Raw genomic sequence first — 49,381 nt, forward strand, 5'->3', positions numbered from 1 at the left:
CACGATTGATCAAAGCGCGATTGTAGGATGACCAATTGGTTGTACGATAAATTTTAGGTGTGGGCTTATTCATTTTAGAATTATATTGCTGAATAAGCCCTTAGAGGTAGGTTTGTGCAACAAAGCCCTTCTAAAATAAGTCTTTTTAGTTCGACTTTAATTTATTTAATTCAATCTAATATGATGATTTATTTTAATAAAAAACTCAACTTTCATTTTTAAAGATATTTTTTTAATCGATTTTACTATTTTATGCACTATAAGTTAAGATTAACTAATTAATAAAATAATCTATACAGCTTATCTTTAAATTTAAAACTTCATTCTGCTACAGAATCAATTCTATAAAATACAATAAATGTATTCATACCCATATAAAAAGCCCGAAGAGTTCGGGCTTTTTATTAACTAAACAGTTTTATTAAGCTGTTTTCATACTACCAGTTTCTTCAAACTGTGCATGCCAAGACAGTGCTTCATTTAATAAGTGTGGGGTTTGTCCCCCATGCTCACATGCACGCTCGAAATAACTTAATAAAGCTTCACGATAATCAGGATGTGCACAGCACTCAATGACTTTACGTGCACGCTCACGAGGTGCAAGTCCACGTAAGTCTGCCAAACCTTGTTCAGTCACCAAAACATCCACATCGTGTTCAGTATGATCGGTATGACTCACCATTGGCACTACAGATGAAATTGCGCCAGCTTTTGCAATCGATTTAGTCACAAAAATTGCAATATGCGCATGGCGAGTAAAGTCACCTGAGCCACCAATGCCATTCATCATTTTAGTGCCCGTCACATGCGTCGAATTTACGTTGCCATAAATATCAAACTCAAGTGCCGTATTAATTGCAATAATGCCTAATCGACGAATAATTTCAGGATTATTTGAAATTTCTTGTGGACGTAAAACGATTTTGTCTTTGTATTGATCAAAATTTTGCATCACTTTTTGTGCACAAGATTCTGACAACGTCATAGAACAACCCGAAGCAAAAGTCATTTTTCCTGAATCAATCAGCTGGAAGGTGCAATCTTGTAAAACCTCAGAGTACATTTCTAAATTATTAAAATTAGAATGTTCAAAACCAGCAAACACGGCATTGGCAATTGAACCAACACCCGACTGTAATGGCCCTAAATTTTCAGGCAAACGGCCTTGTGCAACTTCTGCTTCAAAAAAATGAATCAGGTGTTTCGCAATTGACAGCGTATCTGTATCTGGCTCATCCATACCAAACTGTGTGTCGGGCAAATCATTCAGTACAATGGCTGCAATTTTTTCAGGGCTTACGTTAATTCCAATGGTACCGATACGATCACCCGCTTGAGTGAGTGGAATCGGGCCACGATTAGGGCGCGCTTTCGGTAAATAAATATCATGTACGCCTTCAAGAACTGGATTGATCGTATTATCAATTTCGATAATCACTTGATCTGCCATTTCGATGAAGTTCGCTGAGTTACCACAAGAACCCGTTGGAATAATTTGTCCATCTTCAGTAATTGCAGTCGCTGCAATCACTGCAACATTAATACTTGGTAAGTTATGATGACGAATATTATCAGCCATTTCAGATAAATGCTGATCGATATACATCACTTCACCATTGTTAATGGCCTTACGTAATGTTGGGTCTGCCTGATATGGATAACGGCGTTGAATGGCATGTGCCTGACTTAAGCGCCCATCAATACTATTGCCTAAACTTGCACCTGTGGCCAAAGTAATACGTAAAGGATGAGCAGCCGCGTGATCTGCCAAAGCCAAAGGAACTGTCTTTGCCTCACCGGCACCACCAAAACCACTTAAACCCACTACCGAGCCGTCTTTAATTAATTCAATCGCTTGTTGCGCAGACATAACTTTGTCGCGAAGGGAGATTAAGCGAATGCGATCTAAACCGTTCATAATAAAAATCTCATAATAAACATCAATTATTCAACCACCCCAGCGTACTGAGACGGTGTTACAGCTTGCTTATCTAAAAATTTAAAACGATGATGAATTATATTAATTCAATTGCAATCGCAGTCGCCTCACCACCACCAATGCACAGTGCAGCGATGCCTTTTTTGCCACCCGTGCGCTTTAAAGCATGCATGAGTGTCACAATAATACGTGAACCCGATGAACCTAATGGATGACCTAGTGCGCATGCACCGCCATTTACGTTCACTTTCGCTTCGTCGAGCTTAAAGCCATCTATCGCAAGCATCGTCACCATGGCAAAAGCTTCGTTTACTTCCCAAAGGTCAACTTCGTCTGCTGTCCAACCTGCTTTTTGTAAAGCTTTCTCAATCGCTCCTACTGGTGCAATTGTAAACTCAGATGGATGCTGTGAATTTGTCGCGTAAGCAACAACCTTAGCCATTGGCTTTAAGCCACGTGCATTTGCTGTTTCTTCAGAAGTAATCACCAATGCCGAAGCACCATCTGAGATTGAACTCGCATTCGCAGCAGTAATTGTGCCGTCTTTTTTAAATGCTGGACGTAAGGTTGGAATTTTTTCTGGTTTTGCACTCAAAGGCTGTTCATCAGTATCAACAACCACATCGCCCTTACGTGATTTTACTGTAACAGGTGCAATTTCAGCCTTGAAATAACCACCATTTACAGCCGTTACCGCTTTATTCAAAGAGTTAATTGCAAATGCATCTTGCTGCTCGCGGGTATAGCCTTTTTTATCGGCCATTTCCTGTGCCAAAATCCCCATAGAAAAGCCAGTTTCAGCATCTTCTAAACCTTCTTGGAACATGTGATCCGTGGTTTTACCATGCCCCATGCGATAGCCTGAGCGTGCTTTTTCCAGTAAATATGGTGCATTTGACATAGACTCCATGCCACCTGCAACCACAATTTGTGCAGAGCCCGCTTTAATTGCATCGGCTGCTTGCATCACAGCTTTCATGCCAGAACCACAAATTTTATTAATTGTGGTCGCGCCTGTTGAATCAGGTAAACCTGCAAGTCGCATTGCTTGACGTGCTGGGCCTTGTTTTAAACCTGCGGGTAAAACACAACCAAAAATCACTTCATCAATATCAGTTGCCTGTAAACCTGAACGTTCCACAGTTGCTTGAATCGCAACAGCGCCTAGCTCTGGTGCTGTACATGATGAAAGTGAACCCTGAAAACCACCCATCGCTGTACGAACGCCATCAACAATAACAATCATTTTTATACCATCCTGTATTTATACATCTTGTTTACCCTAAGAAGCTTAATTCTTCTTAGGGCATTTCCATCTATAATCGTAAACTGTTTTTTAATTATGCTTGTGCAGTAAAGTAGTCTTGCGGTAATTGCATAATTAAATCAGCACCTGCGTAAATACGCTCTGCGCGTGCAGCTAAGTCTGGTAGCACTTTTGCAACATAGTAATCTGCAAGCACAAGTTTATATTGATAGAACGGCTCTGCTTTCACACGAGCAGCTTCATGAATACGTGCATACATATAAACAAAGCTGAGTAAGCCCACAACATGTAAGTAATCCACTGCCACAGCATTACTAAAGTTAGGATTTAACTTCGATTGTTCAACAACAAATTGCGTTAATGCTTCTACTTTCTCACATACATTCAAGGCTGCTTGTTTTACTTTTGAATCTGGCATGTTATTGCTAAATTCGCGAATTTCAGCCATATACTCTGCAACAAATGCACCTGAGCATTTCGTGGTTTTACGGCCAATTAAATCAATCGCTTGTACACCATTAGTGCCTTCATAGATTTGTGCAATACGTAAGTCACGAATACACTGTTCCATGCCCCATTCACGAATATAACCATGTCCACCAAAGCACATTTGAGCTTCTAAAGTAGCTTGCAATGCAGTATCAGTTAAATAGGCCTTAGCAATTGGTGTCAGTAATGCAACACGGTCATTGGCTTTACGAACAGCCTCAGCATCGGTTGAGTATTTTGTGATATCTAATTGCTGACCTACATATACGGCAAACGCACGTGATGCTTCATTATTTGCACGTACATTGAGCAACATACGGCGTACATCACCATGTACTAAAATTGAATCAGCGGGTTTTTCAGGACTTTGAACACCTGTAGCTGCGCGACCTTGTAAACGATCTGTCGCATATTGCGCTGCATTTTGATAAGCATATTCTGAAGCACCAATACCCTGAATACCCATTGATAAACGTTCATAGTTCATCATAACAAACATGCCAGCAAGGCCTTCATTTTCATTGCCAACCATGTAGCCTTTAGCACCATCAAAGTTCATCACACAAGTTGCAGAGCCTTTGATGCCCATTTTGTGTTCAATTGAACCTGCGGAAACGGCATTGCGCTCACCTAATGTACCGTCGGCATTGACCAAAAATTTCGGCACAATAAACAACGAAATACCACGTGAACCAGCAGGTGCATTAGGTGTTTTTGCCAACACTAAATGAATAATGTTTTCGCAAAGATCATGCTCACCGCTGGTAATAAAAATTTTGGTACCCGTAATATTGTATGAACCATCATCATTCGGTTCAGCTTTGGTTTTAATAATCCCTAAATCTGTACCAGAGTGAGGCTCTGTCAAACACATCGTACCTGACCATTCACCTGTATAAAATTTTGGTAAATAGGTTTCTTTTTGTTCTTGAGAAGCACGGTCATTAATGGCCATCCCCGCGCCAACTGTGAGTAGCGGATAAAGCATAAATGATGGATTGGTACTCCAAATCATTTCATCTGCCAACACAGTGAGCATTTTTGGCATACCTTGGCCACCCCATTCTTCTGGAGCACCTAAACCTACCCAACCACCTTGCGCAAATTGATTAAACGCCTCTTTAAAACCTTCAGGTGTTTTTACTTCACCTAGGTTAAATTGAGCACCACCTGATTCATCAGCACTACGGTTAAGATCTAAAATGACATTTTTAGAAAATTTAGCCATTTCTTCTAAAATTGCATTTGCGGTTGCAACATCTAAGTGCGCTAAATTTTCGTTGGCTTGCCAAAACTCATCAGCTTTAAATACATCATTTAAGATGAAGTCCATGTCTTTGAGTGGTGCGTTATAAATTGGCATTTAATAGTCCTTAATTTATTACATGCTGATGCGAAGCTTCAGCTTTTTGCAGATAACAGTCAGCTATAAGAAAATACTTGGCATTTCTTAGGCTTAAAATTTAAATTTCTGAGAGCGATACGGTCAGATAAATTGATCTGAAACAGTGTTAAAAACGTGCTAAGACAATAGAATAATTTATTTTAAAATGGAATTTTATTTGCCAAATATGACCTCAAGGGTTCAGTTTTCTTGACATTGGGCGCTAATACTACAAGATTGTTCACATATTCTTCATCTTTGTATTAAACGGCTATTTTTAGTTCAAAATAGAATACACTGCTCGACCTTAGTGTTATTTTAGCAAGCATTAAATCACCGTAATCTTCTATCATATTCTCCATTGATGTATTTGGAATAAAAATGACTACAGTACGCCAACAAAATTTTCTACAACGCAAAGAGAAAATTTTAGCGATGGCCGAAACGTTATTGCTAGACAACAATCAGGACATTACTTTAAGTGAATTAGCAGGCGAATTAGATATTGCTAAGGGCACGATTTACAAACATTTTAAAAGTAAAAACCAGCTGTATTTAGAATTAATTATTTTAAATGAGCAACGTTTGCTAGAGATTTCCAAAAAATATAATCACGATATTAAAACCTATGTTTCACAATACATGCTCTACAACATGCTGAATTCGAATCGAACGATTCTTTTGCATGTAATTGAAGAACGCCTAACAAATAATGAGCGCAAACTCAAAGACTTATTTGAAGAGCTTTATCATATTCGTGAGCAACGAATACTTGAAATCAAAGATTTGTTTGCGCACCATCTCAAAGAAACCAACAGCATGATGTCGATTCGTGACTATTTATCCTATATTTGGACGGTCACTTACGGCGCTTCACTTTTATTAAACTCAACGCACTATCAAAAATCGATCGGTTCACGAGAGCGCTTAATTAAACTTTATGTCAATCAAGCACTGATGACACCAGATAAAATTGCAAGCCAAAACAATTAAGTCTTGTTCTTTCTACATTTATCAATGCTGTTCAAAGTAGCACAATTTTAAAAATGGCTAATTTTGCACACAATAAAGCCCAGTTAAACCGGGCTTTATTGACAACAGTTAAATTATTTAGCTCGTAACCATTAAGCCAATTGCACTGCTGGAAAGCCATCTTCCGCTAAAACCTCTAAAAGTTTTTGCTGTTCCGCAGTACTATCAACTTCCACAATTTTACTTGCAACATCAATATTTACTGTCGCATTTGGATCAAGGTCTTTAATACTCGCAGTCACGCTACGTGCACATCCGCCACAGGTCATTGCATCGATACGTAGTTTCATAGCATTTTTTCCTCATGTTTGTTGTGTTAAACAAAGCTATACAACGATATTTAAAAACTTAAAGCTTCCAATAGGGTGAAGGTCAAGCCCCTAATTCATTCCAAATTCAATTTTATTTAAAATTTCGCATTCAGATTGCTGATTTCCAGCACAACAATGGACAGACTGTTCTAAGTGATCCACCATGGTTTGTAAATCTACAATTTTTTGTTTTAACGCCAGAATATGCTTTTGAGTTAAATCTTTTACTTCGGCACTTTGTCGGTCGTGGTTTTTCCACAGCTCTAGAAGCTCTTTCATTTGCTCTGTAGAAAAGCCAAGTTCTCTGGCATGTCGAATAAAATGCAAGGTTTTTAGGTCGTCTTCACTGTACATCCGATAACCTGCATCGCTACGTTTAGATGCTGGCAATACGCCAATGTCTTCATAATAACGAATCATTTTTGCAGAAATGCCCGAGTTTTTTGCAACTTGTCCTATATTCATGTGTTAAGACTCCAATTTCATTGGCTTACTATCAGCGATGCTCTGTGCCCATGTAGGCTGATAACGCTTTAAGCGTAGCGCATTACTAATCACAAATACTGAGGATAATGCCATCGCTCCAGCAGCAAACATAGGCGAAAGTAATATTCCAAAAAATGGATATAACAGCCCTGCCGCAACTGGAATTAAAGCCACATTATAAATAAAAGCCCAAAATAAATTTTGACGGATGTTATTCATGGTTGCGGTACTCAAGCCAATTGCAGTTGGTACTGCTTGTAAATTTCCAGACATCAGCACGACATCTGCAGCTTCAATTGCAATATCTGTTCCTGTGCCAATGGCTAAACCAACATGAGCCTGTGCGAGTGCTGGAGCATCATTAATACCATCCCCAACAAAAGCGGTAATGCCATATTTAGCTTGAAGCTGTTTTACGGCATGTACTTTCTCATCGGGTAATACTTCTGCAATCACCGTATCTATCTGCAGCTGTTGTGCAATCGCCTGAGCCGTATGTGCATTATCCCCAGTAATCATGGCAACTTTTAAGCCTTGTGCATGTAAAGCACGGATTGCACTAAAAGTGGTTTCTTTAATTGGATCTGCAACGGCAATAATGGCTGCTAAATGCTGATCAATTGCAACATACAGGGGTGTTTTCCCTTGCTCGCCCAGCTGTTGTGCCATGGCTGTAAAGACATCAATATTTAACCCTAAATCAAGCATTAAACGTGCAGCACCAATATGAATTTGCTTTCCATGTAATTCAGCACGAATACCCGCGCCTGTAATTGAATCGAAATGGTCTACATGAAGACATTCAAGTGATAAATCCTGAGCGGCTTGTACAATTGCATAAGCAATAGGATGCTCTGATTTTGCTTCTACAGAGGCCACCCATTGTAAAACTTCATGCTCATTAAAGCCTTCAGTCACCTGAAAATCAGTCAGTTGGGGTTTGCCTTCGGTCAGCGTCCCAGTTTTATCAACTGCAACGACTTGAGTTGCTTTAAGTTGTTGTAAGGCTTCGCCTTTACGAAATAAAACACCTAATTCTGCACCACGCCCCGTACCTACCATAATCGACATTGGTGTTGCCAAGCCCATTGCACACGGGCACGCAATAATCAGTACAGCCACAGCATTGACTAATGCATAGGTAAGACTCGGTTCGGGCCCAACTAAATACCAAACTACAAATGTGAATGTAGCCAATAACATTACGGCGGGTACAAACCATAAAGTGACTTTATCCACTAAGGTTTGAATTGGAAGTTTTGAACCCTGTGCCTTTTCAACCATGTGAATAATTTGTGAAAGCACTGAGTCTTGACCCACAGATGTTGCTTTTACTGTCAAATTGCCATTTTGATTAATAGTTCCCCCAACAACGTGTTGCCCTGCAACTTTTTCAACGGCTAAGGGTTCACCACTAATCATGGATTCATCAATATAGCTAGCACCTGAAATCACTTCTCCATCTACAGGTACTTTTTCACCTGGACGAACTTCAAAGACCATACCAGACTGGACTTGCTCTATCGGCATTTCTATAAAAGTACCATCTTGCATAACACGTGCAGTTTTGGCTTGAATACCCATCAAATATTGTATGGCCTGTGAAGTTTTACCTTTGGCTTTGGCTTCTAAATAACGTCCCAATAAAATTAAAACAATAATGACTGCTGCAGACTCAAAATAAACATGCACCGTACCTTGTGGTAATAACTGTGGCATAAAGAGTGCAATACACGAAAATAGATACGCAGAGAATGTGCCCACAGCCACCAAGGAATTCATGTCTGGTGCTAAACGTAATAAAGCTGGAATCCCATGCTGATAAAAACGACGTCCCGGTAACAGTAAAACCAAACTTGTGAAGATAAATTGGATATACCAGCTATTTTGTAGGCCAATAAAACCATGTATCCAATGATGAAAAGCTGGAATCAAATGGCTGCCCATTTCTAAGACAAAAACAGGAAGCGTAAAAATGAAAGCAATGATTAAATCACGTTTCAGTACCTGCATTTCTTGTTGTTTTTTTTCAGTTCGTGTTGCGTCTAATGCTTGTGCGAGACGAGCTTCATAACCAGCCTTTTTTACTGCCTGTATTAATGTTTCGGGTTGACCACCGTACACCATGGCTTTTTCAGTTGCTAGATTAACAGTGGCATGACTCACGCCATCTACTTTCATTAAAGCTTTTTCCACACGTGCAACACATGAAGCACAGGTCATCCCGACCAGATCTAATTCTATGGGTTGGGTTGCAATACTATAGCCAGCTTTTTCAATCGTTTTATACAGTTGCTGTATATTCAATGAGCTCAAGGCGTTTACGGTAGCTTTTTCCGTGGCCAAATTAACAGTGCTGTGCAGTACACCATCAACTTTATTCAGTGCCTTTTCTACTCGTGCAACACATGACGCACAGGTCATACCTTCAATAGGAATTTCTACTTGTTGGGTTGCAACATTAAATCCTGACCGTTCAATTGCTTGAACAACACGATTAAGCTCAATGGGTTGCTTACTCTCAATATGGGCTTGTTCAGTCGCCAAATTAACCGTAGCATTTTCTATCTGCTCGATTTTATTTAATGCTTTTTCTACTCTTACAGCACATGAGGCACAAGTCATCCCTTCAATATCTACAGTAAGTTGATATTGTTCTTGTTTTTTTTCAGCGCTTGCGGTCGACATATTAAATGCCTCATAAATGATTAAATTAATATCTATAGCTTAAACATTGCCATATTGGTAAGGTCAAGCCATCACCATAAAAAAAACAGGCGCATCCGCCTGTTTTTTTATTTACACATCCAATCATTGATAATGATTGTACGGTCTTAGTCTGCAGAAATATCTTCAAACAGTACTGAAGATAAATAGCGCTCGCCACCGTCTGGTAAAATCACCACAATAGTTTTACCCGCATTTTCTGGTCGTGCAGCCAATTTGGCAGCAGCAGCCATAGCTGCACCACTCGAAATACCCACCAAAATACCTTCATGAGTCGCTGTTTTACGCGCCCATTCAATTGCTTCAGCACTCTCAATTGCAAGTACTTCATCAACTAAATCAAGGTCAAGGTTTTTAGGAATAAAGTTCGCACCAATGCCCTGAATTTTATGTGGCCCTGGTGTTAAAGTTTCCCCGCGTTTTGCCTGACCAATAATTGGAGACTCTGCTGGCTCTACCGCAACCGAATAAACAGGCTGATTTTTCACTTGCTCAAAATAACGTGAAATACCTGAAATCGTGCCACCTGTACCTACGCCTGATACTAAAATATCAACTTTACCGCCAGTCGCTTCCCAAATTTCAGGGCCTGTGGTTAATTCATGAATTTTAGGATTTGCTGGGTTTTCAAATTGCTGAGGCAAATAATAAGTTTCTGGATGTTCTGCAACCAAACGTTCAGCTTCTTCAATCGCACCTTTCATGCCTTTTGCAGGCTCGGTTAATACCAAGTTTGCCCCAAAAGATTTTAAAACTTTACGGCGCTCAATACTCATGCTGGCTGGCATCGTTAACGTAATATCATAACCTTTAGCAGCTGCAACAAAAGCCAAAGCAATACCTGTATTACCACTGGTTGGCTCTACAATATGCATACCCGCTTTTAACAAGCCTTTTTCTTCAGCATCTGCAATTAAAGCAGCACCTACACGGCACTTTACAGAAAATGCAGGATTACGGCTTTCTACTTTTGCCAAAACCGTTGCATCCGACTGAATAACACGATTAATGCGTACAAGTGGCGTATTACCAATAGCCTCCGCATTATTGCTATAAACAGCAACACCTAAATTACTTGGTACTGGAAAAGCACTATCAGTTGTCATGAGTATTCCCTTAATTTTATACATCACTGCAATCTTAAGCATCATAACGCCAATTTGAAAGTGCTGTATATTTTTTGCCTAAAATACATAAATTTGTGCTAAATTTTTAATCGCCTTGTATATTCGTTATTCGATGTAGTAAATAAATGCATCTTTTTGATACATATAATTTTTATTGATATTTATTTTCACTAAAAACCATCAATTATCGGCATTTTTTTACAGCGCCTACGTCAGATAACCGTATACTTATTCCACGCCAAACCTATATGGATACTCTGAAATGAATACGGATCTAGAAATCACCAGTTTGCGTGATTCTGCAGATATCGTCGTCGGTGTTCTAAAATCCTTAGCAAACACTGATCGGCTACTTATATTATGTCACTTAGCGCAAGATGAACTAAATGTTTCACAAATCGAGCAAATGACAGACATCTGCCAACCCACATTATCTCAACAACTGATGATGTTACGTAAAAGTGATGTGGTGAGCACACGACGTGATGGCAAGCAAATTTATTACTCAATTAAAGACGAAAATTTGGTTACCGTACTCAAAACATTGCAAGATTTATATTGCACCGCACCTGAAGTCTAAAAAAATTCTTGGCTGACAGTACCTAAAAACAATTCTTCATTGACAGCCAATAGCCAGATTTTTTAGTCCCCTTATTCAACAAATCGCCATCCTCAGCAAAAAACCATATTTCACTTCGCTCTCTTATTACTTTAATTTTATCTCCATGCCTTAAAAATAAAGCATCAGAAATTTTGGCAGGACTTCTTAGCATTTTTTATGCATAATATATATTAAATTGTGATTTAGAATTTTTTATGTCAGATTTAAAACAACGCATCTTGGGTTATTTTCCTGCGTGGCAATGGCTACAAGACTATCATTTAGGTAAATTTAAATCTGACGTATTGGCTGCATTAATTGTGATTGCCATGTTGGTGCCACAAGGGATGGCCTATGCCATGCTTGCAGGTTTACCACCCATCATGGGCTTATATGCCAGTATGTTACCCATGATTATTTATGCTATGACAGGTAGTAGCTCGACTTTATCAATTGGGCCCGTCGCCATTATTTCTATGATGACATTTGCTACCCTCAACCCTTTATTTGAAGCTGGCTCACCAGTTTACATAGATGCAGCTATGTTATTGGCGGTAATGGTCGGGGTGATTTCTTTTTTATTGGGTATTTTTAGGTTTGGGTTTTTAATCCAATTGATCAGCCATCCGGTTATCAAAAGTTTTATTATTGCTTCTGCACTTATTATTGCTTTAGGACAAATCAAATTTTTGCTCGATGTTCCTTTAAATGGCAATAACATTCCGCAATTTATTCAAAGTGCTTGGCAGTATTTATCCTTCACTCATGTGTTTTCCTTAGGCTTTGGCCTGATCGCAATTTTATTTTTAATTTATGCGCCCAAATTACTCAATAGCCAAGCTATACAAGGGCGAATCGGCTCAACCACTTTTTTAATAAAAGCACTTCCCTTAATTTTGGTGGTCATTTCCATTGCACTGACCATAGGCTTTGGCCTAAAAGCCTATGGGCTTAAAACAGTCGGTGAAATTCCTTCAGGATTTCCCCCTTTACACATGCCTTTCTGGACATGGGAATTGGTCATTAAATTGCTTCCTGGCGCAGCGATGATTGCCATGATCAGTTTTGTCGAATCATTGTCCATTGCACAAGCCACAGCACTACAGCAACGTAGCCATCTCAATAGTAACCAAGAACTAGTCGCTTTAGGGCTTGCAAATTTAAGTGCAGGTCTAAGCTCGGCATTCCCTGTAACAGGCAGTTTGTCTCGTACTGTTGTTAATGCCGATGCTGGTGCTAAAACGCCTATGGCTGGCGTTTTATCCTCAATCTTTATTATTATTGTGACGTTGTACTTTACGAGCTTTTTTAAAGATCTGCCTTTGGTTATTTTGGCTGCCACTATTATTGTATCTATTTGGAAATTGGTAGATTTCAAACCTTTTGTGGATACTTGGCACTATTCAAGAGCTGATGGCATTGCGATGTGGATTACGTTCTTAGGCGTGATTGTTATTGATATTTCAACGGGCTTAATGATCGGTATTATCTCTACCTTTATTCTTATGCTTTGGCGTATTAGTCGACCACACATGGCCGTGATTGGCTTGGTTGAAGGCACACAACATTTTAGAAATATACAACGCCGTCATGTGGTTACAACTGCAGATATTTTATCTGTTCGTATTGATGAAAGCCTCACATTCTTAAATGCCAATGCATTAAAAGGCTTTTTGATTAATGAAATTAGCCATCAAACTGAACTACGCCATGTAATTTTGAATTGCTCTAGTGTCAGTAGTATCGACTACAGCGCATTAGAAATGCTTGAAGAAATTAATGCAGAGCTTAGCAAACTCAATATTCGGTTGCATTTTTCAGAGGTCAAAGGTCCCGTCATGGACAAACTACAGCAATCTAAATTGCTTAAGCATTTAAGTGGCCAAATTTATTTGACGCATTTTAAGGCTATACAAAGCCTTTCTCCTAAAATTCTTGAATATCAAATCTAAGTGATAAAAAGCCTCAGCTTATGAGGCTTTTTATCAATAAGTCATGTATTTTATTCAAAATCCAATGTATTTTTGTAAAAAATGCAACTGAAAAACAATAACTTAATTTTTATATTCATTTTTCTTACTAGCTAATAATTTTTTCAGTATAAAATAGGCGCCTAATTTTCATCAATTTTGTCATTGTAATTCTGACAAGGCTCTCCTATGTTCACTGCTTTTACGCGTTTGAGTTTAGTAACCCGAATTATTATCGCCATTATTTTGGGCGTATTGGTTGCTGTTTTTTTCCCAAATGCAGCTCCTTATCTAAGTATGCTAGGTGATTTATTCATCAAAGCATTAAAATCTGTTGCGCCAGTTCTTGTATTTGTCTTGGTATTGGCTTCCATTGCAAACTTTAAAGTTGGTAGTAGCAATGCTTACATTAAGCCAATTATGTTGATGTATGCCATTGGTATGTTCTTGGCTGCTCTAAGTGCAGTCATTGTCAGCATTTTCTCGCCAAGCACTTTATTCTTGAATGTTCCAGCACAAGCTGATTTGACACCACCAGGAAGCCTTGCAGAAATCATGAAAAATTTGTTATTGAGTTTCGTTGCAAACCCAGTAACTGCTATTTCTGATGCTAACTTTATTGGTATCTTGGCATGGGCTGTAGCACTAGGCATTGCATTTCGTCATGCTGCTGACACCACTAAAACCTTCCTTACAGATGCAGCCAATGCAGTTAACAGCGTGATTCGCTTGGTTATTAGCTTCGCTCCTGTGGGTATTTTTGGTTTGGTTGCGGTGACATTTGCAGATGCAGGTTTAAGCACCCTTGCAAGCTATGCACATTTATTAGCGGTATTGATTGGCACAATGTTCTTTGTTGCTTTGGTGATCAACCCAATTATGGTGGCATTTGTAACACGCTCAAATCCATATCCATTGGTGTTCCAATGCTTACGTGAAAGTGGTATTACTGCATTCTTTACGCGTAGCTCTGCTGCCAATATTCCTGTGAACTTGGACTTAGCAAAACGTTTAGGTGTACCTGAATCAACTGCAAGTGTTGCTATTCCACTCGGTGCAGCAATTAACATGGCCGGCGCTTCTGTAACAATTACAGTGCTTACACTCGCAGCAGTAAATACCTTAGGAATTAACGTTGATTTCACAACAATGTTAATTTTATCTGTGTTGGCAACTATTTCGGCATGTGGGGCATCAGGTGTTGCTGGCGGTTCATTATTATTAATTCCTGTTGCCTGTGGCTTATTTGGTATTTCATCAGATGTTGCTATGCAAGTGGTTGCAATTGGTATGGTGATTAGTGTTTTACAAGACTCTACCGAAACAGCCCTAAACTCTTCGACTGACGTATTATTTACTGCAGCTGTAGACCGTGGTTTAAAGTAATATACTCATTCGTATATAAAATGCGCTGTTTATTATGCCATTTCAAACTTTACCAGCATGGATACAACTTGGCGCATTCTTTCTTGCGATGAATGCAGGCATGATCAATGTCATTGGCTTGGTCACTGTTCTGCATCAGTCTGTATCTCACATGACCGGCAACGTCAGTATGCTTGCTCAAGCCATCATCACATGGCAACCCGAACATGTGTTGTATTTGGTTCTGGTCATTCTTTGCTATGTGATTGGCTCATTTTATAGTGGGCTCATTCTGGGAAATAGTCACTTTCGCTTAGGGCGCCTTTATGGCATTCCCTTAAGCTTGGTGGCTTTTTTTATTTTACTCTGTTGGCTATTGGTACCTTATTTCCCAAGATATGCACTTTTATGGGCTTGTGTGGCAATGGGCGTACAAAATGCCATGGTTAGCCACTATAAAGGCACAATTATTCGCACCACGCATTTATCTGGTGTATTAACCGACTTAGGTTTAGCACTAGGTTATCAGCTACGTGGCCTTCCAGTAGAAAAACGCAGAATATTACTGCATGTACTCATCTTAATGGGTTTCTTTTTAGGCGGGATAGTTGCTTCTTTACTTTATCCTTTATTAAAATTGAATACATTCTTAATACCCGCAGCCTTAAGTCTTTGTATGAGCGCTGTGTACTGGGTCATTTATTTGCGCTATCGGCACATTCAACATTAGTTTGGACTTTTTTTCATGGTTAAAAATGCATTACAAGCACAGCTGCTCAAAGCTGGCTTGGTCGACAATCAAAAGGCAAAAAAACTGTCAAAACAAGCAGCTCACGCAAAACGTACTGGCGACAGCAATGAAGCAGAAATAAAGGCAAAAATTGCGCAAGATCAGCAGCAAAAGCAAGCGCGTGACCAAGCTATTGAACAAGAGAAAAAAGCTGTTTTACAAGAAAAAGAGCTAAAAGCTGCCATTGTACAAATGATTAATCAGCATAAAATTCGCCAAACCGATGGCGATTCTGTGTATCAATTTATTGATGAAAACAAAATTAAAAAGGTTTACATCAATCAACAAATTTATAATGCTTTGGTTGCTGGTAGTCTTGTTGTTGCAAAAGACAACGACAGCTATGCATTTTTACCTAAGCCATTGGCTGAACGTATTAACAGCAAAATGGAAGGCTTTATTATTGTCAATAATTCCGAGAAGAATGAACAAACCACTGAGGAAGAAGATCCTTACGCAGCGTACGTCATTCCAGATGATTTGATGTGGTAATTCTTGCTATAAGCAGTATTAAAGCCCCGTTGTTTTGCACATGGGGCTTTTTTAATAATATAAGCAGTAAATTAATCAGCCAGTAAGTCTGCCAATACTTGATCCATGAGCTCACCTTGTTGTGGTTGCGTTTTCCAAATGCATTGACTCGCCTGCATGGCCTGAACAAAACTTGAATCGTCATAAACAATCGTATTTAAAAATCGCATGCCTGGCATGTCTTGTAATAACTGGTTGGCTTGTTCGATTTCTTGCGCTTCAGTTTGCATGGGTATTTTGTTCAAAAGCACATATACACGTAATTGTGGATTGGATTGCTTCATGGCTATCGCCAGTTCCACCATCTCAGCAAGGAGCTTTAAATCTTGCGCTGTTACACCAGTTGGAATAATCATTTTATGCGCATGCTTTAATACTGAGCGTAGTGCTTTACTATCGTGTCCATCAATATCTACCACTATCTTATCGTATTGCTTTTGCAAATGCTGTATGCGCTTATCTAGTGTGATGGCATCATTTTCTGAGACATCGAGGTGCTCAAAAGCGAGATTTTTATCATGTTTTAGCGCCCATTCAAAATGGTCAGTGCTTAAATCTGCATCTAAAAGCATAGTTTTGTGATTTTGCTTTAAATATTCACACAAATGCATTGCAATGGTGGTTTTACCTGAGCCAGCTTTTAAACTGCTAATCACATAAATATTTGCCACTGTTTATCCCCCCCTTTAATTATTTTAACGCCAGAGCAAAAACAGCGCCTGCTCAATTATTTTTCTATATATATTTTCATGTGCCGATTCTCAAAAGTGAACCCTACTGACTCGTCATTCATCTCGTTTTATTTATTCATTACACTAAAATATATTCAAATTTAGTCAATTACTCTCACCAATCAAAACAGCTTTTAGATCGTAACTCTGCTATAAGTACAATTGCTATAAAGGTATGAATTTCAGTTAATATAGAGCGGTAACGCTACAAAGAAAGGTGATTGTCGTATGTTAAAGTGGTTTGAAAAATTGGTAGATCCCTACCCAACAAAAGGCTTAAATGAACCTTTGCCTACCACTTTCTTTGCCTTTGTTTGGAAAGCAGCAGATGGCGTAAAGCGCTATTTACTACTTTTGGTCTTATGTACAGCTGGTGCTGCCAGCTTTGAAGCACTACTCTATGCCAAAATTGGTGACTTGGTGAACTGGTTGAGCCAAAGCCAGCCTGAAACATTCATGGCGAATCATCAGCAAAATTTGATTATTTTAACCAGTATTTTACTGGCCAATGTTTTCTTCTCCAGCTTACAAACCATAGTTAAACATCAAATGCTCTATAGCAGCTTTCCGATGCGATTACGCTGGCGTTTTCATAACCTTTTACTACAACAAAGTCTCGATTTTTTTCACAATGATTTTGCCGGTCGTTTATCTGCCAAAGTCATGCAAACTGCATTAGCAGTACGCGAATTTTGGATTATTTTAGGCGACATGTTGGCCTATGTTTTAATTTATTTCGTCACCGTCAGCTTGGTATTTGCTGCCATTTCGCCAATGCTACTCATCCCACTGATGTTGTGGCTTGTTCTGTTTATTGCATCTGCAGCATACTTTATTCCAAGGCTCAGTAAAATTTCCAATCAACAAGCCGATGCACGTGCCGTAATGACAGGCCGAGTTACAGACGCCTACACCAACATTCAAACGGTGAAGCTGTTTGCACATGCTGGCCGTGAAAGCCAATATGCCAAAAGCTCAATGCAAGAGTTTATGGTGACGGTGTTTAAACAAATGCGTTTAGGTGCACGCTATTCTATTAGTATTAGCATTTTAAATATTGTGCTATACGGCGGTGTGATTGGAACAGCCGTATATTTATGGCTACATGGACAAGCTGAACTTGGTGTGATTGCAGCTGCAACAGCAATGATTTTAAAGCTGAGTAGTATTGCTGAATTTATTATGTGGCAAACTTCTGCACTGTTTGAAAATGTCGGAACAATTCAAGATGGTATGAAAACTTTAGGGCGCCGTATTAATATTCAAGACAAAGAAAATGCCCAAGAGCTACAAGTACCGCATGGTGAAATTAAATTTGAAAATTTAAGTTTTGCCTATAATGATAAAAAAGTAATTGATCAGTTCAATTTAACCATCCAACCTGGTGAAAAAATCGGTATTGTGGGGCGCTCAGGTGCAGGTAAATCCACACTTATTCAGTTACTTTTACACTTTTATCGTATCAACGAAGGTCGTATTTCGATTGATGGACAAAATATAGAAGATGTTACACAAGACAGCTTAAGAAAAAACATTGCTTTAGTCACGCAAGATACTTCGTTATTGCATAGAACCGTTGAAGAAAATATTAAATATGGTCGACCAGATGCTTCAGATGAAGAAATGTTTGATGCCGTACGTAAAGCCAAAGCAGAAGAGTTTATCCCTCAGTTGGTCGACTTACGTGGCCAAAAAGGCTATGACGCTTTTGTCGGTGAGCGTGGTGTAAAACTATCGGGTGGACAACGTCAACGTATTGCAATTGCACGTGTATTTTTAAAGGATGCACCTATTTTAATTTTAGATGAAGCCACCAGTGCTTTAGACTCTGAAGTTGAAGCAGCCATTCAGTCCAGTTTAGATGAATTGATGCAAGGTAAAACTGTGATTGCGATTGCACATCGTTTATCTACGATTGCACAAATGGACCGCTTGATCGTACTTGATCAGGGTCGCATTGCAGAACAAGGCACACATGATGAATTAGTTGCTTTAAATGGAATTTATGCACATTTATGGCAACGTCAAACAGGTGGTTTTTTACTCGAGCAGTCTTAATTTTTAACTATTCTGTATCGGAACATAAGGAAATTTAACCGCATGCTATATTTGGAAGATATTAAAATTGGCGATCGCTTTATCAGTCGTGACTATGAAATGACCCTTGCGGAAATTAAACAATTTGCACAGGCCTATGATCCACAACCCTTTCATACCGACGAAGCACTGGCAGCCGAACACCCAATTTTCCAAGGTATTGCAGCCAGTGGTTGGCATACAGCAGCCGTCACTATGCGCTTATGGACAGAGTGCTTTCCGATCGCCAATGGCCTGATTGGCTCTGAAACCAGTGTGCGCTGGCCACGGCCGACCCGACCAGGTGATAAAATACATGTGGAAGTTGAAATTGTTGCGATCACGCCATCGCGTAGTAAGCCTGATCGTGCCATTGTGACTTACATTACACAAGCACTGAATCAAACGCAGGATGTAGTTTATATTTCCACCACAAAAATTGTGGTATTTAAAAAAGAAACATCTTAAATTCAGTACTGCTATTTTTAGTTTCGAAGCTTTACTTGAGCTCAACAGTCTGGATGCATATTGTCCAACAATTTTAATGGGCTTATCTTGGATTTCATGCCAATATAAGTCCGAATATAAAAATATAAAATGATTGCAATGGATCGCGCATGAAAACAAACGCCACACGTCAAGATCAAGGTATACCAGGTGTTTATGGCTTACTTCTTTTAGATGTAGTCTCTCGTTGGGGTTACAATGATCAAACTCTATTTTCGCCATTTGATCTCAATAGCGAACAACTTGCAGATCCTGATTATCGCATCCCCACACCTGTCGCGAATCAATTGATTCAACATGCTTTAAGATTAACGGGTGAACCAACTTTAGGGTATCACCTTGGCAACCAAATGCGGATTTCTATTCATGGTTTTATTGGTTATGCCATTATGACTGCTGAGAATATTACCGATGCATTAATCTTAGCCAATCGATTCATACAACTGCGTTTACCTTTTTTACAATTATTTTTTTCGACTTTTGGCAACAAGGCAACCATACAATTACAAACTGATATTGAACTTGAGCCAATTCGTTCAGAAATTTCGATCGCCTTAATGTTCGGTCTCGTCAGTATGGGTAAGGCAATTACCGGCGTAGATGATGCTTCAGGGGAAATTGATTTCGATTTTCCACAGCCAGAAGGCTTTGAGCGATTTATGGCCAAGTATCCAAATCATACTTTCCGTTTTGATCAGCCTCACCTACTCTTGAGTTTTAACAAAAACTATTTAAGCAATAAACTGGTCAATGCCGATCCGATCGCCAGCCAAATTGCAATTAATCAATGTGAAGCTGAACTTTCTGCTTTAGGTGAACGCCATCGAATTGCAATGCGTGTACGGGATATTCTAACGAACTCAGAGCAACATTATTTAAGCATTGAAGCCGTCGCTGAACGCTTATTTATGTCAGATCGAACGCTGAAACGTCAATTGGCAGCAGAAGGCACTTCTTTTTCTACCTTGGTCGATGAAGTTAGATACCGTCATGCCACCTCCTTATTATCCCGCACTGACTTTACCTTAGAGCAAATTGCCGATGAACTTGGCTATAGCGACGTTGCAAATTTTAGTCGTGCTTTTAAACGTTGGAGCGGTCGTAGCCCAAGTAACTGGCGTAAAGACCCTTATTTATAATTCTGACTGATTATTGCTTTTTTTTTTAACTAAAAGCATGTATAAACATGCAAAAATGACTTTCACAGCTTTAAGGAGTTATCCATGAATCATCCTTCAGAACTAAAATATGCACGTACACATGAATGGGTGCGTATTGAAGGTGATCTTGTTGTAACGGGTATTTCAGACCACGCTCAAGACGCGTTAGGTGATTTAGTTTATGTTGAAGCACCTGAAGTAGGTCAAAAAATTACTGCTGGCGAACAAGCAGGTGTAGTTGAATCAGTAAAAACTGCATCTGATATTCATGCACCTATTACGGGTACTGTTGTAGAAGTTAATCCAGATTTAGAAGATGACCCTGATTTTGTAAATGATTCGCCTTATGACAAAGGCTGGATTTATAAAATTAAACCAGACAATATTGCAGATGTTGAAGACTTACTCAGCAGTGCAGATTACGAAGCTGGCCTTTAATTTAGTATTCTAAGTTTGAAACCAAATAAAATCAGCCAGATGGCTGATTTTATTTTTCAGTGATAATAATTGGTTCGACTCAGCCTAACCTATCTCGTTTTGTTATGTTTAAAACCAATAGAATTCAGGTTTTTCTCAATATGAATTGTACGAATAACCCGAATTAAAAATAATAAAGGCATGATTTTTATCATACCTTTATTCAATAGCGATACGTTTAAATACGAGCAAATTTGCTTAGGATGCCTTCTCACCTTCAGCGGGCTCTTCTTCCTTGCTTTCACTCATCATACTAAAACTAGAGGTTGACTCGAGTGCAGGGTTTGCACGGCTACTTTTCAATTTAATTTGTAAACGTAACTCATTGGTTGAATCGGCATTACGCAGCGCTTCATCATACGAAATTGCGCCTTCGTTATATAAATCAAATAATGCCTGATCAAAAGTCTGCATACCAAGCTCACGTGATCTTGCCATAATTCCTTTTAATTCATGGAATTCACCTTTTAAAATCAAGTCTGAAATTAATGGTGTATTCAACATAATTTCCACAGCAACACGGCGCCCTTTACCATCTTCTGTACGAATTAAACGTTGCGAAATAATCGCCTTCATATTAGACGATAAGTCCATAAGCAACTGATTTCTATGCTCTTCTGGGAAGAAGTTAATAATTCAGTCCAAGGTTTGGTTGGCATTATTGGCATGCAAAGTCCCCAAACATAAGTGCCCTGTTACAACAAAGGCAATCGCATGTTCCATGGTTTCCGTATCACGGATCTCACCAATTAAAATAACATCGGGTGCTTGGCGCAAGGTATTTTTTAAGGCGTTGTGCCAAGAATGACAATCCACACCAACTTCACGGTGGGTAATCATCGATTTTTTATGCTTATGTACATATTCGACTGGGTCTTCAACCGTAATAATATGACCAGCTGAATTTTCATTGCGATGGTCAATCATGGCAGCCAAGGAAGTTGACTTACCAGAGCCTGTACCACCAACAACCAATACCAAACCACGTTTTTCCATAATCACATGCTTAAGTGATTCGGGCAATTTTAACTGGGTAAATGTTGGAATTTCATTGGTAATGGTACGAATGACCATACCTACATTTAATTGTTGCTGAAATACATTCACACGAAAACGTGAAATTTCTGGCACACTAATCGCAAAGTTACATTCTAGTTCCGCATCAAATTCTTTACGTTGCTTTTCATTCATTAAGCTATATGCAAATAATTTGGTCTTATCTGGTGTTAATGCTTGTTGACCAAAAGGCTTCATTAGACCTTGGTGCTTAATACTCGGTGGAAAATCTGCCGTAATGAATAAGTCAGAACCGCCGTACTCAACAACTTTGGTTAACATGTGGAACATTAAGCGACGTGCTTCTTCAAGCAACTCAGCTGAGTACATAGTGGTTTTCCCCAAACACAAAAAGCAGTAGACTTAATCGAGTAAAGCCTACTCATGATTATTTTTTAAAATTCAATTGTGCATGTTTTTTATTATGCGCTCAATTATAAACATCTAATTTTAAAACATTTTCTAATAAAAAATGTCTATATCATCATATTTATAGGTAAAATATTGACTTATGACCTTTTGTCGCTGGACTAAAATGCAAATGTAAACACAAAAGTGGCCAAGTCAAATACTCAGCCACTTCCAAAAGTTGATCATAATCTTCACGCGCTACGCTTTAAACTTTGAGTACGTAATTGTTCGGCAACTTCAAGTAAAAGATCCTCGGTTTTGCTCCATCCTAAGCAACCATCAGTTACAGATTGTCCATAACACATCTGGTCAGAAATTTTTTGTGCGCCATCCACCAAAAAGCTTTCTAACATAACACCACGCACATTACTTAACTGACGTTCTAATACAATTGTGCGTAGCACTTCAGGCTGTAACATTGGATTTTTACGGCTATTTCCATGGCTACAATCAATCACTAAAGCTGGCATTTCATTCTTAATTTTCGCTTGGATTTTTTCTATTTCAGCTAAGGCATAGTTTGGGCCAGTATTTGAACCACGTAAAATTAAATGTGCTTTTGGATTACCTTTAGACATCAAAATACTTGGTAACCCAGATTGACTCATGCCCATGAATTGATGCGGTTGCGATGCAGATTGAATCGCATCTAAAGCAATTTGAATTGAGCCATCTGTACCATTTTTGAAGCCAATGCTATAAGGCATGTGACTCGAGATTTCACGGTGAATTTGTGATTCGCTGGTGCGTGCACCAATTGCACCCCATGCCAATAAGTCATCGAAATAGGCTGTGGCCATTGGGCTTAAAATTTCTGATGCAATAGGTAAACCCATTTCGATAATTTGCAAATAAAGCTCACGTGACTTTTGTAAACCTGATTGCATATCTGATGAATTGTCTAAATTTGGATCATATAGGAAACCTTTCCAACCCACTGTGGTACGTGGTTTCTCAATGTATGCACGCATGACAAGGAATATTTGGTCTTGAACTTGTGCCTGAATTTTTTTGAGTTTTTCTGCATATTCAAGTGCAGCAACAGGGTCATGAATGGAGCATGGTCCAGTAACGACCATTAAACGGCGATCTTTGCCTTCGAGTATATTTTGTATAGTTTGACGCTGAGTCGCAATTTGCATTGCCAATGTATTTGAAAGTGGTAATTGCGCTTTCAATTGGTGCGGTAAGCTTAAAATAGTTTCTGCTGTAACAGTTTTTTCTAATGTGATATTTAAGGCATTCATTGGTCATTCCTTTGGACTGTGCGCATGACAGTCCGATCTTTTATTTGAGCGTTATGGGTCTAAGGGATTGCTGGCTGAGTGTCATAAATTGACTAAAGTAAAACCAATATGCGCTGCTAAAATATGAATAGTTAAAAGTCATCATGTCTAATCTTCCAAAAGTGTTATAAAAATCGAGATATAAAAAAACCTGATCAGGGTTGCCGATCAGGTATAAACTTGGTGGGCAACCATTTTCCGTGCCCGAACGCGTTCAGGCAATTATCTAAATTGCCAAAAATAATAGTAAGCGTTTGAGATTAATGGTTGCTTTAACATCTTGATTTCATCAAAAGGTATCTGTCTGAAAATTAAAATACGCTGTATTCAATACTTTGACAATAGCATTTCAATAAATTATTGCTAAATATTTACACTATTTTTTACTCGAAAGCACATTTTAGCTATATTTATAGTTCATTTACTGTTTTTAATATTTAAATCATTTTCTCGACGGGTCTAAATTATGCTGAACGACAAACAGGCTGATGTTTCTGTAGTATAAAAAGCATCAATCCTTCAAAAACTCAGAATTGATGCTTTCTCATCGAGTTTAAACTCTATTGCTTAATTTAACCGAATAAAGCCTGTAAACGTGTTTTGGCTTTAGTAGCATAATATTTTGCTTCTGCTTTCCAGTCATTAGGTAATGATGCTTTCGCCAAACGTACCCAAACACTGCCAAACTGCTTTATAAAGCTGGCTTCATTGTAGTTAATACCATATTCAGCACACAACGCTTTAATTTTTGGCGCAACTTCGGCATAACGGTTGGCTGGCATGTCTGGGAATAAATGATGCTCAACCTGATGGCTTAAGTTACCACTTAAAATATGCAACCACTGTGTGCCTGTGAAATTACTCGAACCACGGATTTGTCGTAAATACCATTCTGCGCGGGTTTCGTTCTCTGTATTGTCCATTTCAAAAGTTTCAGCATCTTCTGTGAAATGTCCGTTAAAAATTACTGCAGATGCCCATAAACTACGAATCACGTTTGCAACTGCATTACCTGCAAATACTGGGATTGCATTAGGCCCAGCAATTAATGGAAAAAATACATAGTCTTTTAGAATTTGGCGTTTCATTTTTTTACGGACATCGGCCGCTTCTTCCCACACTTGTGCCCAAGTTTTGGTTTTATACGCTATTACATCTTCTAAGTGTAAGCGTTGAATTCCAACATACCATTCAAAAAACACCATCAGTTGAATCGCAAGTGGAATATTAAACAAGAAGCGTGGCTCCCATTTTTGCGAATCACTTACTCGAATCAGTCCATAGCCAACGTCATGATCCATACCGACAATATTGGTATAGGTATGATGGACGTAATTATGGGTATATTTCCAATCTTGACCAGTGGCCATTGTATCCCAATCATAATTAGCACCATTCAAACTAGGATCGTTCAGCCAATCAAATTGACCATGCATCACATTGTGGCCAAGCTCCATGTTTTCAACGATTTTAGAGATACCTAATAACCCTGTAGCCAAGAGCCATACTGGTGGCACCCAACCTGCAAACATGAGCATGCCACGCGATGCAATTTCGCTATAACGTACAAAGTTGCGAATTTTATAGATATATTGCGCATCTTTTTCATTGAGGCTGTCCATCACTTCACGACGGATGGCTTCAATTTTTGCGCCCAGCTCTTCTACTTGTTCAGAACTTAAGTAGTGAGACTTGCTTTTTTCATTAAAAAATACGGGTTTATTCATTTTTATTACTCCCCAAAATACTTTATAGATTAATTACAACTGGACTGATGGCCTGAGAAATACACAATTTAATTTGTGTATTATTGCCTTGGTCAATTTCACCAGTGAGCACGTTGCGTACGGCGCCTTGCACTTTGGTACAAGAGCAAGTGTTACAGATGCCAATTCGACAGCCATGCGCTGGTTTTAATCCGGCCTTTTCAGCACTTTCAAGCAAGCTAGCATCTGCCATAAAGGTCTGCTGTGCGCGTGCAAAAGTCACTTGTTGCGCCTCTAATGTAGGATCAATCGTTAACTGAAAATATTCAGTTTTCAGCTGATTTTGTCGCTTAGCAGATTCATACAATGCATGTAAGTCTTGCATCATGCCCGCTGTACCACAGGCATAGCACATGCGACTTTCAAAATCTGGGACCAAATGCTTCAGTAATTTTTCACTGAAGTGCAACTTGGTTTTGCTGGTATCGATAAGATGATATGTAAAATTTTGGAACTGTTGATGCAAACTTTCAATTTCATGATGATAAGCACTATCACGGCTAAAATAGATCATTTCAATTGATTGATTTTGCTTTATCGCATGCTTCAGGAGTGAATAAATTGCAGTAATTCCACTGCCTGATGCGATCAGCAAAACTGGCTCTGTAGATGGTGTGTTTAACGTAAATTCGCCTTGTACTTGCGAAATTTCAATCACCGAATGGATCGGCATTGCTGCCAAAGCATTTGAAACTACGCCCTGTTGTTTTACTGCAATATGAATGCCATATTCATCCATATTGATAATGCTATAGCTACGTTGCTGGCGCACACCTTTCACCACAACGGTGACTAAAAGCGATTGACCAGCCTGAAACTTACTTGCATCAAAATTATGATTTGGACGCAATATAAACTCATGAAAATCTTGGCTTAAAGCACGCTTCGAAACCAGCTCGGCTTTGACCTTTTTCCATGCCCATGTTGGATGAAATTTTTCTGCAACAAAGTCAACAAAATCTTCGCGAACCCATTCAGGTGTATAGACTGCTGTGTTCATATTGCCCCCTGTAAAATTATTAATATACATTTGTTCTTTTATTGCTGGATACAATATAGTCGTTCGAAAAAATGGACTATGTCATTTCAGGTCAAAACAGGTGTTTTTCACACTTTTTATCATTTTTGTCTAACAATCAATGTAAAAAACCAAGCCGAAGCTTGGTTTTTAAATTTGACTAAATCACTAAGATTTAAGCTTATTCTGCAAAATTAACCACTGAGCGAATAGATTTACCCTCATGCATTAAGTCAAAGGCTTCATTGATTTTATCTAGGCCCATCGTATGGGTTACAAACGGCTCAAGTTGAATATCACCATTCATTGCTTCTTCGACCATACCTGGTAATTGTGAACGACCTTTTACGCCACCAAAAGCAGTCCCTTTCCATGAACGGCCAGTGACCAATTGGAATGGACGCGTAGAAATTTCTTGGCCAGCACCTGCCACACCAATAATAATTGATTGGCCCCAACCACGGTGTGCACATTCCAATGCTGAACGCATCACATTAGTATTACCAATACATTCAAAGGAGTGATCTACACCCCAACCTGTCATTTCTACAATCACTTCTTGTACAGGACGATCGTGCTCTTTTGGATTAACAAAATCGGTCGCACCAAAATCTTCAGCCAATTTGAATTTTTCTGGGTTGGTATCTACCGCAATAATACGGCCAGCTTTGGCTTTTTTTGCACCTTGTACAACAGCCAAACCAATACCACCTAAACCAAATACTGCAACTGTGTCGCCTTCTTGCACTTTAGCGGTATTTTTTACAGCACCTAGACCTGTTGTTACACCGCAGCCCAATAAGCAGACATGTTCATGGTTCGCTTCTGGGTTGATTTTTGCCAAAGACACTTCCGCAACAACGGTATATTCAGAGAAAGTCGAACATCCCATATAGTGGTAAATAGGTTGACCTTGGTAAGAAAAACGAGTCGTACCATCTGGCATTAAACCCTTACCTTGAGTTGCACGTACAGAAACGCATAAGTTGGTTTTACCAGACTTACAGAACAAACACTCACCGCACTCTGCTGTATAAAGTGGAATAACATGATCACCAGGTTTAACACTGGTAACACCTTCGCCAACTTCAACTACAACACCTGCGCCTTCATGACCTAACACAGCAGGAAAAACGCCTTCAGGATCATCACCAGATAAAGTAAATGCATCTGTATGACAAACCCCTGTATGACTGATTTTAACCAATACTTCACCCGCCTGAGGTGGTGCGACATCAATTTCTACAATTTTTAAGGGTTGACCTGGCCCAAATGCAACAGCAGCACGTGATTTCATAAGGATAACTTCCTGTAGAGGCTAAATTAACAGATGAGCTACAGTAACCGCTTTTTATTCGCAGAAGCAACCTTTAACATGGTGATATTCTGATCATAAAATTTATAGCGAAATAAATCATTTATGTATAAAGACATCACGCTAAAAACAGTTGCACTGCCCATCATGCTATTACCATTAGTGGGATGTAGTTTAGCTATGAATCAAGCACCAAAAGATAAGCCAATTTCTGTTTCATCGGCACATTGGTTAAATGATGAAAATAGCGCAGCAGCACTAGCCCAAGGTCAAACTGCATTTTTAGCTTTAGATGATGCTTTTATGAGTATTGCCTCTCGTATACATCTTATTCGGAATGCTAAGCACAATATCGACTTGCAATACTATATTTGGAAAGATGATTTTATTGGCCACATGATGTTGCAAGAATTATTAAAAGCTGCAGATCGTGGGGTAAAAGTTCGTTTATTAATTGATGATCAAAATGGAACTCAATTAGATGACACGCTAAAGGCACTGGCATCACATCCTAATTTTTCTATTAAGATTTTTAATCCTTATAAATACCGAAATTTTCGTGTCATTGATTACGCATTTCGCTTAAAGCAGATTAACCACCGCATGCACAATAAATTGATTATTGCGGATGGTGCAATTGCTGTAACGGGTGGCCGAAATATTAGCCGAGAATACTTTGATGCAAGTGAAAGCTTTCAATTTACCGATTTAGATATTTTGTTTTATGGCATAGCCGTGCAAGAAGCCAACGCGGTTTTTCTACAATTTTGGAATGATGATCTGAGCTATAGCGTAACTCAACTTTTAGGATCCAGCTCTACGGCTGAATTAGCTCAGTTACGGCAACATTATGAACTGGATGCTGTGCGTAAAAATAATGTAGAGAATCGCATTGAATATGCACAAAAAGTTCTGTCAGCAGAGTTAAAACAAAAACAAATTCGCTGGGCAAATGCGCACTTTATCGCAGACCATCCTAATAAAATTCGTGGAACAGCGCATGATCAACAGCTCATTTACAAACAAATGCAGCATTTAATGGGCAACCCAAAACACAATATGGAATTGGTATCGGCCTATTTTGTGCCTACTGAAAAAGCTACAGCTTACTTAGGTGCTTTAGCACAAAATAAGGTAAAAGTTCGTGTACTCACCAATTCCTTAGCTGCCAATGATGTCGCGGTCGTACACTCTTTTTACCAAAAATACCGTAAGGATTTACTCAAAAATGGCGTAAAACTTTATGAGTTTAAACCGTATATTGAACGTAATAAGCGCACATGGTATGAAATTGTCACGGGAAATATTATTCCCGCTAAAGGTAAAAATGCATCGAGTCTACATGCAAAATTCTTTGATATAGATGGAATGGTCTTTATTGGCTCATTTAATTTCGACCCACGATCAGCAAACTTGAATACTGAAGTTGGCTTAGTCGTTGAGTCTGAGCAATTACAAAATGAAATTTCTGCATCATTAGATCAATACCTTCCACATATTGCCTATGAAGTTAAACTGGATCAAAACAATGATTTAATTTGGTTAGATCGACAGGCAAATGGGACAATCAAAGAATTAAAACAAGAACCCGAAACAACTAAATTCCAAAGATTGAGTATGAAGTTCGTGTCTTATTTGCCACTTGAATGGATGATGTAATTGCAAATGAATGACATAATTAACTTTTCAGTGGCAAAATCATGAAGAGTTACCGCTGAACTCTAAATAAAGCCAAACCCTTTAAATTTTTAATAAACTTAATTTTGTTGAATCCCGCTTGTGTCAAACCCTCTTCATGCTCATCAATTGACATATAAAGTTCATTATTTTGCATCGCATCTGATGCATAAATATGGTCACAGACAAAATAAACGCTGTGCGGATGCATCAGCATTTGAACGGCTTGATGAAATTGAGCTGCGTGGCATTTATGGCGCAATTCATGCAAGGCTTGATGAATGATAATGACATCAAAAACGCCGATACACGGTTCAGCAGGCGCAGCTTTTGCATTGAGTTCGATGGACTGCTGCTGTCTTAAATTCTGCAGCAATAAATCCGGCCAATGACGGTCTTTAAAATTACCCGTTACAAATTGGATTCTGTTCAGTTCTGATGCTGATAGTCTATTTTTAGCCAAGGTATGCATGGCGTCTGAGAAATCAAAAGCGGTGTATTGGATATTCGGGCAATGTTTTAACACATGGGACGCCAAATAACCCGGACCTGAACCCAGCTCCAAAATGCGGGCATTTGGCGCATGCTGGGATATTTCAGCTGCGTAATCATCAAATATTTCATACCGCCACGGCCGTTTCACATTGACTTCATTGGCCCACTGCACTGCGTCCGCTTCATTTCTAAGGTCGATCGGACATAAAACGTCTTGCTGCATTTTTAGCTCCTCCGAATCATTTTCTTATTTGGACTGATATTTAAATGTTTATTCTTTATACAAAATAAAGATCAGTTTATGCAATTGTTTTACAGCCATATTTCATTGCTTTAAAATTGTATTTTTTCTGTGCCCCGCTATTATTGCGATTCTCCCTCCTATGCAATTTTTTGATTTAAGCCGTCAGTTTAATTTAAGTGATATTTTAACGCCAAATAAGACTTTAAACGACTTAGAAGCGCAAGAATGGATGCTCTCTAAAGTCCGTGTTGAACATGATTGCCTCTCTGAAAATGAACTGATTGAAGGACAAGCTGTTTTAAAGTCGAGCCAAAATATTCAAATTGAATTGGAATGGCTGATTCAAGATACAGGTTATGAGTTGCAAGTATTATTCAAAGGCATTGAAACTCCAGCTTCAAGTGAAACATTGGTGCTGGTTAAAGGCGCGCAGTTAATTGATGCAAATGAACAGCAACTGTCTGCGCAAGCGCTGAGTCTTTGGATTGACGGCACCTTGCTGCCGATGATGCCCAATATCCGTAAAGAAATTAAAGCCCGTTTAAATCTGTGGGATTATGTTGAATATGACGGCTGATCATGCATTTTTTGCACTGTCATTTCATTTTGTTCTGTCGAATCTAAAATTTATATCTTAAAGATTTTTTAGATTGCATCACTTTAACCCGCATGCAATATTTTTTGTGAATTCAAACATGCGGCCAAAACATCGTAGACTTTTTTGTCTATACACTGCGCAACATTAAAACGCATAAACTGGTGTGCATTTTTCGCTTGGCTAAATGAATTGCCCGGAGCAAGAATAATACCGTTGGCCAGACAGCTTTTAGACAGTTCAGCTGCATCTATATGCGCAGGCAACTGACACCAAAGGAACATTCCTGCTTTGGGCATTGCGACAGGATGTATATCCAATGCTGCTAATTGCTTGACCGTTGCCATCATGTGTTTTTGCAGCTGCTTTTTAATCCATTCAATATGCCGGATATAACTGCTGTCCGTCAGTGTCTGATAAATAATTTCAGCATTCAAATGACTGGTATTGAAATGCGTCGCAATGTTGAGGTCGATGAGCTGATCAATCATGGCCTCTTGCGCAATAATATAACCGCAGCGCACGGCTGCAGAGAGGGTTTTGGTAAAACTGCCAATCTGTATCACCTGTTTTAAACCCAACAAGGTCAAATAGCGCGGTGCATGAAAATATTCCAATTCAGCAAAAATATCATCTTCAACAATCATTAAGCCATTTTGTTCTGCCAATTTTGCAATCTCGAAGGCAGTTTGCATTGAAAGCGTTGCACCTGTTGGGTTATGAATACCCGAATTGGTTAAATACAGTTTAGGCTGAAATTGCAATGCGTGTTTGAATGCTTCAATCTCTGGGCCATACTTGCCAAAAGGCACAGCAATACAATTGAGCCTGTGCGCTTTTGCTAAAGCTCTAAAATTAAAATAACACGGGTCATCAATAATGATGTAATCACCCGCTTGTAATAAGTTTCTGAAAATTAAATCAATAGAATGCGTTGCAGAATCACTAATCAAAATCTGTTGCAGATTTAAATGCACATCATAAGCCTCACGCTTACGCGCAATATAGCGCCGTAAATCGGCATGGCCGTGTGGCGTAGAATAATCTAATAAAAAATGGCTTTCAGATTTCGCGACCAGTTTAAGTGCTTTACGAAGTGTTTGCTCAGGCAGCCATTCTTTAGGAAGCCAACCACAGCCGGGTTTAAGCATATTGTCATGTGCATCTAAAGACTGCCGTGAAATCCAGAGCGGGTCTACTTCTCGGCTATACTCAATTGTAAGTTCTGCCAATAACGAGTTTGTGTTCGAGTTTTTGCGCACATAGTAGCCCGCACCTACGCGTGATTCCAACACTCCTGTACTCACAAGCCTCGCATAAGCCTCCACAATAGTTGAAACCGAGCAACCTAGCTGTTTCGAATATTGACGGACTGAAGGCACACGGCTGCCTTCAAGCAATTTTTTTTGCTCAATTAGCAGCTTGATCTGCCCCATTGCCCATTCAATTTTTGTCATGCTGCATGCCCAATATTCAATTTTTTCAATACTCACCAATGCGCTAAAATTATAAAAATATGCGCTTCAATGCAAATTGTATGGGTATTTTTAGCATAACAGTTATTTAAAATTGTACTGGACTGTATGTGTTTTATCGTCATGCCATGATTTACATTTTACTCACTTACTTAACTAAAAGATGAAAAGAGCGAAAATGAACTTCAGGATTCAAAACATTCAAACAGGCTGGCTACATGGCTTCATTGGTGTCGCTATTTTTGCAGGCTCAATGCCGGCAACACGTGTTGCTGTACAAGGTTTCAGCCCTGAATTTCTGACCGGTGCACGTGCTTGCATCGCTGCACTTCTGGCATTTATTTTATTGTATGTGCTTAAACAGCCCAAACCATCTACCCAGCAAATTAAATCTTTGTGCATTGTATCGATTGGTGTCGTCATTGGTTTTCCGCTATTTACTGCGCTTGCTTTGCAAACTCAAACAGCAGCCAATTCACTCATTTTTGTGGCTTTACTGCCCTTAGCAACTGCATTTTTTGCTGTACTTCGTGCAAAAGAAATACCGCAGTTGACCTTTTGGCTCTATGCAGGCGCTGGTAGCGCTTTGGTGATTTTCTTTATGCTACAACAGTCTGGCATGCATGGTCTGACACTCAGCGATCTCTATATGATTATTGCCGTACTGCTTTGCGGTTTGGGTTATGCAGAAGGTGGTGTGCTGTCTCGGACTTTAGGCGGATGGCAAGTGATTTGCTGGGCGCTCATTATCGCCTTACCCCTTATGCTTCCAATGTTTTTTGTGTATTGGCCTCATAATTTTCAACAGATACCAGCATCTGCCTATATAGGCTTGGCCTATGTTTCTATTTTTAGCATGCTGATTGGATTTTTCTTTTGGTACAAGGGTTTAGCGTTAGGTGGTATTGCCAAAATTGGCCAAATTCAGCTGATTCAACCTTTTATCGGCCTGATGCTTTGCGCCGTACTATTAAATGAGCAAATTAGCCTGCTCATGATTACGGTATCTCTAGCTGTGGTCAGCTGTGTGGTAATGGCCAAAAAGTACGCATAAAAAATCACACGCTATGTTTTACTCAAAAACAACGGGATGACTGACCAATACATTTCTATTGTTCAGTCAAAATTTTTCTTAAAAATTTGATACAGTTAAGCGCATAGGCAAATAGCGTTTGCAACTCCAAACAAAAGAAAAAAAATCTAAATAATAAAAAGGAAATAGAATGAATCCACAAACTTGGCAAAAAATAAGAACGGTTTTTTCAAATGCTCAACGTGCAGCCATGCATTGTTCAATTGCAAGTGTTGATGTAGCTATGCAACCGAATATTACCCCTATCGGTACGCTTTTTTTGCATGAAACAGAATTTTCAGGCTTTTTCTTCGATAGCTATGCTGAAAGCTTAGGTCAAAACTTAGCAGTGAATCCCAAAGTCTGCATCCAAGCAATTAATAGCAGCAAATTATTTTGGTTAAGTTCTTTGCTGAAGGGGCAATTTTTAGATTATCCAGGTGTACGTTTATACGTGACTATTGGTGAAAAAAGGCCTGCAACGACTGAAGAATTACATTTGGTACAGCAGCGTATCCGCATGCTGAAGTGGACGAAAGGCAGTAAATTAATTTGGAATGACTTTAACCAAGTACGTGATTTTCAAGTCCATGCCCATAAATGGGTTGAATATCCCCAAATGATGCCCTGAACATCATTCCATTTAGATCTGTACGCACCCAAAACTTACTAATAGTTTGTTTATTTCCAATAGTTACTTTAGTTGATAAAAGATTATATAAAACCAATCTCTTTAAAAAGCTGGTTATATGCTTTTGCCTTCTTTTCTAGCGCTAGTGGATATGCTCTGGAGGAAGATGGCATTCTATATAATCTAATAGGCCGATCTGCAAAAAAAGTATCAATCGCTTGGCCAATTTGCGGTTTTTTAGTCCCTGCAGGCATAGAGAGCATTAATGTATCTGTTGCTTTATCACCCGTAGTCATAATGCTTTGGCAATGAGGCATCTGTTCCAACATATTTTTAATATCAGATGTTTGATGGATTTGCAGAAATTTATCAGATGCATTGCCTTTTAATCGGATCACTTGATATGCCGTATCAAAAATACCAATCCCTATTTCAGTTAAAAAATCTCGGATTTTTTGTTCTTGAAACGTTTTATTTTCAACATTCAAAAAATAGTTTTTGTCCTGAAAAAAACATAAGCCAAATATTTTCCACATATCGTTTTGGAAGTTTGGGTAATAAAAGTCCATTTTCCAGCGATTTTCAGGTGGCGGAAAACTACCAAGCATCAACAATTTTGCATTTTTTGGCAAAAAAGGTTCAAGCGGATGCGTTTCTATACAAGGTTCAGAATCAGACATAGGTGAGATAAATACATAAATAAGAAGTTTATATTAAAGCGCTTGACGAATTTTTTCTGCAACTTGGGAACCCCAAATCTGGTAGACCTCTTTGCTGGGGTGAAAGCCATCTTCAGCCATACTCAAATTGAGCATTTTATATTGCGCCAAATCATATTCAATTAACTGCATATTAGAATGCAGTTTAACGAAAGCTCTCAACTTTTGATTCATTTGAGCTGCATATTGACCAAACAACCAGCCTAATGGATTGGGAAGTGCCGGAAACTCATTCATTGGTGGTACGCCTGTTGCGACCACTAATTTAGGGCTAAATTTTGATTCAATTAATGTATAAAGTTGTTTTTGTTTGGCAATCCAATTTTTTGCACCCATGAATTGAGTAACATCATTTACGCCGACAGATGTAATTACGACATCGTAAGGAGTACTTGGCAAAGTATTTATATTTTGCATAATTTTAGTGCTGCTATCGCCAGATTTAGCCTGTAAACACCAATGCACAGTAAAATGTTTATCCAATTTTTGTAAAATGGCACCCAATAAGGCATCCTGCTGTGTTTCTACGCCTACACCTGCAGCCGCAGAATCACCAACAATTAATAGTGACAATATAGGGCCTGAACCTTGCTGCCCTTGGCGATCGCCTGTTGCTTCGGGTAAGCGGGGTGTATTTTTTTTAACACTTAGCCCTTGTACTACAATTGCTGGGAGCAAAGCTAAAGTCGCTACACGTAGAAACATAATAAAGGCCTATATCAAAAAGTGATGGGTAAGTTTTGTGATCTATTATGACATAAGTGCCTATTTATACAGCCAAAGCAAATAAAACTCAGCATTCAGTTTCTAGTAATTTCGGGTGTTTTTCTGTCATTTACTCTCTTAATCATACTTCTTTGAGATAACAATAAAATAAACTTAGTTAAATTGTGATGGCACATTTTTCACAATATTTCGAAAAGTTAAGTTAATTCTTGCACCTAAATTACGTTTAGTCGTGGGTAAATGATGGAGCCAATGACTTTGTGTACAACCTTTCATTAAAAGCAAACTGCCATGCATTAATTGAATTTCAATTTTTTCATGGCTGACTTTGTGTTTAAACAAAAAGCGACGAGATGCACCAAGGCTGAGTGATGCTATAGTTCCCTGCGGTTTTAAATCTTTTTCACCATCACTATGCCACGCCATACCTTGACTACCATCATGATATAAATTTAATAAACATGAATTAAACTGTTCAGCACACTGCGCTTCTACAATAGCCTTGAGCTCTAAAAGAACAGGCGTCCACAACATGGCTTTTTTCTCAATACCTGAATAGGTATAAGAATATTGCTGATTACCATACCAAGCGACTTTACGTTTAGTCTGTATGCATCGGCCAAAAATCATGGCTTGGTCATGTTGCCAACAAATGTCTTCGAATAATTGATTAAAATATTCATCTGCACATTTAGGCGTCAAAATTTTACCGAGATACTCAACACAACCATCATAAGGTAATAAATTATTGGGCTGTATAGGTGCTAAATTTGAGTCAAAATCAAATTCTGCTTGACTGGTAGGATGTAAGTTTTCATTCAGATTTTTCATGGGTTTTAACCCCTTCCCAACCAATGATTGCAGTTTTACGTGGTGCGCCCCATCGGTATTCCCCAATCACTCCTGTCGCACGAATAACCCGATGACATGGAATTAAAAACGCAATTGGATTGCGTCCAATTGCTGTACCTACTGCGCGACTGGCTGTTGGTTGTTGAATCTGTTGCGCAATATCACCATAGGTGCTTAAGTGCCCCATCGGAATTTTAAGCAAACTCGCCCAAACTTTAAGCTGAAATGGCGTACCTTTTAAATGCAGTTTAATTTGCGCCAAACTCTGATCTTTTGCAAATATGGCCAAAGCATCACGTTGAAACTGATCAGACTGCGCAAGAAAGGTGGCCTTCGGAAAAGATTGCTGAAGATTTGAGACTGCCAAATTTTGATCCGACTCAAATGCCATCCAGCACACACCTTTGTGTGTCGATGCGATGAGCACTTCACCAAATGGTGTGGCAGAAAATTGATAGTGAATGACTAAATTTTGGGCCTGTTTTTTGTACTCAGCAGGCGTCATCCCTTCAATTTGAATAAATAAGTCATGTAAACGACTAGGGCTAGATAATCCCGTGTCATACACAGTTTCTGTAAGAGAGTAATTTTTTAAGACGCTTTTGGCGTGTTCTACACTAATATATTGCAAAAATTTTTTCGGGCTGACTCCCACCCAATGTTTAAATTGTTTTTGAAAATGAATAGGACTCACGTGCACCGCAGAAGCAATCTGTTCTAAACTGGGTTGCTCTTGAAAATGTTGATGAATATAGCGAATTGCATCTGCAATACGATCATATTGATCTATTTGTGCAGTTTCATATTCATGATTCATAAAGTTGATCTCTTCGTCTCGCCTCATATTGGTATAACAACATATTCTGCATGAAGAAAAAATCCGAATCTTGTGTTTGTGCCATTCATTTGAATTTTACACTTGTGTCAGTTATTTAGATTATTGATGAATAGATAAAAAAAGCACCTCTAAAGGTGCTTTTTATTCTGAAATTTATTGTGAACGCTTAGCCTAGCTTGTTCACAATTTTCAGTGGCAAAACTTTCATTGCTAAACCTAATGGTAGCCAAGGCCATTTTGGTACATAAGCTTTAACTGGCGCTTTTTCAATTTCAGCAGCTAATAAGCGTGAACCGGTTTTTTCATCAACTTCAAAGGGTAACTTTTTCGCACCTTCATTAATTTCAGTACGAATATAACCAGGGAAAATAGTGGTTACTTTAATTGGTGTATCAATCAACTCTGCACGAATACCTTCAGCCAAAGCAGCCACACCTGCCTTACTTGCGCCGTATGCGGTTAAATGTTTAGGCATGCCGCGCATAGCGCTCATTGAAGATATAACAACTAAATGCCCTGAATTTTGCGCACGGAAAATTTCAACGGCAGCTTCACACTGGGCTAATGCAGAAATAAAATTGGTTTCTACTGTTGCACGGTTGACTTCAAAATTTCCTTTACCAATTCGACGGCCTTCCCCAACGCCTGCATTGACAATGACACGGTCAATAGTGCCAAAATCGGCTTTAAAGGCACGAAATACTTCAAAAACTTGGTCGTAATTTGTGACATCGAGTGTTTTTGCAATCACTTTGATGCCATATTGGCTTTCCAATTCTTGTTTGAGCGTTTCAAGACGCTCTAAACGACGTGCACAAATAGCTAAGTTATAGCCTTTTTGTGCAAACTCGCGTGCCATACCAGCACCAATCCCTGAGCTTGCACCTGTAATTAAAATTGTTTTCGCCATGATAGTTCCTTTGCTTAATTTAGATCCAAGTCAATAAGTTGGGATCAACTGTTTTTATAAAATGATGTTCATTTAAACTGAGTAATTGCGGTTCATTTCCAACCAAACGCAGCGTCGTTATACTGGTGTTGGCAATGGCCCAATTGAGTGCAAATGTTTTTTCTGGACTCAGCCCTAAAATTTTGCCGACGGCGACTGAAATTACCCCTCCAGATGTAAAAACAACTGCATAGCGCGGTTTGGTTTCAGCCAATTGATTGCACAAGTTTTCTAAAGCTGTTTCGACGCGATTTTTAAATTGTGGCCAAGATTCATCATATTCATGATGAAATTCACCGCCTGTCCAACGATCAATGGCGCCTTCAAATATTTTAGATAAATAAGCACGCGGGTTTTCATGCTTAGAAACATCTTCTTTTAATAAATGCGGTTGATTAAATCGTGGCTCATACTGTGCAAATACTTGCTGATGATTAAATTCATTCCACGATGAATCCGTAATGATGTCACTTTCAGGGAAACATTCATCTAAACAAAGTTGTGCAGTTTGCTGATGACGTTGCATTGAGCCTGCAATAACTTGCGGTGCTTCTTTTAAAATGTCATTAAAATAATGCCCAAGTACAATAGCTTGTTGCTCGCCATTAGGAGAAAGCTTGTCATAGCTTTCAGCACCAAAAGAGGCTTGCCCATGACGGATTAAATAAAGCGTGGTCATTTCCCTAAAAATTCCTTCATTTTTTCAATGTACTTTTGCGCGACTTCATTGGCTTCAATTTTTTGGACTCCAATGAGTTTTAGTGCACGAATATGCAAAGCGTGAATCACAATCCAAAAATCTTTAAATGCAGGATTATTGGTCTGTTTATGGTAGTAACGGTAATAAATTTGCTGTGCAATCACAGCCAAACGGAAAATACCGAACACTTCATAAAAGGTCCAATTGTCTGTTTTTAGCCCAGTTTTTTCTAAATAATATTCAACAACTTCTTTACGGCTAAACATTCCTTTAAGATTTGTCGGTTGACGGCGTGTCGCTTTAAAAATCGCGTTATCGCCATTTTCAACCCAATATGCCAATGCTGAACCCAAGTCCATCAATGGATCACCAAGTGTTGCCATTTCCCAATCTAATACTCCAATCACTTGGGTAGGATTATTTGGATCTAAAATCACATTATCAAAACGCCAGTCGTTATGAATCACACAAGTTTTAGAGTCAGCTGGAATATTGTCTTTAAGCCAATTACGGACGTATTTAAAAGAAGGAACATTTAAGGTTTTGGCTTTTTCATAGCGCGCATCCCAACCTTCAACTTGCCGACGACAGTATCCGTCGCCCTTGCCTATTTTTTCTAAATCTGTGCCTTGATAAGGCACTTGATGTAGCTCAATGAGTTTATCAATCACATTAATGCATAATTCCCGAACTTGGCTTTCATCAAAGTTTAATTCTTTGGGTAAATTTGCACGTGGAATAATCCCTTCTACGCGCTTCATCACATAGAAGTCACAACCAATGACTGATTCATCCTGACAAAGCGCAACCATTTCAGGGAGTACAGGATAAAACTCAGATAAGGCTCTTTGTACATGATATTCACGCGCCATGTCATGTGCAGACTTGGCTTTGGTTCCCTTTGGAGGACGGCGTAAAATTAAATCTTCATTACTATACTTTAAACGATAGGTCCAATTTGAAGCACCACCCGAATATTGAGTAACTTCAACTGGACCAGAAATTTCTGCACCATGCTCAATCAGCCAATTGCCTACGGCACGTACATCCAGCTCTTCTCCCTCGCGAACCGAACCACCTACATCAATCACTGACATGATTTTTCTTCCTAATTTTGAATCTATTACAAGCTAAAAATTTATTTTAGAACTGTTTATAGCATGGTCAACACGAGGCTGCCATGCTATTTGTTGCATACAAATTTGATTATTTTTTACGACGGCTACTATAACCACGTTTAGCCAATTCTAATTTTGCAATCATGCCTTTATGCACTTCATCTGGACCATCGGCCAAACGCAGTGAACGTGCTTGTGCAAAGAAACCTGTAAGTGGTGTATCACGTGAAACGCCAGCACCACCGTGAATTTGCATGGCCATATCGACTACTTTTTCCAATACACTTGGTGCAACTACTTTAATTGCAGAAATTTCAGTTAGGGCTGCCATGTTACCCATCGTATCCATTTTATATGCAGCATATAGAGTCAGCAAACGCGCTTGATCAATCGCAACACGGGCTTCTGCTACACGTTCTAAATTACCACCCAGCTTTAAAATTTCTTTACCAAAAGCAGTTCGACTCATACCTCGGTCAATCATCAATTCTAATGATTTTTCGGCAGCACCAATACAACGCATACAGTGATGAATACGGCCAGGACCTAAACGACCTTGTGCAATTTCAAAACCTTGACCTGCACCACCAATAAAGTTTGCTACAGGTACACGCACATTTGTGAAGCTAATTTCACCATGCCCATGTGGAGCATCGTAGTCACCTAATACAGGTAACATACGTTCAATTTTTACACCCGCCGTATCAATTGGAACTAAAACCATAGAATGCTGATGATGACGATCTTTACTTTCATCTGGTGTATGCGCCATAAAGATAATGATTTTGGCATTTGGATCACCTAAACCTGAAGACCACCATTTACGGCCATTTAACACAATTTCATCGCCTTCAACGACAGCCGTGGCTTGCATATTAGTGGCATCGCTTGAAGCAACTGCAGGCTCTGTCATACAAAATACCGAACGGATTTTTCCGTCAAGCAATGGAGTTAACCACTGCTGCTTTTGTTCTTCTGTACCATAGCGCCAAATCACTTCCATATTGCCACTGTCTGGTGCATTACAGTTAAATACAATAGGTGCAAGCAAGCTACGGCCTGAAAGTTCTGCGATATGTGCATATTCTTGCACAGATAAACCTTGTCCAAGTTCAGGACAAGGTAAAAACATATTCCATAAACCTGCAACTTTGGCTTTATTTTTTAAAACCTCTAACTGTGCTGGCCATTGCCATTTGGTCCAATCACCACCTTGGTTCAGTTCATGAACTTCTGCCCAAAACTCAGTTTCAACAGGCTCAATTTCATCTTTAATAAAACGTTTAGTTCTTTCTACATAGTCTTGTGCACGTGCTGACAGTTCAAACATGGCATGATCCCTTTCAATATTATGTATTACTCTTTACAACAACATACCGCGAATTCTATTATGAACAAAATGATTTAATTCCATAGCAAAATATGAATACAGTGCATAGTAAAAATACCATTGATATGAGTTCTTTTTATCGTATTGATATGAATTTATATCCTTTATTTGTAGCGATTTACGAGCAACAAAATATATCTAAAGCAGCACAACTGATTTGTATTACGCAATCTGCAGCCAGCCATGCTTTGCAACGCCTTAGAACACATTTAAAAGATGATTTATTTGTTCGTACTGGCAGTAAAATGTTGCCCACACCTTTTGCTGAGCAGATTTATCCAGATATCAAAGATGCGCTTTTTTGTATTCAAAAAATCTCCAATCAAAATCAAAAATTTGATTCAAGCCAATTACAAACTTTAAAAATCGCCGTACATGATGAAATTGAACCATTGATTTTTCCTAAGCTTGTTGCACATTTCCAGCAGAGCCAATTTAATATTCAGTTCTCAAGTATTAAATTAGACCGTAAAAACATTGTGGCAGACTTGGCTTCTCAGCAAGTCGATTTTGTGATTGATTTAGAACAAAATTTTGGTGATAAAATTCAGTTTCACAGCTTACAGCAAGATCATTTTGTTGCATGCTCACAGCAACTCAGCATGAACAAAGCGGAATACATCTCCGCCGAACATATTGGTGTTTCTTCTAGACGTACAGGCACTTTGGTTGAAGATATTTTTTTGAACCGTAAGCATTTATCTCGCAATATTCGTTTACGTTGTCAGCATTATTCAACTGCCCTGCAAATTTTGGAAATGCAGCCACAGGCTGTGTTAACCATTCCTCAAAATATTCTTTCACATTTACAAATACATCCTTGCTTGAATATTTTTGAAGTGCCTGTTGAACTGCCTTTAATGAGCCTAGGAATTTTTTGGCATAAAGATGTTGAAATGAATGCTCGGCATAATTTTTTACGTGGGGAAATTTTTAAAATTTTTGCTTAGGCTATTTTAATTAGAAATAAATTCTGCTTAGGCTATTTATATCTGCATGAAGTATTCATACGTTTGGATAATCTGCGCTTTTATTGTGATGAATGTTTTCTAATCTATTGTTTTAATTATTGTTAGGTGAATAATTGAGCATTATAAAACTGCGCTTTCATTTATAATTTACTTCAGTTTTAGCGCTGCTGTTTCGCTATATTTGTCCTGCGTATATCTCCCATTTATGATGCTTTCTCAATTATCTTCAGGCTGGCTGATTGCTTTAGGCATGGTGCTGTGCCTGATCTTGCTTTACCTGCTTCGTAAGCTCTCAGTTTTTCTTTCAGAACTATTTACACCTTTTAAAAAAGGTAAACGCTATTGGTGCAGAGTTGTGCATGTCAGTGATGGGGATACCCTCACCTGCACACGATTTAACTTACGCCGTTCTGAAACTAAATTGCGTTTTGCATTTGTTGATGCCCCTGAATCCAAACAAAGTTTTGGTAAAGAGTCACAGCAAATGGTGAAAAAAATGGTGTACCGCAAGTTAGTCCGCGTTGAAATTACAGATGTTGACCGTTACGGACGTTGTGTCGGATTTATCCGTCGATATGGTAGAAATATTAACCAAGAGTTGGTTAAACGTGGTGGCGCATGGGTATATGAAGAATATATTCGTAATCCTAGCCAAAAACAGCAATGGCTCGCTCTGCAACAACAAGCAAAAAAACAGAAAAAAGGCCTTTGGAAAAATCCGAATGCGATGCGCCCAAGCACATATAGAAAACAAACTAAATAAAGCCCTACCCTTTTTAGCCCACATCATATATGCATGAAAAAGCAGTTTTTATACTGCTTTTTTCGTGACAAATAGCGGCTGGATCTCAAAATCACATTTATATTTAAGCAAGATTTATTTCGTGATGCATTATTTAAAAAGTCCAGCTTCTAGTGAATAGGAGTTTTTGCACTTCCACAATAAGATTTGGATTTAAAATATAAATTAAACCGTTTTATTCCTAAGTAAAAACCTCGATTCACCATTCTATGAGCTTGCGTACCGATAAACATAGTCATACGCACTACATTCATTTTTAGATAAAACGGCCTTATTTTAAAGCTTGAATATTAAACTTGATCGGCGTAAAGTTTCATTAATTTAGTTACCCTAGTTAACCAAAATAAATTCTCGTTTAGGTTTCCGCACTTCCCTACTGCGTTCATCGCGCATGATTTGTGATGAAATCAACACCCTTTTATTACCCTACCAGCTGAATTATTCACTGTGGCAAGTCATGTTCGTTATACATGAAAAGCAAAGTTGCACTTCGATAGACATTGCAAATTATCTCAATGTCTCTAAGCCATCTATTACTAAACGTACGCTTATACTGAGTCAATTGGGCATCCTCACACAGCTAGCAACCCAAGATAAACGTCAAAAGAAAATAGCACTCAGTGATGCAGGTCTGCAGCTATATCAAACTTGTGCCAATGTTATTAATGACTTTGAACAGAGCATGATTCAACAATTTGACCAAAAAGACGTTGTGCTCAGCACTGCGCTTTTAAATACTTTGATTGATCAACTCTCAGCAAAAAAATCGGGAAATAATCATGCCTAATTCAGCGCCTTTATGGACCAAAAATTTTATTTTAGTGAGTGCTATCAACTTTCAATTGGTCCTTACATTTTATCTGTTGGTAGTGGTCATTGTTGGCTATGCTGTAGCTGAGTTAGGTGCGAGTACTGCTCAAGCAGGTTTAGTCTCTGGGCTGTTTATTGTCGGCACTTTGGTTGGACGTTTATTGGTTGGACAGTTTCTGGAACGGTTTGGACGTAAGTTTAGCTTGCTCGTTGGCTTAACTGGATTTTTACTGTTTTCTTGCCTGTACTTTATTCGTTTTGACATTGGCATGTTGCTTTTCGTGCGTTTTATGCATGGCTTCATGATGGGGATTGCATCTTCAGTATTAGGAACTATCATCGCACAAATACTGCCAGCAACACGCCGTGGCGAAGGTATTGGTTATTACAGCATGAGCAGTACTTTAGGTACGGCCATTGGTCCCTTTCTTGCGATTTGGATGATGCTGAACATTGGTTACCACGCCATTTTTATGGTTTCAAGTGTAATCGCACTGAGCTGTCTCGTCGTTGCGCTGTGTATTCAAGTACCCAATATAACGCCTACTCACATCTCTAAAATAAGTGAGCTTCAAGCAAGCAGTGGACAAAAAAGTCTTATTTCACGTTTTGTTGAGCCCAAAGCCCTTCCTATTTCCTTTGTGATGCTTTTAGCCTCTATCTGTTATTCAGGGGTACTGTCATTTATTCACTTTTATGCCAATGAAATTAATTTAGTCGAAGCCGCATCTTTCTTCTTTTTAATGTATGCCATTGCCATTTTAATTTCACGTCCGATTACCGGGCCAATGATGGATCGCAAAGGTGCAAATGTGATTATGTATCCTGCATTTATAATTATGGGGAGCGCATTATTGATATTAAGCTTCACTCATAGCGCATGGATGTTATTACTTTGTGCCGCCTTGCTTGGCTTTGGTTATGGCAATATTCAATCTATTTGCCAAACAATTGCGGTGAAAAGCTGTAGTATTGAACGCATAGGATTTGCTACCTCAACATTCTTTATTTTCTTGGATGCTGGTTTAGGCTTTGGACCATATTTTCTTGGAAAATTACTCGAACACTTAGGCTATTCACAACTGTATCTTTATAGTGCTTATGCTGCCTTTGCATGTATTGTGGTTTACTATTTCGTTTATGGTCGACATCAGCACACTAAACCACTGATCGCTTAACCACACTATGACACTTTGATTTTTAAATATTGCGGACATAAGCAAAGCACTAACCTTTTTACATAAAAAATCCCCCAGCTCATGGGGGATTTTTTAAAACGACATTGTGTGCTTGTTCAAAATTGATTTATTGAAACACTTTGAAGCGTGTTGCATCATCAATATAGCCTTTATCTTTGGCTTCACCTTCCACAGAACCAAATACCAATTGTGCACGTAATTTCCAATTGCTAGGAATACCCCATTCTGCATGAACTTGTTCATCTACAATTGGGTTGTAATGCTGCAAAGATGCACCTAAACCTTCTGTATGTAAGGCTGTCCATACCGCAAATTGTGCAATGGCAGTTGAATGTTCCGCCCAAATTGGGAAGTTTTCTGCATAAGATGGAAACTGTGTTTGTAAACCTTGTACGGTCTCTACATCTTCAAAAAATAAAACTGTGCCTACGCCTGCAGCAAAAGTTGCCATTTTTGCTGTTGTTTTTGCTGCACTTTCTTCGTCTTTTGCATAGGCTTTTAATGCGTCTGCAACAAAGCCCCAAAATTTTTCATGTTGTGCATTCAATAGAATCACTGCACGTGAGGACTGTGAATTAAATGAAGATGGGCTTTGCTTGATAGTGTTTTGAATCAAATCAGTTAAATATTCAGGTGTTTGCACTACATTTTTGCCAATTGCATAGATAGTACGACGTTTTGTAATTAGATCTAAAAACTGATTTGACATCTATTTTTTCCTTTTGAACATATTTAAACGTTAAGCAAGCCAATATTCATTAAATGTCATGAAAGGCTCAGCTCAACTGCGCATTGTTGGTCTTAACATTATGCAAAAACAATTCCATTTACCATTAAAATTTGGCAAATTTTTAACCAGTTGTTAAAATTTATATGCACGTTTTCTAATAATTAAATACATAAATCTGATATACGCATAAAAAAAGCCCCTCCATTATTGAGGGGCTTTTTAAAATTCGTAAAATCACTTCAGTACATATCAATGCAAAATACAATGTTTAGAAATTTGCTTGTAATACTTTCGCTGAAACTTTATTTTTCCACAGATCACGCAGTGTTGGAAGGTAGAATTTTTCGCCTAGCTCTACAAGTTCTGCATCAATCAAACCGTGTACTTCATGCATAAACAAGTAATCAAGTTCAACTGTCGACAACATGGGTTGTGATTTAGAAAAATCTTTGCGCTTTTGCTGTGCTTGCTTCACAAGATTGTCTGCATATTTACGGTCTTTGTATTGAGCTATCGCATTTAAACGTAATTCAATAACACCCCAACCACTCAACAATAATTTAAAGGTTTCAAAGTCAGCAGTTGTCGACTCCCAAGACATTTCTTCCAAGTTTTCATTTTCAGGTAATACTGGCAGCATAAGCTCCATAACACTTGGAAAAATTTTCTTGAAATTTAAAACAAATTTAACAGGATGCTCACCAGGATAATCCTTAAATTGAACTTTCTTTTGGACATCTGTTAAATAAATATCAAACATTAAAATTTTCCGCTGGTAAATTACTGTTTTTCAAAAGATAAAAAAATGCCTATCAAAATTTTATCAAAACTTTAGAAAAACTGAGTTTTTGAGTGTTGAGTATTTTAGCAATTATGACACATCATTCAATGTAATTTGAGTTGTGAAAGATCAAGATAGATTCTTTGTTCTAAATTTATCCTTTTATGTATGAAAAAACCGCCCGAAGGCGGTCTAATTTACTTAAGCAATCTGTATCGCTCATGCGGAAGTGTTTTGAGTTCAAACATGTGGTCGTAATCATAGTTTGGCATGGTGAATCCGCATTTTTTACTCACGTCTGATATAGCATTACTCATAGAGAACATATTGTCGTTAAGCATAGTCACCAGTAATGGATTGAGTTTGGCCAATGCTGGACTATGTGTGTTCCACCATGCTTGAAAGAAACGAGCATGTACGCACAGCGTTTCTAGGGATTGTTTTTCATCTATATAGATACTCCCTTTTGACTTAACATCTAGTGTTTCTAGGTAATTCACTGCATCTTGGAAATGAATGGCCAGCAGGTCGCTATAACGTGTGATGCGGAAGTGTTTATTGTGACGTGACCACATTTCTGCATGAAGTCTGCGTTCGCCTTGGGCACGTCGGTCGACGATTTCTTTTAGCTCTACCTGTTGTTCTGCGTTAATTTTTACTCGAGTGTCGATTTGCTGTTGCAGTGATTCTTTGTCCAATACGTCGAGTACCCATTTGCGGAATTCTTTAGCAACTGGTGTGCGGGCAAATACTGCTATTAAATGAGCTCCACGTAAAGAAAATATCCGTAACGTCAAATTGACGTTAGAGGGGTTTTCAATAACTCTAGTCATTTTAGATGTAAATTCATCAGCTTTACGATTAAAGATTTGAGTTACTTTATCTAGTCGTGAATATCCAAGCATTCTAGCTAGTTCAGATGATGTTATCCAAATTTGATCATCATTTTGATTAACTGGATTAAAATTCATGTCATTAAATGATAGACTGTTCATGTCTAATCTCCTTGCAGGGTTTAGATAGAAAGCCCCTCCTTCCGCCAAGTTGTAGGGGCTTTTTTTTGTTTTGAACTTCTTAATCTTCCACACCCTCAATCTGAGGTTATGGAATATTTGGTTCATATTTAAACCAAAATTAAACCATTGTGGTTCACATGTCAATCTGTTAAATTACTTTCTATCGACAAATGGAGCTCATACAATGACTGAAGATGCACAGCTAAAAATACGGCTATCGCAAGAATTGAAATCTATTCTAGAAGAAAGATCTAAATCAAATAATAGAACAATGAATGGTGAGATCGTTAACATCTTGGAGCAAGCATTATTAAATACCAAATCAGACTCTGGCCGTTCTATTTATTTCCAAGACATGAATTGTATTGAAGACTATCCAAAAGAACCTCTTCATGAACGGACTGCACGTGTTGAAAGAATGATTTCAGATGTTTTTTATAGAAATCCTCAGTATCAACTAATCAATATTGAAACTTTGAATGATGGGAAAAAGATACGTTACTGGTATTCTATTCCTAGAAGTGAAAGTTTTAGGGATTAATAAAAGTACCTAGAATTTATTCTTAATAAGCCTATGCTAATAATAGTATTCCCAAAAATTAACTTTAAAGAGATAAAATGCTTACATCTTCAAATAAATTTATAAATGTAGATTTTATAAATGTAGCCCCGTACAAAGGATTAGGGTTTTTATTCGATTTTATTACTCAATTTGAAAATGCATGTTCATGGATTGAAAATGAATTTAAATTAAAAATTGATGGCCGTATAAGAGATTATAAAAAAGTCTTAAATAGTTATGAAAGAAAAGTACGTGGTCGTTTTTGTGATGATTTATACTTCTTCATTCATACTGTTTCTGAAGTAAATAAAATTATTAAAATTCATAATTATTTAAAAGATCAAAATTCAAAAAATTTTAAATCTACACTTTATAAATCAATATATGGTAATACATATTTTTTTGATACAGAAAACACTTATAAAAACGATGCTTCAAGAAACTTTGTATTTGAACTATCTACAGCTTCTTTTTATGAAAAAATTGGGTATAAAGTAGATCTTTCAAATAATACCGACATCCTTATACATAAAGATAAAATAGCAATAGAATGTAAAAAAATTCACTCCAAAGATCAAGTTTTAACTAGAGTAACTGAAGCACTTAAGCAAATAAATAATTTTAAAAAAGAAAAACCTGAATATAATGGTGTGATTCATATTGATATTACAAATTGTTTCGAAATAAAATTTCAGAAATTAATATCTGATAAATCACAAAATTTACATAAAATCCTATTAGATGTTCCAAATAAAGAAGACATGATTGGAATCATTGAAAATCATTTAAAAAACCAAAGAAAATCATTTATAGATGAAATAACTCCTAAAATAAGAAAAACCATTGAAGGCCACAATGTTTTACTAATAATTCATCACGACAATAATAGTTTTGACATAAGCCTTATGAATGAGAGAGTTATAATTTATGAATGTGGTTATCTAATTTATAATAATGAAATGATAGAAGCATCAAAGAATCTGGAAAAACTGAAAAATGACATGTTAAGTTCATATAAAATAGACACTACTGATCACTAAAGTTGCAATATAACCTCAACTAATAAAAAGCACCCTAAGGGAGACTGTAAATAAAACTGTGTAAACGCTTAGACTATCCCTCAACGCTGTTAGGGGCAACACAGGTGTTTACCATGAAAGATGAAGCAATGCTGGCATTAGCCAAAGAATTTGCCAAGAACTTAAAG

45 protein-coding genes and 2 pseudogenes are annotated in these 49,381 nt (G+C 38.3%); 20 read left to right on the top strand and 27 right to left on the bottom strand.

Going from position 1 to position 49,381, the window contains the following annotated elements:
• Positions 1–421 precede the first annotated feature (421 nt).
• From HYG93_RS15160 to HYG93_RS15170, 3 genes are all read right to left on the bottom strand, one after another.
• Positions 422–1,918, bottom strand: a complete 1,497-nt coding sequence (locus HYG93_RS15160; RefSeq protein ID WP_171406238.1) for a succinate CoA transferase — start codon at positions 1,916–1,918, stop codon at positions 422–424.
• A gap of 97 nt (positions 1,919–2,015) precedes the next feature.
• Positions 2,016–3,191: a thiolase family protein gene (locus HYG93_RS15165; RefSeq protein ID WP_106985183.1), complete on the bottom strand. Its 1,176-nt coding sequence runs from the start codon at positions 3,189–3,191 to the stop codon at positions 2,016–2,018.
• An 88-nt stretch (positions 3,192–3,279) separates the two neighbouring features.
• Positions 3,280–5,058, bottom strand: coding sequence for an acyl-CoA dehydrogenase C-terminal domain-containing protein (locus HYG93_RS15170; RefSeq protein WP_178962609.1), 1,779 nt, complete (start codon positions 5,056–5,058; stop codon positions 3,280–3,282).
• Between the two features lie 402 nt (positions 5,059–5,460).
• On the opposite strand from HYG93_RS15170, the gene HYG93_RS15175 reads away from it, so the two are divergent.
• On the top strand, positions 5,461–6,072 hold the full coding sequence (locus HYG93_RS15175) for a TetR/AcrR family transcriptional regulator (protein ID WP_106985185.1): 612 nt from the start codon (positions 5,461–5,463) through the stop codon (positions 6,070–6,072).
• 131 nt (positions 6,073–6,203) lie between these two features.
• Here HYG93_RS15175 and HYG93_RS15180 read toward each other — a convergent pair whose 3' ends face one another.
• The 5 genes and pseudogenes from HYG93_RS15180 to cysK form a co-directional block, all read right to left on the bottom strand.
• On the bottom strand, positions 6,204–6,401 hold the full coding sequence (locus HYG93_RS15180; protein ID WP_106985186.1) for a heavy-metal-associated domain-containing protein: 198 nt from the start codon (positions 6,399–6,401) through the stop codon (positions 6,204–6,206).
• Positions 6,402–6,491: 90 nt separating this feature from the next.
• On the bottom strand, positions 6,492–6,887 hold the full coding sequence (cueR, locus tag HYG93_RS15185; RefSeq protein WP_106985187.1) for a Cu(I)-responsive transcriptional regulator: 396 nt from the start codon (positions 6,885–6,887) through the stop codon (positions 6,492–6,494).
• Positions 6,888–6,890: 3 nt separating this feature from the next.
• Entirely contained in the window at positions 6,891–9,389 is a 2,499-nt protein-coding gene (locus HYG93_RS15190; RefSeq protein WP_372659128.1) for a heavy metal translocating P-type ATPase, read from the bottom strand.
• Positions 9,390–9,425: 36 nt separating this feature from the next.
• Positions 9,426–9,596: pseudogene (locus HYG93_RS19700) on the bottom strand (cation transporter); the annotation flags it as partial.
• Positions 9,597–9,742: 146 nt separating this feature from the next.
• Positions 9,743–10,741 (bottom strand): cysteine synthase A, encoded by a 999-nt coding sequence (cysK, locus tag HYG93_RS15195; RefSeq protein WP_106985189.1) that lies wholly within the window; start codon positions 10,739–10,741, stop codon positions 9,743–9,745.
• 283 nt (positions 10,742–11,024) lie between these two features.
• Between cysK and HYG93_RS15200 the strand changes: the two genes are divergently transcribed.
• The 5 genes from HYG93_RS15200 to HYG93_RS15220 all read left to right on the top strand — a co-directional run bounded on the left by HYG93_RS15200 (position 11,025) and on the right by HYG93_RS15220 (position 15,980).
• Positions 11,025–11,342 carry a helix-turn-helix transcriptional regulator gene (locus HYG93_RS15200; RefSeq protein ID WP_106985190.1) on the top strand — a complete coding sequence of 106 codons (318 nt, stop codon included), beginning with the start codon at positions 11,025–11,027 and terminating at the stop codon, positions 11,340–11,342.
• Positions 11,343–11,578: 236 nt separating this feature from the next.
• The gene (locus HYG93_RS15205) at positions 11,579–13,315 is read left to right on the top strand and encodes a SulP family inorganic anion transporter (protein WP_178962610.1); all 1,737 of its coding nucleotides are present in this window, start codon (positions 11,579–11,581) and stop codon (positions 13,313–13,315) included.
• Positions 13,316–13,522: 207 nt separating this feature from the next.
• The gene (gene sstT, locus HYG93_RS15210; RefSeq protein WP_106985192.1) at positions 13,523–14,719 is read left to right on the top strand and encodes a serine/threonine transporter SstT; all 1,197 of its coding nucleotides are present in this window, start codon (positions 13,523–13,525) and stop codon (positions 14,717–14,719) included.
• Between the two features lie 34 nt (positions 14,720–14,753).
• Positions 14,754–15,428, top strand: a complete 675-nt coding sequence (locus tag HYG93_RS15215) for a YoaK family protein (RefSeq protein WP_106985193.1) — start codon at positions 14,754–14,756, stop codon at positions 15,426–15,428.
• Positions 15,429–15,443: 15 nt separating this feature from the next.
• Complete coding sequence (locus tag HYG93_RS15220) at positions 15,444–15,980, top strand: DUF2058 domain-containing protein (protein WP_117007145.1); 537 nt, start codon at positions 15,444–15,446, stop codon at positions 15,978–15,980.
• 71 nt (positions 15,981–16,051) lie between these two features.
• Here HYG93_RS15220 and HYG93_RS15225 read toward each other — a convergent pair whose 3' ends face one another.
• Positions 16,052–16,690: a division plane positioning ATPase MipZ gene (locus HYG93_RS15225; RefSeq protein WP_106985195.1), complete on the bottom strand. Its 639-nt coding sequence runs from the start codon at positions 16,688–16,690 to the stop codon at positions 16,052–16,054.
• Between the two features lie 288 nt (positions 16,691–16,978).
• On the opposite strand from HYG93_RS15225, the gene HYG93_RS15230 reads away from it, so the two are divergent.
• From HYG93_RS15230 to gcvH, 4 genes are all read left to right on the top strand, one after another.
• Positions 16,979–18,808 (top strand): ABC transporter ATP-binding protein, encoded by a 1,830-nt coding sequence (locus HYG93_RS15230; protein ID WP_106985196.1) that lies wholly within the window; start codon positions 16,979–16,981, stop codon positions 18,806–18,808.
• A gap of 42 nt (positions 18,809–18,850) precedes the next feature.
• Positions 18,851–19,294 carry a MaoC family dehydratase gene (locus HYG93_RS15235; protein ID WP_106985197.1) on the top strand — a complete coding sequence of 148 codons (444 nt, stop codon included), beginning with the start codon at positions 18,851–18,853 and terminating at the stop codon, positions 19,292–19,294.
• A gap of 149 nt (positions 19,295–19,443) precedes the next feature.
• Positions 19,444–20,472 carry an AraC family transcriptional regulator gene (locus HYG93_RS15240; RefSeq protein WP_106985198.1) on the top strand — a complete coding sequence of 343 codons (1,029 nt, stop codon included), beginning with the start codon at positions 19,444–19,446 and terminating at the stop codon, positions 20,470–20,472.
• An 84-nt stretch (positions 20,473–20,556) separates the two neighbouring features.
• Positions 20,557–20,931 (top strand): glycine cleavage system protein GcvH, encoded by a 375-nt coding sequence (gene gcvH, locus HYG93_RS15245; RefSeq protein ID WP_120365371.1) that lies wholly within the window; start codon positions 20,557–20,559, stop codon positions 20,929–20,931.
• Between the two features lie 237 nt (positions 20,932–21,168).
• On the opposite strand, the pseudogene HYG93_RS15250 reads toward gcvH, so the two are convergent.
• The 5 genes and pseudogenes from HYG93_RS15250 to HYG93_RS15270 form a co-directional block, all read right to left on the bottom strand.
• A pseudogene (locus HYG93_RS15250) lies at positions 21,169–22,356 on the bottom strand (PilT/PilU family type 4a pilus ATPase).
• Positions 22,357–22,628: 272 nt separating this feature from the next.
• A complete protein-coding gene (locus tag HYG93_RS15255; protein WP_120365372.1) occupies positions 22,629–23,684 on the bottom strand; it encodes a 3-deoxy-7-phosphoheptulonate synthase in 1,056 nt (351 codons plus the stop codon).
• Between the two features lie 611 nt (positions 23,685–24,295).
• Complete coding sequence (locus HYG93_RS15260) at positions 24,296–25,450, bottom strand: acyl-CoA desaturase (protein ID WP_120365373.1); 1,155 nt, start codon at positions 25,448–25,450, stop codon at positions 24,296–24,298.
• Between the two features lie 22 nt (positions 25,451–25,472).
• The gene (locus tag HYG93_RS15265) at positions 25,473–26,489 is read right to left on the bottom strand and encodes a flavin reductase family protein (RefSeq protein ID WP_178962611.1); all 1,017 of its coding nucleotides are present in this window, start codon (positions 26,487–26,489) and stop codon (positions 25,473–25,475) included.
• A 199-nt stretch (positions 26,490–26,688) separates the two neighbouring features.
• The gene (locus tag HYG93_RS15270; protein WP_106985204.1) at positions 26,689–27,804 is read right to left on the bottom strand and encodes an S-(hydroxymethyl)glutathione dehydrogenase/class III alcohol dehydrogenase; all 1,116 of its coding nucleotides are present in this window, start codon (positions 27,802–27,804) and stop codon (positions 26,689–26,691) included.
• Positions 27,805–27,969: 165 nt separating this feature from the next.
• Between HYG93_RS15270 and HYG93_RS15275 the strand changes: the two genes are divergently transcribed.
• Positions 27,970–29,481, top strand: coding sequence for a phospholipase D family protein (locus HYG93_RS15275; RefSeq protein WP_106985261.1), 1,512 nt, complete (start codon positions 27,970–27,972; stop codon positions 29,479–29,481).
• 49 nt (positions 29,482–29,530) lie between these two features.
• Here HYG93_RS15275 and HYG93_RS15280 read toward each other — a convergent pair whose 3' ends face one another.
• The gene (locus HYG93_RS15280) at positions 29,531–30,217 is read right to left on the bottom strand and encodes a trans-aconitate 2-methyltransferase (protein ID WP_106985205.1); all 687 of its coding nucleotides are present in this window, start codon (positions 30,215–30,217) and stop codon (positions 29,531–29,533) included.
• Positions 30,218–30,377: 160 nt separating this feature from the next.
• On the opposite strand from HYG93_RS15280, the gene HYG93_RS15285 reads away from it, so the two are divergent.
• Positions 30,378–30,815 carry a hypothetical protein gene (locus tag HYG93_RS15285; protein WP_106985206.1) on the top strand — a complete coding sequence of 146 codons (438 nt, stop codon included), beginning with the start codon at positions 30,378–30,380 and terminating at the stop codon, positions 30,813–30,815.
• An 83-nt stretch (positions 30,816–30,898) separates the two neighbouring features.
• Here HYG93_RS15285 and HYG93_RS15290 read toward each other — a convergent pair whose 3' ends face one another.
• Positions 30,899–32,290 carry a PLP-dependent aminotransferase family protein gene (locus HYG93_RS15290; protein ID WP_106985262.1) on the bottom strand — a complete coding sequence of 464 codons (1,392 nt, stop codon included), beginning with the start codon at positions 32,288–32,290 and terminating at the stop codon, positions 30,899–30,901.
• A gap of 208 nt (positions 32,291–32,498) precedes the next feature.
• On the opposite strand from HYG93_RS15290, the gene HYG93_RS15295 reads away from it, so the two are divergent.
• Together HYG93_RS15295 and HYG93_RS15300 are read left to right on the top strand one after the other, a co-directional pair.
• Positions 32,499–33,362, top strand: a complete 864-nt coding sequence (locus tag HYG93_RS15295) for a DMT family transporter (RefSeq protein WP_372659130.1) — start codon at positions 32,499–32,501, stop codon at positions 33,360–33,362.
• Between the two features lie 169 nt (positions 33,363–33,531).
• On the top strand, positions 33,532–34,011 hold the full coding sequence (locus HYG93_RS15300) for a pyridoxamine 5'-phosphate oxidase family protein (protein ID WP_106985208.1): 480 nt from the start codon (positions 33,532–33,534) through the stop codon (positions 34,009–34,011).
• A gap of 83 nt (positions 34,012–34,094) precedes the next feature.
• Here the strand turns inward: HYG93_RS15300 and HYG93_RS15305 are convergent, their stop codons facing one another.
• The 8 genes from HYG93_RS15305 to HYG93_RS15340 form a co-directional block, all read right to left on the bottom strand.
• Positions 34,095–34,691, bottom strand: a complete 597-nt coding sequence (locus tag HYG93_RS15305) for a uracil-DNA glycosylase family protein (RefSeq protein ID WP_178962612.1) — start codon at positions 34,689–34,691, stop codon at positions 34,095–34,097.
• 33 nt (positions 34,692–34,724) lie between these two features.
• On the bottom strand, positions 34,725–35,435 hold the full coding sequence (locus HYG93_RS15310) for an SGNH/GDSL hydrolase family protein (RefSeq protein WP_178962613.1): 711 nt from the start codon (positions 35,433–35,435) through the stop codon (positions 34,725–34,727).
• A 174-nt stretch (positions 35,436–35,609) separates the two neighbouring features.
• A complete protein-coding gene (locus tag HYG93_RS15315; protein WP_178962614.1) occupies positions 35,610–36,287 on the bottom strand; it encodes an alpha-ketoglutarate-dependent dioxygenase AlkB in 678 nt (225 codons plus the stop codon).
• Positions 36,271–37,125 (bottom strand): methylated-DNA--[protein]-cysteine S-methyltransferase, encoded by an 855-nt coding sequence (locus HYG93_RS15320; RefSeq protein ID WP_106985212.1) that lies wholly within the window; start codon positions 37,123–37,125, stop codon positions 36,271–36,273. Before HYG93_RS15320 ends, HYG93_RS15315 begins: the two co-directional genes overlap by 17 nt.
• 187 nt (positions 37,126–37,312) lie before the next feature.
• A complete protein-coding gene (locus HYG93_RS15325; protein WP_106985213.1) occupies positions 37,313–38,056 on the bottom strand; it encodes an SDR family oxidoreductase in 744 nt (247 codons plus the stop codon).
• Between the two features lie 19 nt (positions 38,057–38,075).
• On the bottom strand, positions 38,076–38,774 hold the full coding sequence (locus HYG93_RS15330) for a histidine phosphatase family protein (protein ID WP_106985214.1): 699 nt from the start codon (positions 38,772–38,774) through the stop codon (positions 38,076–38,078).
• On the bottom strand, positions 38,771–39,892 hold the full coding sequence (locus HYG93_RS15335) for a phosphotransferase family protein (RefSeq protein ID WP_106985215.1): 1,122 nt from the start codon (positions 39,890–39,892) through the stop codon (positions 38,771–38,773). Before HYG93_RS15335 ends, HYG93_RS15330 begins: the two co-directional genes overlap by 4 nt.
• A gap of 109 nt (positions 39,893–40,001) precedes the next feature.
• Positions 40,002–41,243: an acyl-CoA dehydrogenase family protein gene (locus HYG93_RS15340; RefSeq protein ID WP_106985216.1), complete on the bottom strand. Its 1,242-nt coding sequence runs from the start codon at positions 41,241–41,243 to the stop codon at positions 40,002–40,004.
• A 92-nt stretch (positions 41,244–41,335) separates the two neighbouring features.
• Between HYG93_RS15340 and HYG93_RS15345 the strand changes: the two genes are divergently transcribed.
• From HYG93_RS15345 to HYG93_RS15360, 4 genes are all read left to right on the top strand, one after another.
• Entirely contained in the window at positions 41,336–42,253 is a 918-nt protein-coding gene (locus HYG93_RS15345; protein ID WP_106985217.1) for a LysR family transcriptional regulator, read from the top strand.
• Positions 42,254–42,482: 229 nt separating this feature from the next.
• Positions 42,483–43,037 (top strand): thermonuclease family protein, encoded by a 555-nt coding sequence (locus tag HYG93_RS15350; protein ID WP_106985263.1) that lies wholly within the window; start codon positions 42,483–42,485, stop codon positions 43,035–43,037.
• Positions 43,038–43,467: 430 nt separating this feature from the next.
• Entirely contained in the window at positions 43,468–43,863 is a 396-nt protein-coding gene (locus tag HYG93_RS15355; RefSeq protein ID WP_171501782.1) for a MarR family winged helix-turn-helix transcriptional regulator, read from the top strand.
• Complete coding sequence (locus HYG93_RS15360) at positions 43,856–45,064, top strand: MFS transporter (RefSeq protein ID WP_106985219.1); 1,209 nt, start codon at positions 43,856–43,858, stop codon at positions 45,062–45,064. Before HYG93_RS15355 ends, HYG93_RS15360 begins: the two co-directional genes overlap by 8 nt.
• Positions 45,065–45,191: 127 nt before the next feature.
• On the opposite strand, the gene HYG93_RS15365 is transcribed toward HYG93_RS15360, so the two are convergent.
• From HYG93_RS15365 to HYG93_RS15375, 3 genes are all read right to left on the bottom strand, one after another.
• Positions 45,192–45,794 (bottom strand): nitroreductase family protein, encoded by a 603-nt coding sequence (locus HYG93_RS15365; protein WP_106985220.1) that lies wholly within the window; start codon positions 45,792–45,794, stop codon positions 45,192–45,194.
• A gap of 289 nt (positions 45,795–46,083) precedes the next feature.
• Positions 46,084–46,575, bottom strand: a complete 492-nt coding sequence (locus tag HYG93_RS15370) for a hypothetical protein (RefSeq protein WP_106985221.1) — start codon at positions 46,573–46,575, stop codon at positions 46,084–46,086.
• 218 nt (positions 46,576–46,793) lie between these two features.
• Positions 46,794–47,591: a Bro-N domain-containing protein gene (locus HYG93_RS15375; RefSeq protein ID WP_178962615.1), complete on the bottom strand. Its 798-nt coding sequence runs from the start codon at positions 47,589–47,591 to the stop codon at positions 46,794–46,796.
• 205 nt (positions 47,592–47,796) lie between these two features.
• On the opposite strand from HYG93_RS15375, the gene HYG93_RS15380 reads away from it, so the two are divergent.
• Positions 47,797–48,153 (top strand): Arc family DNA-binding protein, encoded by a 357-nt coding sequence (locus tag HYG93_RS15380; RefSeq protein ID WP_178962616.1) that lies wholly within the window; start codon positions 47,797–47,799, stop codon positions 48,151–48,153.
• 77 nt (positions 48,154–48,230) lie between these two features.
• Positions 48,231–49,214 carry a hypothetical protein gene (locus HYG93_RS15385; protein ID WP_178962617.1) on the top strand — a complete coding sequence of 328 codons (984 nt, stop codon included), beginning with the start codon at positions 48,231–48,233 and terminating at the stop codon, positions 49,212–49,214.
• Positions 49,215–49,381 lie beyond the last annotated feature (167 nt).

This window comes from Acinetobacter sp. SwsAc6 (assembly GCF_013391565.1).
Taxonomy (GTDB): domain Bacteria; phylum Pseudomonadota; class Gammaproteobacteria; order Pseudomonadales; family Moraxellaceae; genus Acinetobacter; species Acinetobacter cumulans.

Bases quoted from the DNA above. Each gene is read 5' to 3' on its own strand.
- HYG93_RS15160 (WP_171406238.1), bottom strand. From the start codon at position 1,918: ATGAACGGTTTAGATCGCATTCGCTTAATCTCCCTTCGCGACAAAGTT.
- HYG93_RS15170 (WP_178962609.1), bottom strand. From the start codon at position 5,058: ATGCCAATTTATAACGCACCACTCAAAGACATGGACTTCATCTTAAAT.
- HYG93_RS15175 (WP_106985185.1), top strand. From the start codon at position 5,461: ATGACTACAGTACGCCAACAAAATTTTCTACAACGCAAAGAGAAAATT.
- HYG93_RS15180 (WP_106985186.1), bottom strand. From the start codon at position 6,401: ATGAAACTACGTATCGATGCAATGACCTGTGGCGGATGTGCACGTAGC.
- cueR (WP_106985187.1), bottom strand. From the start codon at position 6,887: ATGAATATAGGACAAGTTGCAAAAAACTCGGGCATTTCTGCAAAAATG.
- cysK (WP_106985189.1), bottom strand. From the start codon at position 10,741: ATGACAACTGATAGTGCTTTTCCAGTACCAAGTAATTTAGGTGTTGCT.
- HYG93_RS15200 (WP_106985190.1), top strand. From the start codon at position 11,025: ATGAATACGGATCTAGAAATCACCAGTTTGCGTGATTCTGCAGATATC.
- HYG93_RS15205 (WP_178962610.1), top strand. From the start codon at position 11,579: ATGTCAGATTTAAAACAACGCATCTTGGGTTATTTTCCTGCGTGGCAA.
- sstT (WP_106985192.1), top strand. From the start codon at position 13,523: ATGTTCACTGCTTTTACGCGTTTGAGTTTAGTAACCCGAATTATTATC.
- HYG93_RS15215 (WP_106985193.1), top strand. From the start codon at position 14,754: ATGCCATTTCAAACTTTACCAGCATGGATACAACTTGGCGCATTCTTT.
- HYG93_RS15220 (WP_117007145.1), top strand. From the start codon at position 15,444: ATGGTTAAAAATGCATTACAAGCACAGCTGCTCAAAGCTGGCTTGGTC.
- HYG93_RS15230 (WP_106985196.1), top strand. From the start codon at position 16,979: ATGTTAAAGTGGTTTGAAAAATTGGTAGATCCCTACCCAACAAAAGGC.
- HYG93_RS15235 (WP_106985197.1), top strand. From the start codon at position 18,851: ATGCTATATTTGGAAGATATTAAAATTGGCGATCGCTTTATCAGTCGT.
- HYG93_RS15240 (WP_106985198.1), top strand. From the start codon at position 19,444: ATGAAAACAAACGCCACACGTCAAGATCAAGGTATACCAGGTGTTTAT.
- gcvH (WP_120365371.1), top strand. From the start codon at position 20,557: ATGAATCATCCTTCAGAACTAAAATATGCACGTACACATGAATGGGTG.
- HYG93_RS15255 (WP_120365372.1), bottom strand. From the start codon at position 23,684: ATGAATGCCTTAAATATCACATTAGAAAAAACTGTTACAGCAGAAACT.
- HYG93_RS15260 (WP_120365373.1), bottom strand. From the start codon at position 25,450: ATGAATAAACCCGTATTTTTTAATGAAAAAAGCAAGTCTCACTACTTA.
- HYG93_RS15265 (WP_178962611.1), bottom strand. From the start codon at position 26,489: ATGAACACAGCAGTCTATACACCTGAATGGGTTCGCGAAGATTTTGTT.
- HYG93_RS15270 (WP_106985204.1), bottom strand. From the start codon at position 27,804: ATGAAATCACGTGCTGCTGTTGCATTTGGGCCAGGTCAACCCTTAAAA.
- HYG93_RS15275 (WP_106985261.1), top strand. From the start codon at position 27,970: ATGCTATTACCATTAGTGGGATGTAGTTTAGCTATGAATCAAGCACCA.
- HYG93_RS15280 (WP_106985205.1), bottom strand. From the start codon at position 30,217: ATGCAGCAAGACGTTTTATGTCCGATCGACCTTAGAAATGAAGCGGAC.
- HYG93_RS15285 (WP_106985206.1), top strand. From the start codon at position 30,378: ATGCAATTTTTTGATTTAAGCCGTCAGTTTAATTTAAGTGATATTTTA.
- HYG93_RS15290 (WP_106985262.1), bottom strand. From the start codon at position 32,290: ATGACAAAAATTGAATGGGCAATGGGGCAGATCAAGCTGCTAATTGAG.
- HYG93_RS15300 (WP_106985208.1), top strand. From the start codon at position 33,532: ATGAATCCACAAACTTGGCAAAAAATAAGAACGGTTTTTTCAAATGCT.
- HYG93_RS15305 (WP_178962612.1), bottom strand. From the start codon at position 34,691: ATGTCTGATTCTGAACCTTGTATAGAAACGCATCCGCTTGAACCTTTT.
- HYG93_RS15310 (WP_178962613.1), bottom strand. From the start codon at position 35,435: ATGTTTCTACGTGTAGCGACTTTAGCTTTGCTCCCAGCAATTGTAGTA.
- HYG93_RS15315 (WP_178962614.1), bottom strand. From the start codon at position 36,287: ATGAAAAATCTGAATGAAAACTTACATCCTACCAGTCAAGCAGAATTT.
- HYG93_RS15320 (WP_106985212.1), bottom strand. From the start codon at position 37,125: ATGAATCATGAATATGAAACTGCACAAATAGATCAATATGATCGTATT.
- HYG93_RS15325 (WP_106985213.1), bottom strand. From the start codon at position 38,056: ATGGCGAAAACAATTTTAATTACAGGTGCAAGCTCAGGGATTGGTGCT.
- HYG93_RS15330 (WP_106985214.1), bottom strand. From the start codon at position 38,774: ATGACCACGCTTTATTTAATCCGTCATGGGCAAGCCTCTTTTGGTGCT.
- HYG93_RS15335 (WP_106985215.1), bottom strand. From the start codon at position 39,892: ATGTCAGTGATTGATGTAGGTGGTTCGGTTCGCGAGGGAGAAGAGCTG.
- HYG93_RS15340 (WP_106985216.1), bottom strand. From the start codon at position 41,243: ATGTTTGAACTGTCAGCACGTGCACAAGACTATGTAGAAAGAACTAAA.
- HYG93_RS15345 (WP_106985217.1), top strand. From the start codon at position 41,336: ATGAATACAGTGCATAGTAAAAATACCATTGATATGAGTTCTTTTTAT.
- HYG93_RS15350 (WP_106985263.1), top strand. From the start codon at position 42,483: ATGCTTTCTCAATTATCTTCAGGCTGGCTGATTGCTTTAGGCATGGTG.
- HYG93_RS15355 (WP_171501782.1), top strand. From the start codon at position 43,468: ATGATTTGTGATGAAATCAACACCCTTTTATTACCCTACCAGCTGAAT.
- HYG93_RS15360 (WP_106985219.1), top strand. From the start codon at position 43,856: ATGCCTAATTCAGCGCCTTTATGGACCAAAAATTTTATTTTAGTGAGT.
- HYG93_RS15365 (WP_106985220.1), bottom strand. From the start codon at position 45,794: ATGTCAAATCAGTTTTTAGATCTAATTACAAAACGTCGTACTATCTAT.
- HYG93_RS15370 (WP_106985221.1), bottom strand. From the start codon at position 46,575: ATGTTTGATATTTATTTAACAGATGTCCAAAAGAAAGTTCAATTTAAG.
- HYG93_RS15375 (WP_178962615.1), bottom strand. From the start codon at position 47,591: ATGAACAGTCTATCATTTAATGACATGAATTTTAATCCAGTTAATCAA.
- HYG93_RS15380 (WP_178962616.1), top strand. From the start codon at position 47,797: ATGACTGAAGATGCACAGCTAAAAATACGGCTATCGCAAGAATTGAAA.
- HYG93_RS15385 (WP_178962617.1), top strand. From the start codon at position 48,231: ATGCTTACATCTTCAAATAAATTTATAAATGTAGATTTTATAAATGTA.